This window comes from Collinsella sp. CLA-JM-H32B (assembly GCF_040098065.1).
Classification (GTDB): Bacteria; Actinomycetota; Coriobacteriia; order Coriobacteriales; family Coriobacteriaceae; genus Collinsella.
Map to the genome: position 1 here is coordinate 1 of NZ_JBBNNA010000018.1, position 46,911 is coordinate 46,911.

Sequence of the window (46,911 nt, forward strand, 5' to 3'; positions counted from 1 at the left end):
ACCTGGAACATGGGAGACGGCGGTCGACGAAACTGGAGAGGAGGTATTACGAGCTCCTGTGCGAATTGAAGGGAGCGCTCCCGCAAACTGCCTATTGACAACTTATAGGAGCGTCGGTTTTGTTTTTGCAATTTTCTGTATGGTCGGAGGTTCGCTATCCAGCCCCGTAATCCGGCATGGTTTTGTTCGTGGCGGTACAACCGCGCGTTTAAGCGCGGGGCCGGCGGGGCATTTTTGCCTCGCCGGCCCCCATTCCAGCGCTATACCAGCCCCATTCCAGAGCTATTCCGGCTTGGTTTCTACCGTGGGAGTCTTGTTCGCCGCAACTGGAGTACGAGCGGTGTCCATAGTCAGGCAGTGTTTGGGGCAGCTCTCGATGCACTCGCCGCACACCACACAGGCGTACGGGTCGATCGACCACGTCCCACCCTTGCGATCGACCGCGAGCGCGCCCGCCGGGCAGCGACGCGCGCACATGCCGCAGCAAATGCACACGTCCATGTCGTTGACGATATGCCCGCGCAAGCGCTCGGGCGCCGTAAGCTTCTCCTGCGGATAGCACACCGTGACCGGCCGCTTGACCATAGAACCCAAGGCCGTCTTGGCAAATGTCAGTAAACTCATGCCGCGCCTACCTTTCCGTGCAGCTAATGCAGGGGTCGATGGTCAGGATAATCATGGGCACGTTGGCAAGGAGCACGCCCTGCAGCGCATGCGTCAGACCTGCCAGGTTCTGCGACGTCGGCGTGCGCACGCGAAAACGGTCCAGGCTCTTGGTGCCGTTGCCGCGCACATAGTAATACGCCTCGCCGCGCGGCTGCTCAATCACAACCTCGCCACGCGCGCCGTCGGCCGGCGTGAGCTTGGTGCGCCCACCGATGCCGTCGTGCGGAATCTTGCCCACAAGCTCCTTGATGATGTCCATGGCCTGCGTGACCTCGGCACAACGCACCTGGCAGCGGGCATAGCAGTCGCCGTCGGTCGCCACGATAGGCTCAAACGCGGCCAAGTCCGCATAGGCGCCGTCGCCGAACATGCGCACGTCGTAATCCACGCCCGAAGCGCGCCCGAATGGGCCGACCATCGAAAGCTCCAGCGCGTCCTTCTTGCTGATCACGCCCACGCCATGCAGGCGCTCGCCGCAGCTATTGTCGTCCAAAAACGTATGCACCAGGGCCTCGTAGTCGGGACGCATGGCGTCGAGCGTCTGGACAATACCCACCAGCTCGGAGTCCTCGATGTCATGCTTAAGGCCGCCGATCTCGTTAATCGAAAGAATCACGCGCCCGCCGCACGTGCTCTCGAAGATCTTAAGAATCTGTTCGCGCAGCGTCCACGACCGATAGAACAGCGCCTCAAAGCCAAAGGCATCCGCGAGCAGGCCCAGCCACAGCAGATGCGAGTGGATGCGCGAAAGCTCGTGCAAAATGGTGCGGATATACTGCACGCGACCGGGCACCTCGATGCCGAGCATGCGTTCGCAGGCGCTAGCATAGCCGCAGCTGTGGCCCACGGCGCAGATGCCGCAGATGCGCTCGGCGATGTAGCCAAACTGATGCATATCGCGCTTTTCGGTGAGTTTCTCGAGCCCGCGGTGCACAAAGCCGATCTGCGGAATTGCCTCGATGACGCGGTCGTCCTCGATAACTAGGTCCAGATGAAGCGGCTCGGGCAGCACCGGGTGCTGCGGGCCAAACGGAATAACGGAGCGATGTGCCATGGACCTTACGCCTCCTTTTTCTGCTTGTCGCGGGCGGCCTTGGCGGCAAGCGCCGCGCGGACCTTGGCTGCTTTCTCGGGATCCATGGCGGCGAGCTTTGCCTCCATCTCGGCAGCCTTGAGCGCGGCCTTCGCAGCGGCATCGTCATGCTGAGCATCGGAGCCGGCAGCCGCAGCGGGCTGGGCGACGGCAGCGCCCGCAGCATCGCCGACACCCGCAGCGCCCTCCCCCGCAGCGGCCGTGGCAGCGGCGGCCTTCTCGGCCGCAGCCTTGCGCGCCTTAGCCTCGGCAGCGGCACGGACCTTCATGGCCTTCTCGCGCGCGGCCCTCACCTCGGGCGTGATCACACTCATGGGCTCGGCAGTCGAGACCTGGTAGAAAAAGCCCTTAAAGTCAATCTGCATGTCAGTGATGGCAAGACCAAACAGGTCATGCGCCTCGTTCTCAAACGGGAACACCGCCGGATAGTACGAGCTGATGGACGGAATCTCCTGGTACCGGTCGATACCCTCGACCACCAGGTTCTCGATCGCATAGTTGCCGTCCTGCGCGATATGCTCCCGAGCAGCGCGGACGTTGATGAACGTATAGACCAGGCGATACGAGCCGTCGTCCACACAGCGCTCGGCGTGCATTTGCACAAAGCGCGCGCCGACGCCCTTGAGCGCCTGGACATGCGACAGAAGCTCGTCGATCCCGACGGTGGTATAGATTGCCTTTTGCATTACTCGGCCTCCTTTGCAGCGGCTGGCGCACCGTCAGCCGTACCTGCGTCGACACCGGCCCCGGCCCCCGCAGCCACAAACCCATCCTCGCCCAGCTCAACGCCACCGTCCCAGGTTGCGGCACCGCCCACGGTGAGCGGGTCGCCGCCGGCGCGCATCACGGCCTCCTTCTGGTCCAGGATGCCGCACGCCTCCACGATGGCATCGATCACCGCCTCGGGACGAATGGCGCACCCGGGCGCGTACACGTCCACGGGAATCGCGCGGTCCACGCCGCCGATCACGTTATAGGCATCGCGGAACACGCCGCCCGAACACGCGCAGATACCGCAGGCCACCACGCACTTGGGCTCGAGCATCTGGTTGTAGATCTGGCGCACGACGGGCAGGTTCTGGGCATTGACCGAACCCGTCACCAAAAAGATATCCGCATGCTTGGGGTTGCCGGTGTTGACTACGCCAAACCGCTCCGCATCGAACAGCGGCGTGAGCGAGGCCAGCACCTCGATATCGCATCCGTTGCAGCTCGAGCCGTCGTAATGAATAACCCACGGCGAGCGCGACATTTTATGATCCATAAACGCCGCCTCCTAAATAAACACGTCGACGAGGATGGGCATAAGGTTGAGCAGGCCAAACACCAGCGCCACGCCCCAGCCGAGCTTAAAGCAGCTGCGCCAGGTGCTGCGTGCGAAGGTGTTGTCGATCAGCACCTCGACAAAATACGTCGCGGCCATCACGACCAGGGCGACCACCCAGCTCACCGGGTTGTCCCAAACAAAGAACATGCCCACCCACATCAAAAACAGCACGGTCTCGCACCAGTGCATAAGGGTCATCTTGGCCAGCGTGCCGCCGCTCATCTCGGTGGCGACGCCCTGGACGATCTCCTGATGCGCGTGATGCGAGTACGAAAGGTCAAACGGCGACTTGCGCAACTTGATGGTAAGCACCGCGAGCAGCGCGAGGAAAATGGGCGCGCTGTACACGATGATGGGGGCCGACTGCCCCGTCACGGCGATGGAATCAAAGCTATCGGTGGCAAGGTACAGGCCCACGCTCATCAGCAAAACGGCAGGCTCGTAGCTCATAACCTGCAGCAGCTCGCGGTCGGCGCCGACCTGGGCAAACGGGCTTTGCGTCGAGGCGGACGCCAGCACCACAAAGATCGCGGCGAGCGTCACCATAAAGGCGCACAGCAGCGTGTTGGAACCCGACACAAAGATGCCGCCGCCCACGACGGTAAAGATGAGCGCGCACGCCATGTAGGTATCGTCCATGGTGTTTACGCTGGCAGGGGCCTTGCGCAGCAGCTTGGCAACGTCGTAGAAGGGCTGCAGCAAGCGCGGGCCCACGCGGCCCTGCATACGGGCGGACAGTTTGCGGTCAATGCCGTCGATCAGGCCACCAACCAAAGGCGCCAGCAAGGCAAACGCCACGGTGCCAATAAAGATGCCCACGACGCCCGAGCCTTCGAAATACTTGCCGCGCAGCACCGAGGGCGCGCTCATGGCAAGCCGCTCGGGCCCAATCCACGCGCAACACAGCAGCGCAAACAAGATAATGCTATAGCACACGACGCTACCCACGGGGCTAATACGCTTCTCGCCAAGGGCGTCCTCCGAGTACCAATTGCGCTTTTCGGCCTTCACCTCGCGACCCATCGAGCCGCGGAAATGGCGGTAATTGTCGGTTCCCACGCCCGAAAGGTACACGTTGACGTGCGGTTTGTTGCTCACGCGGAACGACGTCAGCAGCACCACGGCGATAAACGCCACGATAACCACCATCAGATACATGGCGTCCTTGCCGATAACGTACGGCACGCGGCCAAACACCATGGCCAAGTAAGGCGACACCAGACCGCTCGAGATAACCGGGAATGCCACGCAGCACAGAATCAGCAGTGCGGCGATGGTGTTGAGGGCCATCCATTCGGTCTTGTGGACATTGACCTCAACGTTTTGAGCCGTGGGGTCGACGCCCGAAAGCTTGGCAAGCCACTTACCCCAGAAGAAGAACGTCGCGGCCGAGCCAAAGGCCAGCACCATGATCATGAGCACGTTGCCGGTCTGGGCAAACGCCACCAGGGCGCCCCACTTGGACACGAGCATGCCAAACGGCGCCACAAACATGCCCATGATGCCCAGCATCATCAGGCGCGTCAGGTGCGGCATGCGGCTGAACATACCGTCCATGTCCTCGATATTGCGGCTGCCGATATGATGCTCGGCCGTGCCCACGCACAGGAACAGCAGCGACTTGGCCACCGTGTGGAACAGGATCAGGAAGATGGCCGCCCATACGGCCTCGGGCGCGCCGACGCCCAGGCAGGCACTGATGAGGCCCAGGTTGGAGATGGTGGAGTACGCGAGCACACGTTTGGCGTTGCTCTGCGAGATGGCCATGAGGGCAGCGAGCAAAAACGTGATGGCACCCACACTTGTGACCATAAAGCCCGTCACGGGATAGATGGCATAGAGCGGGCTCAGCTTGACCATCAGGAACACGCCGGCCTTGACCATGGTTGACGAGTGCAGCAGGGCGCTCGTGGGCGTGGGGGCAACCATGGCACCCAACAGCCAAGTGTGGAACGGCATCTGTGCGGCCTTGGTGAGTGCGGCGAGCGACAACAGGATGACCGGCATCACCAGCAGCGCGGATTGCGCGGTTCCGGCGCCGGAAAGATCGATCATGCCCGAGATGGTCAGCGGCATGCCGTTAACGTGCAGGTACATGAGTCCGGCCAAAAACGCGATGCCGCCCAGCATGTTGAGGATAATCTGGGTGAAGGCGTTCTTGATGGCCTCGGGCGTGCGCGTGTAGCCAATCATGAGGAACGAGCACACGGTGGTGATTTCCCAGCCGCAGAACAGCCACTCAAGGTTGTCGCTCGTCACGATGACGAACATGGCCGAGAGGAACAGGAACATGAGCGCCAGGAACTGCGGGCGACGGTCGGGCGCGGTCTGCCCGTGCAGCGCGGCCTCGTGCTCGTCATGGGCCTGGAAGTCCTTCATGTAGCCCAGGGCATACACGCAGATGAGGCTGCCGACGATGCCGACGGCAAGCACCATGATCACGCTCATGTAGTCCAGGTAGAGCGGCGTCGCCGTGACGGCTTCGGCCGCGGGCAGCGTCATGGCTGCAAAGGCAAGCGAGCCCACCAGCTGGACTATGCCGAGCACCGTGGTAAGTGCGTTCCTATATTTGTACGCGTTGTACAGGATGACGGCGCACAGGATGACATCGATGGCGGAGCTGATGATCGAGAGCACATGCGAGGCGCCGGGGGCAACCTCAAAGCTCTGCGGACCCGTGCCAAAAAACATGACGGCGACTACAACTGTCACCGCCATAATAATGCCGGAACCTATGAGCCCCACCGCATCGCGGGCGCGGTCACCGCGAGCGAGCAGCATGCCCAGCGCCGGTACCAGCGGAAACAGGGTAAGGAAATACAGTAGCGTCATACCATCACTCCCCCATGCAAAAACGCTGCAATTGTTTAACGTTATAGCTCAATTGAGGAGCAACGGCGGCAGGTTTTCGGTCAACTGGGGAGTTTTAGGCGTACGGGGCAAGGGCGTGTCCGCTTTGGAGCAGAGAGGCGACGCTCCCCCTATTGCAGCGATGGGCGCGCGGGCACTGCACGCGGTTTATTGGCCACTTTGAAGGATGTCCCGATAGGCACGCGGCGATCCGAAAAGTCGGCACGGCAAGAAAAATGCGCCCCCGTGGGCGCACCATCCCGTTCGCTATTCCGCCTTTTTAACGCGCGGCTTGCGACCCCGCGGCTTATCGACCAGCGCCGCCTCGCCGCCGTCGCGGTACAGGCGGCACCAAGCCTTGACCGAAGACTCGCTAGGAATCTTGTACTTGATCATGGCCTCGCGAACCGTCAGGCCGTTTTCCAGGCGATCCTTTACCACGGCGAGCTTGACGTCGTACGAATACGTGCGGTGATGCGAGCCCGCGTTAAGCACTGCGTCGGCACCGCCCACGGCGTATGCGCGAGCCCACTGACGAGCCGTGGCCTGGGGAATGCTGAGCTCCGCGGCGAGGGCACGATGACCGACCCCCTCTTGGAGGACCTCGACGGCACGCTGCCTAACCTCGGGCGCATGCGTGCGAGTCCTTGTTGCTTCTGACATACCTGCCACTTCTTAGCCCTAAACGTTTACCTGTTTTCTTACGTGCATGTTAGATAGTAGCATTTTGCTGTTTGCTCAAAGCAGTTAATTAAAATAGACGCGGCATTATCTGGGCATTTGACACCTATTTACGGCGTTTCTTTATCGATTATTTACGCTGGTAGCTAGCTCGCAGCTAATCGTCATTCGTTTGCCAACAAAATTGGCATCTCTTTATGTCCTTTGGTCTAGAGGGAATAGTTATTAAACCCTCCCCCAATAATTTTGAGCGGCCTGCAAGGTAGTAGATGTCCTCACTCCTCATGATTACCGCGCATTGCCATCCATCAGAGCAAAACAAAAAGGCGGGGCCTGCTGCGCTTGCAGACCCCGCCCCGGTTGACACCCGATGGGACGCAGCCGGGCGAGGCGGATCCGTGCTACCGCCCCGCCCCGCCGCGATGTTCAACTACAGCTCGTTGGCCGCGTGATACGCCGTGCGAATGGCGCTCGCAATGTCGGCAGTGCGCTCGCCCGAGCAGTCGCCCACGCAGGTCACGGGCACCGTCACGCCGTCCAGGTCAAACGCGTTGGCCTTGGAGCCCACGGCCATCACCACGTAATCGCAGGCGATCTTCACCGGCTCCTCGGCGCCGTCCTCGGTGGTGCGAATGGCCTCCACGCCCTCGTCGGTAATGGCGGTCAGGCGGGTCTTCACGTGCTGCTCCACGTTGTGCTCTGCAAAGTCGCTCATAATCAGCGGCAGAATGGTCTCGGACTCGCCCGCGGCAATCTTGTCGAGCATCTCCACGATCGCCACCTCGCAGCCGTGCTGCAGCAGGTACTCGGCAGTCTCGGTGCCCACCAGGCCGCCGCCAATGACAGCGACGCGGCCCGTAAGCTCCGCCTTGCCGGCCAGCACGTCCCAGCTCGAGACGACCTTCTCCGAGTCGGCACCCGGAACGGGGATAACCACGTCGTGCGCGCCCACGGCCACAATCGCGGCGTCGGCGGCGTTGAGGTCCTCAGTAGTAGCGGCATGGTTGAGCTCAACCTTCACGCCCAGGCCGGGCAGAATCTTCTCGTAATACTCGACCGAGCGCATGATCTCGTCCTTGCGCGGAGGCGCGGCCGCCAGCACAATCTGGCCGCCCAGATGATCGCTCGCCTCGTAGACGGTCACATCGTAGCCGCGCTTGGCCGCCACGCGTGCGGCCTCCAGGCCGGCAATACCGCCGCCCACCACGGCGATCTTCTTGTCGCCCTCGCCCGGCTTGATGGCGACGGTCGCCTCGTCGCCGTTCTCGGCGTTGAGCACGCACGAGATGTACTTGCGGTTTTGAATCGCATCGACGCAGCCCTTGTTGCAGTTGAGGCACTCGCGGATGGGCTCACCCGTGGCAGCCTTCAGCGCAATGTCGGGGTCGCACATGAGCGAGCGGCCATAGGCGATGATGTCGGCCGCGCCGTCTTCCAGAATCTTCTCGCCGGCCTCGACCGAGATGACACGGCCCACGGTTGCCACCGGCACGGAGACCAGGGCCTTGACGCGCTCGGCCACGGGCAGCGTCCAGTTGTAGGGCATGGCGCCCATGGGCGGAATGGTGTCGCCCATGTTGCCGGTGTGGTTGGCCTGTGCAACCTGGATCATGTCGATGCCCGCGCCCTCGAGCAGCTTGGCGAACTCGCAGGCCTCGTCAGGCTGCAGGCCGCCCTTGCCGCGCGGCGTGCCGTCGGGGTTCTCCATGATCACGGGGAGCTTGTACTCCACCATCAGCTGCGGCGCGGCTTCCTTAATGGCAGCGACGACCTCGAGCGCGTAGCGAACGCGGTTCTCGAACGAGCCACCGTACTCGTCGGTGCGCTGGTTGAGGATGGCCGAGCACAGCGAACCCACCAGGCGATCGCCGTGGACCTCGATGGCGTCGATGCCGGCCTGCTGCGCACGGGCGGCCGAGGCAGCGATGGCTTCCTTGATCTGTGTGAGCTGTTCTACGCTTGCCTCGTTCACAAAGTGCTGCATGTCGTGGTGCAGCTTGGCGTAGGCCTGATTGCGGATCTCGTTGGACTCGGCCATCTTGGCGGCAAAGGTCTCCTCGTCGCCGGCGGCCTTGGCCTCCTGCGCGGCCTTGGCAGCGGCCATGGATCCCATGACCATGCGGCCGACACCGGGCACGTCATACTCGGGGTGGAACAGCTGCAGCGCGACCTTGGCGCTGTGCTTGTGGACGGCGTCGGCCAGTGCCTTAAACGTAGGGATCTGGGCGTCGGTTGCCAGCTTGGGCGTGGGGCTCGCGGTCATGACGGGAGCGACGTCGCCGATGACGATGTAGCTCACGCCGCCACGGGCCAAGCGCTCGTAAAAAGCCAGGCTGCGCTCGCCAATGGAGCCGTCGCGCTCCTCGTAGCCGGTGGTCAGCGGCGGGAACATAATGCGGTTTTTGAGCTCAAGGGGGCCAACCGTAATGGGCTGGAGCAGCTTAGATGCAGGTGCGGTCATGGATATTCCTCTCTTGTAGGCGCGACGGCGATGATGCCGCGTAGTTGTCTAGAGGATATGGCATGGGGGTACGACAGCACAACGAAAATCGGCGAATATCAGGTGGCGGCAGGTGGATGGGACGGGGCGGCCCGTCGGTTTGTCTCAATCTGTAACAACCACTCGGCAAAACCGGGTCTTGCTGTTACAAATCAAGATATTCCTCTCAACCCATCCTCAACAATCTAGATCTGTAACATCTAGACCTACTTTTGACCCCAACCTGTTACAGATCGAGACAAACCAAACCCGCCTGCTAGAAAATCTCAATCTATAACAACAACTCGGCAAAATCCGTTCCTCGTGTTACAGATTTAGACAAACACGACCCAACCCACCGGTATATCTCGATCTGTAACACCTAGCCGCCCAAATCGGGTCTAGATGTTACAGATCGAGATTTTGTTTGAGAGGCCGAGAATTGGACCGAAAACACGGTCCCGAAATAACAAAAAAGCTCGCCGGCTAGGCCGACGAGCTGCAAGTTCTTGGTCGCGGGGGCAGGATTTGAACCTACGACCTCCGGGTTATGAGCCCGGCGAGCTACCAGACTGCTCCACCCCGCAATGTCTGGGCGCCTCATGTGCGCAAGAAAGAATATTACGTGGGAGTTCGGTAAACGGCAAGGAAAATCTCGTAGAGCATAATTCCTTCATATTTAAACCCCTCAGTCCATATCACTGTAACCGAATCGCAGCCGAGCGCCGCCGGCGGCGCGTATACAATGGTGCGCGTCCTTTTACGCCGACACCTGGAGTAGACATGCTGCTCGCTATCGATATGGGAAACACGCAGACGGCCATGGGCCTGTTTGACGGAGACGAGCTGGTGCAGTCGTGGCGTATGCCCACCGACCGCTCCTATACCGCCGACGAGATCCACGTGCGCCTGATGGGCTTCTTTAAGATGTACGACCTCTCGCTCGGCGCGGTCGACGCGATCGCCTTTGCCGGCGTGGTGCCACAGCTCTCGCGCGAGTGGCACGCCGTGGCCAACCGCATCGCGGCAGACGCCATCGTCATTGGGCCGCAGACGGCGGCCGTAACCAAGCTGCGGGCGGCGCGCCCCCAGGCCGTTGGTGCCGACCGCATCGCCAACGCCGTTGCGGCCGAAACTTTCTACGGCGCCCCGGCGATCGTGGTGGACTTTGGCACCGCGACCAATATCGACGTCATCGATGAGGACGGCTATTACATTGGCGGAGCGATCGCGCCGGGCATCCGCATCTCCATGGACGCGCTTGCCGCCCGTGCCGCCAAGCTCGCCAGCGTTCCGCTCGAGGCGCCCGAGCACGCCATCGGCCGCGATACCGAGGAGTGCATCAAGGTGGGCGCCGTGATGGGCGCCGCCGCCATGACCGAGGGCTTGGTCACGCGCATGAAGCGCGAGCTGGGCCGCGAGGACGCCACTGTTATCGCCACGGGCGGTCTCGCCGGCATCGTCGCCGATTCGACCGATGCCTTCGACGTGGTCGACGGTCAGCTCACCATTAAGGGCATCTGCGAAATCTACCGCCGCATGCAGGAGCAGGGGTAGGACAGGGGCCTAAGTCGAGCACGAGCACGAGCGGCGGACTAGGCAACACATCGGCCCTATTCCTCAAAAACGAAAATTATTCAGTTTTGAGGAATAGAGTCGCGATGCCGCCCCGCAGCCGCGCAAAGACCCTCCCCGGCACAGGCCGAGGAGGGTCTTATTGTCATCGTTGTCTTTGAGCGCTGGCGCCCCGCGTTACAGCCCGCGAATCCGTACGGCCTCGGGCGGAAACTCCTGCTCGCCAGCGTCGGTCTTGATAGTCGCGCGGCCCCAGATGTCCAGGCCCGCGAACACGCCCACCGCGAGCGGCAGGCCGTTGGACGACACCGCCGCAACCTGGCGTCCCAGCAGCGGCACCATGTCGAAGTACTCGCCCAGCACGGGAGCCAGCGGCCCGGCAGCACCCTGTGGCGTGTTAGCGGCAACCGCCCAGGCGTCAACGCGAGCGAGCACCGCCGCGGCCAATGCCTCGACCAGCGCTTCGTCAGCCACATCCACGCCGAGCTCGCCTAGCGCCGCACGCTCAACATCCACCGTCACCGCGGCAAACATGCCTGCAGCACCAGCGCCACCGTTGACGGCAACGCGCGCAAACGGGGTCTCAAACGTGGGCGCGCCGCACACAATATCGCTCGGCCACTGAATGCCCACCTTGCCGGCAAGGTCCAGCCCCGGTGCCGCAGCCGTTCCCACGAGCGCGTCCATCATGCCCATCGCGGCCACAAACGGCAGGCCGTGGAAGGCATGCATATTCACATCCGGACGCACGACCAGCGAAAACGTCAGCGATGCATCGCCCACGCTCCAGGCGCACCAACCCGCGGACTTGCCCTCGCGACCCGCATCGCGCGCGGCGTCGAGCTCAGTGCCAGCGGTTACAGCGTTCATCTCAATCATCTACATACGCCCCAATTCGCCCACGATATGGCCCACGCGATCCTCGGGTTCCTTGACCTCGACGCCGTTGTAGCGGAAGAACCGCGCCGGGTCGTGCATCAGGTCCTCGAGCGGCACCAGCACAAAATCGCGCTCGCCAATGAGCGGATGCGGCAGGCGCAGCTTCTTGCCGCCGTGGGTCTCGCCATCCATCCACAGCAGGTCCAGGTCGATGGTGCGCGGGCCGTTGACCTTGGCCTTCTTGGAGCGGTCGCGCCCCAGCTCGGCCTCGATCTTCATAAGCTCGTCGAGCAGCACCAGCGGCGCCAGCTCGGTCTTAATCTCGATGACGGCATTGGCAAAGGCGTCCTGGCGCGTCTCGTAGGCCGGTTCGCTCTCGTAGATGCGTGAGCAGTTGGACACGCAGGTGAGCGGGATTTCGGCGATCATGTCGCGTGCGGCGCGGATGTTGTCGCAACGATGCCCCAGGTTGGAGCCCACGGCCACAAACGCGCGACGCGGCTGCGGCTTAGCAACAGCCCAGTAACCGTTCAGGAACTGCGCAAAGCCCGCGACGTCGTGCACGCGCACAATGTTGGCACCGGCCTGGATAGCGCCCAGGCACACGCCGAACGTGGCGGCATCGCGCTCGGCGGCCTCGGTCACGCCCGAGACAGCGCCCACAAAGCGCTTGCGCGACACGGCGCACATGAGCGGATAGCCCAGCGACGCCATCTTGGCGGTCTCGCGCTGGATGACGATATCCTCGTTGGCCGTCTTGCCAAAGCCCGGGCCCGGATCGATGCAGATGCGGTCGCGCGACACGCCGGCGTGGATGAGTGCGCGGGCCTGATCGGACAGAAAGCCCATGACGCGGCGCATGATGGGCGCCGAATCAGGCAGGGTAAAGCGGCGAAGCTGCGAGGTGGGAACATAAGCCTCCTCGCGGCGGGCGCTGCGGCGCATCATGGCGGCCAGGTGATCGCTGGGCTCCGGCGAGGACTCAGGGTTCGCGGCGGCCTCGGCGACAGGGGCGGCCTCTTCGGCAGCCGGTGCCTCCTGCTTCTGCTCGTCCGTAGGCTCGGACGCGGGCTCCGGATCGCCAAACGGCAGCGAGGGCTGCACCACGCCACCCGGCAGCTTGGCCTCCGTCTTGGGCTCGCCCAGCAACTTGCCGCGGCGACGGCGGGCAGGCTTCTCCGCCTCGCGCGCGGCCTCAGCAGCTGCCTCGCGCGCCTTCTCGGCAACAAACGCCGCGGCAGAGGTATCGAGCTGCACCGTCGCGTGCGTACGGGCGGGAGCGGCGACCTCACCGGCGTGCATCACGATAACGCCGCAGGTACTCGTCTTAACAAATTCGACCATCTTGGGGTCGGTGAATCCCGTCACGTCGTTGACGATCGAGGCGCCGCAGCGCACGGCCGCCTTGGCAACCGCCACGTGGCGCGTGTCAATCGAGACGATGGCGCCCTCTTTGGCCAGCGCGCGTACCACGGGCAGCACGCGGCGAGCCTCCTCGTCGGGGTTGACCGGGGTAAAACCAGGGCGCGTGGACTCGCCGCCCACGTCGATGATGTCGGCGCCGGCGTCGAGCATCGCCAGGCCGTACTCGATGGCGGCATCCGGGTCGAAGTGCTCCCCGCCGTCGCTAAACGAATCGGGCGTCACGTTGAGGACGCCCATGATGCGCGGACGGTCAAAGCTGAGCTCGTACTTTCCGCACCGCCATGTCTTGCTATCGTTCGCCATGAACATCCTCCTCAAATGCCCGCGCCGCCGCGCTCGGGCGCAGGCGGCGGGGTCGCTTTGCAATCAGTCTTTCTATTGTATCCGCGCACACGGGCTAGAACGCAAACGCGGCCGCGATGTCGCAAGAAATCAGCAGGTCGGCATTTGCATCCTGATCGGTGGGAGCAAGATTGCAAATGGCCAGCGTATCGCCGGTAAAGTAACGCGTAAGGCCTGCCGCCGGATACACCACGAGCGAGGTCCCGCCCACAATGAGGGCATCGGCCGCAGCGATGGCGGCAACGGCGCCGGTCAGCACATGCTCATCGAGCGGCTCCTCATAGAGCACCACATCGGGCTTGATGCGCCCACCGCACGCAGGACACACGGGTACGCCCGCGGCGTCCTCGTGCTCGCGCGAGCAAATCCACTCGGCGCTATAGACCGCGCCGCACGACTGGCAAATGTTGCGATGGACCGATCCGTGTAGCTCGAACACGCGCTGCGAGCCAGCCATCTGATGCAGACCGTCGATATTTTGCGTCACCACGGCATTTAGCTTACCGGCGTGCTCCAGCTCGGCCAGCTTGGTGTGGCAGCGGTTGGGCTTGGCGCCAAGCGCAATCATCTTGGTGCGGTAGAAGTCGAAGAACTCGGCCGGATGTGCCTCATAAAAGCCATGCGAGAGCATAGTCTCGGGCGGGTAGGTAAACTGCTGGTGATACAGGCCGTCCACGCTGCGGAAATCGGGGATGCCGCTCGCCGTGGAAACACCGGCGCCGCCAAAGAACACCACACGCTTGTGGGTACCGAACAGCTCCGCCAGTGCGGCGGAGGCCTGCTTGGGGTCCGATATTGCCTGCGTCATATGAGTCCTCCGTCCTTGTTGGTCGGGCAGCATCGGGCGACATCCCGGTATGCGGCCTTTGAGTCGGCACGCGCGGAGCCCACCACCGCCCCTGTTGCGCTAATCTTAAGCCTGCCAACCCCGTCGAAAGGACACCATGCCTCAGACTTACACTTTCGCCTCGTGGAACGTCAACGGCCTGCGCGCCGTGCTCAAAAAGGACCCGAGCTTTATCCAGATCGCGCAGGAACTCAATGTCGATGTCCTGGCGCTGCAGGAGACCAAGCTGCAAGAGGGCCAGGTCGATATCGACCTGCCCGGTTATCACCAAACCTGGAGCTACGCCGAGCGTAAAGGTTATTCGGGTACTGCGGTCTTTAGCCGCCAGGAACCGCTGCGCACGCTGCACGCCGATGCGCTGCTACCCTACGCTAGCGAGGGCGAAGCGACCGAGCTCGTCGCCCAGGCCGCAACCGAGGGCCGCGTCTGCGCGCTCGAGTTCGACAAGTTTTGGTTTGTGGATGTTTACACGCCTAACGCCCAAAATGAGCTCGCACGCATCGATGTACGCATGGCCTGGGACGATGCCTATCGTGGCTTTTTGGCGGGACTCGAGCGCGAGACCGGCAAGCCCGTGGTGACCTGCGGCGACTTTAACGTGGCGCACGAAGAGATCGACCTTAAGAACCCCAAGTCCAACCGCGGTAACGCAGGCTTTTCGGACGAGGAGCGCGGTAAGTTTACCGAGCTGCTCGACGCCGGTTTTACCGATACCTGGCGCGCGGCAAACCCCGACGTCGAGGGCGTCTACAGCTGGTGGAGCTATCGCTTTAATGCCCGCAAGAACAACGCCGGCTGGCGCATCGACTACTTCCTGGTGAGCGACGCAATCGCCGGCAACGTGCGCGACGCCGGCATCCGCGACGACATCTTTGGCAGCGACCACTGCCCCGTCACCCTCACCCTAGAGCTCTAGCCCCAACTAATCCCCTGGGGACGGAGGAAAAGGGATCATTTTTCACCTCGCGAGGGCATCCACGCGGCCCGCTTGCCACGAAACTGGGCCATCTACTACGTTTAAGCCACTACCCTCAACCACAGCGAACAACGCAAAAAGAAAACCGCAGGTAGAAAGCCTGCGGTTTTTCATAAAACGCGGTTGTGTTTGGGGGTGTCGGGCCAAACGTAGTAGATAGGCCGATTCCGTGGCGGGCGGGTTCAGCTGATTCCCCGGGGATGTCTGGAGACGGAAGAAAACGGATCAATTTGGCTCTTGAGGGCCACGATGCCCGTCATATCAGCCGGCCATTCCAAAACTATGCCGGTTTACGGGGCTGAATCGCAAACCCCCAACCATACGCAATTCCGAAATAATAAAACCGCAGGTAAACGGCTTGCTCTATTTCAAAAATAGCCGGTATGGTCTGCCTGTGCCAATCTGGCCCCGTAAACCGGCATAGTTTTGAAATGGCACTTCGGCAGTATTGATTCCCGCCCCGGTGCAACCGCCACTACAGCCCGTACTTCACGACGACGCGGTTGATGCGGCGACACCAGGGCTTGTACAGAGCGGCCAAAAACACGCAGGTCGCGAGGCTATGCATGATGTCGAACGGCACCGCCGTAGCAAGACGCGCTGCGGCGCCTGCCCAGGTGAGCGGCTGCACAAAACCGATGATGTCATACGCGTTGATCACGACGCCATACAGCAGGCCCGACGCAAAGCCATACGCCAACAGCGCCGGCAATCGCACGGTTCCATCGGCACGGTCAAACGCGCCCGCATGCGCCAGTGCGCCACCGATATAGCCCACCAGACCCCAGGCATACATCTGCCACGGCGTCCACATGCCCTGTCCAAAAAAGAAATTACTGGTCAGCGCTGCCAACGCGCCGACCATGAAGCCGTTGCGTCGGCCCAACGTCGCCCCCGCGATAATAGCGATGGCGCTCACGGGTTTAAAGTCGGGAATGGGGCCGAACAAGATGCGGCCCGCCGCGGCCAACGCCGCCAGAACCAGCGTTGGCACAATCTGGCGCAAGCCCGGGCGCGACGCCTCGTAGCCCGCAAAAAACAGTGCAAGCACGAGCGCCACCACGACAAGCATGGCAAGCGCCGCCTGCTCAATGCCCGCCAGCAACGCCGCAGTCATCACTGCCGGCACCGCCAAGAGCAGCGGAATCTCCATTTTTGTGAGTAGGCGCGAGGCGCGATGATCCGTCATCCCATCACACCCTGTAGAACACGTTGTCGGCAAAGAAATCTGCCGGAGGCTCCATGCAGGCGATCTCGCCGTCGAACATCATGGCGACGTCGTCGGACACCTGCTCGGCAAAGTCCAAGTCGTGCGTGGCCATGATGACGGTACCGCCGGCCTGCGCATGCTCGCGCAGAGCTCGGGCGATAATGCAGCGACTTGCCAGATCAAGGCCCTTGGTGGGCTCATCAAGCAGCATCAGCTCCGGACCGATCAACAGTAGCTTTGCCAACGCAAGCAGCTGGCGCTGACCGCCCGAAAGATCGTACGGGTGACGCGCCTCCAAGCCGTCCAGTCCCAGTTGCGCCGCACGCTCCCGCGCCAAGTTCTCGTCGTATCCGCAGGTCGAAGCCCATTCCATCAGTTCGTCGCGCACCGTCTCGGCAACCAGCAGAGCCCTGGGGTTCTGCGGCAGCAGCGCCGCCGAAGCCGCCCCACGCACCATGCGGCCACGCTGCAGCTTAGCCGTCTTGGCCAGCACCGAGAGCATCGTCGACTTGCCGCAACCATTTCCGCCCACGACCGCATGCACCGCGCCGGCTGAAAACGTCACATCGAGCCCGCGCAGCACCCAACCGCCCGCGCGATCGTAGCGAAACCAGCCTTCCGACAGGGTGGTAGCCGACCCACCGTGCATTTTTTGGAGTATTCTGCTTCCATCCGTGCGCGGGAAGGCTTCCGAGCCGTTCTCGAGCGATGTTTGCGCCACAAATTTGGACGATTTGTCCAATTCCGAACTTTTTTTCGCGCTCGATACGTCCCCGGGCGGCTCCAGAGAGCCCAAATTGTCCTCACGCCTGCTGAATACTCCGTTTTTTGCACATCGGATGGCACCCCACCCCAACATGTCATCGGAAAACAGCGATTCTCGGCGTCCCAAAGAAGACATATCCGCCACCTCGCGCACGCGACCGCCCTCAATCCGGTACGTACACGTCGCATACTCGAGCATCGGCCGCGGCTGATGCGTCGCCACAACAACCGTGCAGCCCAGCTCGCGATTCACACGAAACAGCGCGTGCAGGAAATTCTTCTCCGCAACCGGATCAAGCTGAGACGTGGGCTCGTCGAGCAGCAGCACGCGCGGGCGCAACGCCAGAACGGCCGCCAACGACAGCAACTGTTTGCGACCACCCGAAAGCGTGTCAGTATCGCGGTGAAGCCAATCTTCCAGCCCAAAGAAATAGCTGGTCTCAGCTACGCGACGGCGCATCTCATCACGTGCTAGCCCCAAGTTTTCCAGGCCAAACGCCATCTCGTGCCACACGGTTTCGCACACGATCTGGTTCTCGGGATCCTGGAACACATAGCCCACGCGCTCCGCCGATGCCCGCACATCCATGTCGGCGACGGGCTCGCCCAGCACGCGCAGCTCGCCGGAGCGCGTACCCGCCGGCGCGATCTCGGGCTTGAGCAGCGACAGCAGCGTCGACTTGCCCGAACCGGTACCGCCAACAAGCAGTGCAAACGCACCTTGGGAAACACGCCAATCAAGCCCCTCGAGCACCGGTGCCTCGGCCCCGGGATAGGCAAAACTAAGGCCTCGCACCTCAATCGCCGGCGCGGCCGAGCCATATGCCACACCCGCCGCCGAGCTCCTATCCAACCGAGCCATCAGCCAAACCTCTTCTCATCAATCGCGTGCGACGCGCAAGGCAGCATCATCCAGGCAGCGTACACGACATAGCCCAGCCACGGCGCCGGCACCGATAGTTGCGGGTAAAACGAATACTGCATCGTCGCAGTCCACGCCACTGCCGTCGTGGCCATGCCAAACAGCGCAAGTCCAACCAGCGCGGCAACATCGCCGCGCCCCAGCCGATACCGCGCATACGTCGTTCGACGCGTCGCGGCGCCCCACCCACGGGAGCGCATGGCGTCCGCGCGCTCCAGCGAATCTTCCATGCCCCAGCCCATCAACACGCTCGACGCCCGCAGGCGCGATCGCACGGGATCGGTGGGCACGCGGCCCGGCACATCAATCGCATCCTGCACCGCCAGCACCGTACGACCGCGGCGTAAAAACTGCGGGATAAGCCTCATGCACATCGAGATCATGAGCGCAATCACCGGTGCGGCATTGCCCAGCAGCGCGAGCACCTTGTCGTATTCGAGCATCGACGCCGCGGCCTCAAACCACAGCACGCTCGCCACAAACAGCCCGCCCATGCACAGGCCGTATACCATGCTTTCCAGATACACCGCGCGCATGCCAATACGGAACAGCTCCGTCGAGCCCGAGGCGCTAAACAGCGGATTGACCAGCGCGATAATCAAAATCACCGGCAGCTGCCAGCGGAGTGCGCCCAGCGTGCGGGCAGCCCCGCGCGTCGCAAATCCATACGCCAGCCCGCCCGCAAGTGACAGCGCAATCAGCACCGGCTGCATCGAGAACATGGTGAGCCCCAGCGTCAGCACCATGTAGAGGGCCGGCACAGCCGGATGCGACATCGAGAATGCCGCGACGGGCTCGCCGCCAAACTCCTCTTGTATGTTGTCCACGGGCACCCCCGTCCCCTCGCTCAAACGACAGCTCCGCAGCACCGCCAACGCCGCACGCAAGCAGCGCAAACGCCACGCCGGCGGCACCGACATCGGCCGCCATGAGCCAATCGCTACGCGCTCAACATATGCCTGCGGTATCATATTGCGCCGTGTATCGTTTCCAAACACACGTCTCTATAACGTAACAGGAGATCACATGGACGCAACCGCAATTATCCTCGCTGCCGGCGAGGGCACCCGCATGAAGTCGAACCACTGTAAGGTTTCGCACAAGATCCTGGGCAAGCCCATGGTCCAGTGGATCGTCGACGCCACCATCAAGGCCGGCTGCAGCCGCGTCGTGGTCGTCATCGGCAGCCACGCCGACGAGATGCGCGCCCTGATCGACGGCGCCTACGCCAACAGCGCCACCAAAGTCGAGTGCGTTGAGCAGACCGAGCGCCTGGGCACCGGTCACGCCGTGAAGGTCGCGCTCGAGGCCTGCGGCATCACGCAAGGCCCCGTCGTCGTGCTCAACGGCGACCTGCCGCTCATCACCGCCGACACCGTCGCCAAGTTCGCGCAGACCGTCGCCACCGGCGAGCTCGCCTGCACCGTCATGACCATGACCCCGCCCGACCCCTTCGGCTACGGCCGCATCAAGCTGGATGCCGACGGCCAGATCGAACGCATCATCGAGCAGAAGGACTGCACACCCGAGCAGGCCGCCACGCTGCTCGAGTGCAACGCCGGCTGCTACGCCTTCGACGGCGCGCAGCTCGCCGCGCACATTGACGAGATCGGCAACGACAACGCGCAGTCCGAGTACTATCTGCCCGACATGCTCGAGATCCTCAAGGGCCACGGCCAGGCAGTCTCCATCTTCCACTGCGATGACTACCGCGACGGCCTGGGCGTCAACAGCCGCATCCAGCTCGCGCAGCTCACCGCCATCGCGCGCGACCGCATCAACGAGCACTGGATGGCCGAGGGCGTTACCTTCATCGACCCCACGCAGGCCTGGATCGGCCCCGACGCCACCATCGGCCGCGACACCGTCGTGTGGCCGCAGACGCACCTGATCGGCCACGTCACCGTGGGCGAGGAGTGCCAGCTCGGCCCCAACAGCCGTCTCACCGACACCACCGTCGGCAGCGGCTGCATCATCGATGAGACCATCGCCATCGAGGCCGTCATCGAGAACGGCGTCGACTGCGGCCCGCGCGCCTACCTGCGCCCGGGCACCCACATGCTCGACGGATCCAAGGCCGGAACGCACGTGGAGATCAAGAAGTCCACGATCGGCGAGGGCTCCAAGGTGCCGCACCTGTCCTACATCGGCGACACCACCATGGGCTCCGGCGTCAACGTGGGCGCGGGCTCCATCACCTGCAACTACGACGGCGTGCACAAGCACAAGACCGTCATCGGCAAGGACGCCTTCATCGGTTCCGACACCATGATGGTCGCGCCTGCCCAGATCGGCGACGGCGCGCTCGTGGCCGCCGGCTCCGTCATCACCGAGCCGGTCCCGGCCGACGCACTTGGCCTGGGTCGTGCCCGCCAGGTAAACATTGAGGGCTGGGCCGCCGATTACCGCCGCCGTCTGCACGAGGACGACGAGGTATAACGTTTTACCAAGCATCTAAGGAGCTGTTCCCATGGGGGCGGCTCCTTTTTCTATCGTGACCTGCGCAACCGGATGAGTGGTCGGTTCGTGTCCGTTGACGGTAAAGACGTTATCAAGACCCGATTAACCCCGTCGCGCGGTTACAATGCAACAAGGCATCTATATGGCATTCGATATAAAGGAGAAGGGTAATGCCGATTAATGATCCCGAGAAGTCGGAGAATATGCGCAAGTCCATCCGCGTGTATTCCGGTTCCTCCAACCGTCCCCTCGCTCAGAAGATCGCTGAGTACCTTGGGGTCGAGCTTTCGGGCCTTACGCTAAAGCAGTTCGCCAATGGTGAGATTTACGCCCGCTACGACGAGACCGTCCGCGGCGCCGACGTCTTCCTGATTCAGTCCGTGGCCGGCGGCAACGTCAACGACATGCTCATGGAGCTGCTCATCGCCACCGACGCTGCCAAGCGCGCATCCGCCCGCTCCATCACCGCCGTCATCACCCACTACGGCTATGCCCGCCAGGACCGCAAGGCCGGCCCGCGCGAGCCCATCACCGCCCGCCTCGTCGCCAACCTGCTCGAGCGCGCTGGCGTCAACCGCATCATCACCCTCGACCTGCACCAGGGCCAGATTCAGGGCTTCTTCGATATCCCGGTTAACCACCTGTCCGCGCTGCCGCTGTTTGGCCAGTACTATAACGACATGCACTTCGACACCGACAACCTGGTTGTCGTCTCCCCCGATGTGGGCCGCGCCAAGGCCGCCAAGAAGCTGTCCGACATGCTCGGCTGCGACCTGGCCATCGCCCACAAGGGCCGTCCGCGCCACAACGCCGCCGAGGTCATGGGCATCATCGGTGACATCAAGGGCAAGACCTGCATCATCAACGACGACATGATCGACACCGCTGGCACCCTGTGCGCCAACGTCAAGGAGCTCAAGGCTATGGGCGCTGGCGACATCTACGTCTGCGCCACCCACGGCATCTTCTCCGGTCCGGCCATCGAGCGTCTGAACGACGCCCCGATCGTCGAGTGCCTCGTCACCGACGCCATTCCCGTCGAGGTCGGCGGCAAAATCAAGACCATCTCGGTCGCCGAGGAGTTCGCTCAGGCCATCTCCGCCGTTTACCACGAGGAGCCCGTCTCCACGCTCGTCGGCGGCGACTTCGCGCTGTAATCCAGCGTGCATCTCATCATCTTTGGTGTTTTTAAAGGGTCGGAAGCTCGCTTCCGACCCTTTTTCTACCCCTCGACAACCTTCCCTGGACAATTAGTTCAGATACGTATTTTTTTAAAGCTCCAAAGGCCGTTCTGAGCCTTCTGAGCTCCCCGGCGAACGCCATACTGCCCAAAGCTCATCGCTTTCGAGTACGACCGCCGCATATTTACCCTCAAATCGCCCTCGAAAGCCCTTAGAAACGCCTCGAACGCCCGCCGTCTTATACGTATCTGAACTAACTGTCCAGTAGCTATCGTCAACCTTCGCGGCAGAGCTCAATTTCCTGCAATCCCCTCAACCGATTCCACCGATTTCATAACACCCAGCCGTTCATGGCGCGCAGCGCCCCGCTGAGCGAAAAGAACGGTATGGCGGTCGCATTCTGCCGCCAACTTAGTACGTTATAGCTATGACGACCGTGATTTCACATCTCTCCGCCCTCCGCGCAATTCGTCGCGCACGACGGGCGTACTCTGCCCTACCCTGGGACTCCGTTGATAGCGAACAGCAAGCACAGGCCTTGGCTGGCTGCATTCCCAACAATGACGCGATAGACTTTGGCGCACTTTCGATACTCGACGCCTGGAATGAAGATGATTCCGAACTGCTCGATCTTCTCGTTTCAAACGAAGACAACAGGCGCCCCGACAAGCGACTTCTTCAGCATATTCTCTCCACTCCTCTTCCTGAAGGTGCAATTATGCACGTCGAGGCCGACATCTACGCAACGTCTCCTGCCATGACAGCCATGCTTTGTTCCAAAAATGAATCAGTCGCCAAAACCTTGATGCTCCTTATGGAGCTGCTCGGAACCTACTCCCTTCCTCCCGGGGCAACATACCCCATTGCCTATGACGACATCTGGCCCAAGGGCGATGACTACGAAGCGATGGACGACCTCGATTGCCGGGGCGACCAGTCGGCGACCGAACAGCAGAACGAAACCCGCTACGAACAGGCACACTACAAATGCGAGCCCGCCACGACCATCGAAGATCTCGAGACTGTTGCACAGCTTGCCAAAAGCAGCTCATACACCTCGTTTCGCACGGCAGTCAAGCTCGCCCGACCCGGATCTGCATCCCCAGCCGAATCCCTAATGTTTGCCGTTCTCGGAGCGCCCATGCGCTTTGGCGGATTCGGATGTTGCAGCCTGCCCATGGGAGGCCTGCTACTCAACTATCGAATCGACTTCGACACTCTTGCGGTCAACATGTCCTCCGGCATCCCTTACGCCATCTGCGACCTATATTGCCCGGCCGCCGGAGTCGACAACGAATACAACGGAATTGGGCATGAGCTTCAAAACGCTCGCATCCACGATGGCAATCGAAATAATGGCCTCAAGGCAATGGGCATCCACGTCCTGGTTATCAATCGCGACCAAATGAAAGACCTTGTTGCACTCGAAGCCTTCGCCCAAACGATGCATCGACTCGCGGGAGTCCGATTCCGATACCGTATCAAGGGCTATCGCAAGCGTCAGGCCGCTTGGCTCAACGCCCTGCGGGCCGGAATCGGCCTTGCGCCGGTCTAAACGGCGAATCACCCGTGCACCGTCGAGCAGGGCTGGACAGTTAGTTCAAATACGTATAAATGGACACATTGAATTAGGCTGTTTTGCAGTTATCTCTATACCATTCGCCCGATTTGAAGGCAGGGTAGACTTCAAAACAGCGTCATATGGACTAACTAAAGCTCCAAAACAACGTATCGGCATTGAATTGAGCACTTCGAGTCCTCAGAACTTATACGTATCTGAACTAACTGTCCACCTCGATTTCGACGGCCGTCCAAACGCCCTCAAATAACCTCAATTGCCCTCCATTTGACAGCGGCAACAGGGTCGCTCACCATAGCAGGCGACAAATCAACGAAAGGATGAACATGGCAGCTGCACAGCCGCTTAAGATTCGCATGGTTGCCGGACTTGGCAACCCTGGCGATGAGTATGCCGAGACCCGCCACAACGCTGGCTTCAAAGCGATCGACGAGTTGGCCCGTCAGGCCGGCGTCACGTACTGGAAAAACCAGGCCGGCGCCGAGGTCGCGCTCATCAACATCAACGATCCCGAGGAAGAGGGCGGTAAGCGCCAGATTGTACTGGTCAAGCCGCAGTCGTATATGAATACCTCGGGTGGCCCCATCTCCAAGCTCTGCCGCGAGTACAAGATCAAGGCCGAGGAGCTGCTCGTAATCCACGACGAGCTCGACATTCCCGCCGGCGACGTACGTGTTAAGGTGGGCGGTGGCCACGCCGGTCACAACGGCCTGCGCTCCATCATCGACAAGATGGGCAGCCGCGACTTCAGCCGCATCCGCACCGGCATCGGCAACCCTCCCGGCAAGATGGCCGTCGCCGACTACGTGCTTAAGCAGCTGCGCGCCCGCGAGGCCGAGGATTTCCAGGACACCTGCGCCCGCGCCGCAGATGCCGCCGGTCTGGCAATCGTGCACGGCGTGATCTATGCCCGCGACCACGTCAACGGCGCCGCCTCCGCCAACGGCAAGCACTAAAACCTATCATTTAGGGATAGGTTTATTTTGGCAGGTTTTAACTGCGGAAACGCCGCAGCGGCCGCATCGCAATAAACCGCGCACCGCCATACACACATAGCACCCCAAAGGGGGCCGACCTCATTGCAACCCGAGGCTGGCCCCTTTGCCGTTTTACCCGATAAAACCTGCCAAAATAAACCTCTCCCCCTTTGGTAGGCCAAAGTGGATAAACCCTGCTCCCAACCGCCGAAGACACACGTAAGTGACATGTCCATGAGGGTATAATTTGCACCGTATGTCTGCACAACGCCTGTGCACGTACGGTTTTATTCGGGCTACCGTCCATTTCCGTGGAGGCACGGTTCGGCGGCCCTAACAAGAGAGGGGTTCTATGTATAAGATCCTGGAGAAGACGCAGTTCTCGGAGAAGGTGTTCAAGTTCCGCATCGAGGCGCCCGCAATCGCCAAGCATGCGCACGCTGGACAGTTCCTCATGGTCCGCGCCAACGAGACGGGCGAACGCGTCCCGTTTACCCTGGCCGGCTGGAACGGTGACGAGGGCTGGGTCGAGTTCATCTTCATGGTGATCGGCAAGACCACCGAGATGCTTTCCACCTACGAGGCCGGCGAGTCGCTGCGCGACGTCGTGGGCCCGCTGGGCGTTCCCACCGAGATGGCCGAGGGCCCCTGCGCCGTCATTGGCGGCGGCGTCGGCCTGGCAATTGCCTTCCCGGTCGCCAAGCACCTGGTCGAGACCGGTCACGAAGTTCACGCCATCATGGGCGCCCGCACCAAGGACCTCCTGCTCATGGAGGACCAGTTCCGCGAGCTCCTCGACGAGGACCACATCCACATCACCACTGACGACGGCTCCTACGGCGAGCAGGGCGTTGTCACCGCTCCGTTGGAGCGCCTGCTGCAGGACAAGGCCGTGAGCCAGGTCTTCTGCGTCGGCCCCGTTCCGATGATGAAGTTCTCGACCCTCACCGCCCAGAAATACGACACCCCCATCACCGCGTCCCTCAACCCCATCATGGTTGACGGCACCGGTATGTGCGGCTGCTGCCGCGTCGAGGTGGGCGGCGTGACCAAGTTCGCTTGCGTCGACGGCCCCGACTTCGATGCCACCCTGGTCGACTGGGATGACCTTCGTGCCCGCCAGGCCGCTTACCGTTCCGAAGAGGGCGAGTCCCTCAAGGCCTATGAGGAAAAGAGCTGCGCATGCCACTAGTTAACGGTCGTTTCGTTGCCGATATGAAGTCGCCCCGCACCCCCGATAACGAGGAGCCGGCTGCCGAGCGCGCCTGCGACTTCCGCCCCGTCGACAAGGGCTTCACCGAGGAGATGGCGCTGGCCGAGGCCGAGCGCTGCCTCAACTGCAAGAAGCCGTTCTGTGTTGAGGGCTGCCCCGTCAACATCAACATCCCCCGCTTTATCGAGCAAATCCGCGCGAAGGACTTCGGCGGCGCTCTCGATACCATCCGCGAGGACTCCATGCTTCCCGCCATCTGCGGCCGTGTCTGCCCGCAGGAGAACCAGTGCGAGGGCAAGTGCATCCGTGGTAAAAAGTCCGAGCCCGTGGCCATCGGCCAGCTCGAGCGCTTCCTGGGTGATCGCCCCGAGCTCGCCTCCACGCCCAAGATGGCCCCCAAGAACGGCAAGAAGGTCGCCGTCGTCGGCTCCGGCCCGTCCGGCATCACCTGCGCCGGCGAGCTCGCCCGTAACGGCTTTGACGTTACCGTCTTCGAGGCCTTCTTCACCGGCGGCGGCGTGCTGGTCTACGGCATCCCCGAGTTCCGTCTGCCCAAGGCGGTCGTCAAGCGCGAGATTGACGGCCTGGAGGACATGGGCGTCAAGTTTGAGTACAACTCCGTCGTGGGCAACATGGCCACGGCCGAGGAGCTGTTCGAGCAGGGCTTCGACGCCATCTACGTGGCGACCGGCGCTGGCCTGCCCAAGTTCCTCAACGTCCCCGGCGAGAACCTGCCCAACGTCTTCTTCGCAAACGAGTACCTCACCCGCGTGAACCTGATGAAGGCCAACAAGTTCCCCGAGTACGACACCCCCACCAAGCACGGCAAGAACGTCGTCGTCTTTGGTGGCGGCAACGTGGCTATGGACGCCGTCCGTACCGCCAAGCGCCTGGGCGCCGAGCACGCCATCATCGCCTATCGTCGTACCGAGGACGAGATGCCCTGCCGTCGCGCCGAGCTGCACCATGCCAAGGCCGAGGGCATCGAGGTTCTGCCGCTCGTTTCCCCGCTCGAGTTTGTCGCTGGCGAGGACGGCTCCGTGTGCGCCGTCAAGGTCCAGAAGATGGAGCTCGGCGAGCCCGACGAGTCCGGCCGTCGTCGCCCGGTGCCCATCGAGGGCGCCATCGAGGAGATTCCCTGCGACGTCGCAATCTCGGCTATCGGCACCAACGCCAACCCCTTCGCAAAGAAGATCGGCGGCAAGATGGAGCTCAACAAGTGGGGCTACATCGTCGCCGACGAGGAGACCGGCCAGACCACCGATCCCCGCATCTGGGCTGGCGGCGACATCGTCACCGGTGCCGCTACGGTCATTCTGGCGATGGGCGCCGGCAAGAAGGCCGCCGCTTCCATCACCAAGAGCCTGTTGGGCGAGTAATCACCTACAGCACTAGCCACCAAACGGCAAAGTCCCCGTCGAGCACACGCCCGGCGGGGACTTTTTCTATACCGGCCACTCGACCACCACAAAGGTGCCTGTCCCCTTTGTGGTGGCTTTGGTCGGTTAGCCTTCGAGCTGCGCTGCCTTGTAGCGGTACGCCGCGGCGATGACGTCTTTGCAGCCTTCGCGGCCCAGCTTGGCGCGGTTGACGACGATGTCTTTACCGCTCGTCATCTTCCACTTTCCGGCACTGTAGCGCTTATAGAACGCCTCGCGCGCCTTCTGCTGCTGCTTGACCAGCTTGGCGCCCTTCTTTTTATTAAGGCCACGCTTCTTGCGCACAATCTCGACGCGATCCTCAAAGGGAGCGGTCACCAGCACGGCAATGTGGTTGGGGTTGTTGCGCAGCAGATAATCGGACAGACGGCCTTCGATAATGCAGCTCTCGGTCTCGCCCAGATCCAAAATCACCTGGCTCATCTTTTGGAATAACTTGTCCGAGTACGAACGTGCGTCGTAACGGTCGGGCAGAAACGCCATGTTCTCCACGGCCAGACGCTCGTCATAGGCGGCCATCTTATCGAGCGACTCGCCCGCGCGCAGCGACGCGCGCACCAGCAGCTCGTTATCGTACAGCGGAATCCCCAACTCGTCGGCAAGCATGCGACCAATCTCGTGGCCCTCGGCGCCAAAGTCGCGCGCGATGGTAATGACCACAGGATTCTTCTTATTCTCCAGATCGCTCATCGCGATTCCTTTCTCTATGTGACAAAGGGGCTGTCCCTTTGCCACATTCTACGCTGCCACCATTCGCCTCTGATATGCGCGAACCAGCAACGAGATGCCAAAGTTGAGCACAAAGTACATCGCAAACACCAGGCCGTAGAGCATAAGAACCTGCGACAGGTCAATCGCGTGGGCCATCACGACATTTGCCGTGTACATGAGCTCGGCCACGTTAATGCCCGAAAGATACGAGCTGTCCTTAATGACGGTCGTGCACTGGCTAAACAGCGCCGGAATGATCGTCTTAAACGTCTGCGGCAGAATGATGTAGCACATGGTGGCAAAGAAGCCAAAGCCCTGGCTCTGCGCTGCCTCAAACTGGCCGCGCGGAATCGAGTTGAGACCGCCGCGCACAATCTCGGCCATAACGGCGCTGGTAAACAGCGTAAAGGCGATGGTCGAAATCACAATGTCCAAACCCTGCACCGTAAAGTAGATAAAAAGGATCCACAGCAGGTTCGGCGTGCAACGGAACAGCTCGATATAGGCACTCACCAAAATACGGAACGGGCGGGGCGCATAGCTTTTAACAAGCGCCAGCACCGTGCCAAAGATGAGCGAGAAAAAGATCGACAGCGCCGAGATCTCGATCGTCTTAACAAAGCCGCCCCAAATGTAGAGCAGGTTGGACGCGTTGAAGATTTCCATGCGCTAGGCCTCCTCTACGTTGTCGAGCCCCAGCTCGGCCAGGCTCACGCCGCGCGGACGCTCCTTGGAGCGGCGCTCGAGCCACTGCACCAGCATGGCGAGCGGAAAGCAGATGATGAAGTACATAAGGCAGCAGACGATGTATCCCTGCAGGTAACCGTACAGACTCACAAAGTTGTCGGAACGGTACATAAGGTCGCCGCCGGCCACAAGTGCCAGCACCGACGTGTTCTTGACCAGGTTGAGCGCCTGGTTACACAGCGGCGGCAGAATGATCTTGAACGTCTGGGGCAGCACGATGTACCAGTATGCCTGCGCACGGGTGAAGCCCTGGCTCTGGGCCGCCTCCATCTGACCGCGCGGAACCGCCTCGATACCAGTGCGGATGACCTCCGAGATGTAGGCCGCGTGATACAGACCCACACCCAAGAAGCCCAGCACGAACGGCGCGATGCGCACCGGCTGGTCGGCACCGGTTATGGCCTGCAAAAACTGCGGACCGGCCATGTACATAAAGAGCACCTGCACGGGCAACGGGGTGTTCTGGTAAAACTCCACGTACACGCGGCTTATGGCGCGCAGCACGCGCGAGCGAGTGGTAGAGAACACGCCCAGCAGCGTGCCCAGCACCAGCGACAACAGCAGGCCGGCAACGACCACCTGCAGTGTCACGCCAAAGCCCTCCCAGAAGGGCCCCATGTTTTGAAATGTCGTCGACCAACGGTCGGCGTCAAATAATCCTTCGAGCATTTGATTCCTTCCTTGGACGATGCGCCTATACAAGACCCCAGGTCTTGACCTCTTGGTCGAGCCAGCCGTCGGCTAGGCGGTTGCAAATCACCCGATCGACCACGGCCGAAAGGTCGCAGCCCTTCTTGGTCGCCACGCCGTAGCCCTGCTCGCCAAACTTGACCTCGGGCTGCAGCAGCTCAACGGTCTCGTTCATATAGCCGGCCAGCGTGGAGCGGTCCATGGCAAAGACGTCGATATTGCCGGCGTCGAGCGAACTCTTGATGATGGGGTAGCCGCTAAAGGCCCTAAACTCGGGCTTGCAGCTAAAGCCGTTGTCCTTGATCATCTGCTCGATCAGGCCCTGCGTGGTGGCACCCTGGCTTACGCCAATGACCTTGCCGTCCAGGTCCTCAATCGAGGTAAAGCCCGAACGCTTCTTGACCATGAGTCCCACGTAGTCGGTGCGGTACGGCGTCGAGAAATCCCAGCTCTTCTTGCGCTCGTCGGTGATGGTGTAGGTCGCCGCGACCACGTCAAGTTGGCCGTTATCGATCAGCGGGCCGCGCGTCTTGGGCGTTACGTCAGTAAACTCGACAAGCTCCTGGGCGCGGGCCTCCTTGTAGCTCACGCCAAAGACGGCAGCAGCGATCTGGTAGCACAAATCGACTTCCATGCCCTCAAAGCGGCCCTTGGCGGTGTCGTAATAGCCGTAGCCGGGAACGTCCTTCTTAACGCCGGCATTCAGATGGCCACGCGATTTGATGGCCGCAAGCTTGGACCCCTTGTCGGAGCCCTCGCCGCTGGTGGAGTTGCCGCAACCGGTAAGCGCGGTCGCCGTCAGCGCAAGCATGCTGGCGCCAGCCAGCTGCAAAAAGTGACGGCGCGACACGGCCTCCCTCGTCATATCCGTCATGTCCATCACCGCGCCTAGTGCAGAATCTTGGACAGGAACTCGCGACAGCGCGGGTTCTCGGGGTTATCGAAGAAGTGCTCGGGCGTGCCCTCCTCCAGAATGCGGCCGTCCTCCATAAAGATGACGCGGTCGGCCACCTGGCGCGCAAAGCCCATCTCATGCGTCACGCAGATCATGGTGATGTCCTCCTGCGCGAGCTCGATCATGACGTCCAGAACTTCCTGGACCATCTCGGGGTCGAGTGCCGAGGTCGGCTCGTCAAACAGGATGATGGGCTGCTTGGTGCACAGGGCACGGGCGATGGCGATGCGCTGCTGCTGACCGCCCGAGAGATTCTGCGGATACTCGCCGGCCTTATGCGCCATGCCGACACGCTTGAGCGCGGCGATAGCGATCTCGGTCGCCTCCTCCTTGCTCTTCTTTTGTAGCTTGATGGGCGCGAGCGTCAGGTTGCCCAGCACCGTCATGTTGGGATACAGGTTGAACTGCTGAAACACCATGGAGCTATACTTGCGAGCCATCTCCAGGTGGTTCTTTTTGGTGAGCGGCGTACCGTCGATGACGACCTCGCCCGACGTGGGCTCCTCCAGATAATCGACGCAACGGATGAGCGTCGACTTACCCGAACCGGAAGGCCCGATCATTACGAGCTTCTCGCCGCGCTTGACGGTGAGGTTGATATCTTTGAGCACATGCAGGTCGCCAAAGTACTTGTTGAGATGCTTGATCTCGATCATGTCTGCCATGAATGTCCCTTCCCTGCGTTTACACGAGTTGAACTATTGTACGGAAAGAACCACGTTTTCGCAGCCCACACTACATTCCCGTAAAGAACCCGCAACCTTCCACCTGCTCGTCGGCACCTAGTCATTGGGGACAGACTTAAATGAGTACCTGCTCATTGGGCACTCATTTAAGCCCGTCCCCAATGAGCGCCCGCGGGGGACGCCCTTCCTCCAACCGCCCTTGTTGAGCATAAGTCAGCGAAAACCGTACACGCGAGCAAGGTGACGTGAAATGAAAGGGCGCAGACCTTATGGTCGCGCCCTTGAAATTGAACGTCAGATTGCCGCGTGTGCGGGTTTGCAGCGTCGAGCCGTTACGCGGTTTGGTAAAACCGCGTAACAAATTACGCCAATTTTGCTCCGACGATCTTTGCCGCGGCCGGCTTGTCGAAGTTGCCGCCGGTGGCCTTGCCGAGTGCACCCATAACCTGGCCCATCTGCTTCTTGGACGTGGCACCCAGCTCGGCGATAACCTGCTCGATCAGGGCCTCGAGCTCCTCACCCGAAACCTGCGCGGGCAGCAGGCTCTCCAGAATCTTGACCTGCTCGGTCAGGTTGTCGGTACGCTCTTGGTCGGTACCGGCCTTGATGGACATCTCCAACGTCTCGCTCGTCTGCTTAATCAAACGCTTGATCATGCTGTTGACGTCTTCCTCGGTCACATCGCGGCGCTCGTTGACCTCGATATTCTTCACCTCGGCCTTGACCTGGCGAATGATGGACAGGCGAACCTTGTCCTTGGCCTTCATGGCCGCAATCATTTCCTTCTGCAGCTCTTCGTTGGTCATCTGCAAATCCTCCTCAATAGTGCGGACGGCACTCACACGAGCGCCGCCCCATGATTACTCAGTCGTCGACGAATCGTCGGTCGAACTCTTGGTGACGCCCTTCAGGCTGACGTTGTACGGCACGTCCTTGGGCATGGGGTTAACGGTGATGTCGGCATCCTTCTTGTACTGCTCCAGCCACTCGCTGTACGCGGTGCTGGCCGCTTGCGTCTTCACCACATTGGAAACGTACTTCTTGATGGCCTTGGGCACCTGGTTGATGTCATCGACCTGATTATCGACATGGAAGTAGTCGGTGCACTTGATGATGTGGTAACCATAGGTCGACTCGACGACGTCGCTCACGTCGCCCTTGTTGAGCCCCTCGAGCGCCGTCTGGTAGCTGTCGACGAAAGTGGTGAGCTTATCCCAGCCCACATCGCCCTTCTTCTCCTTGGAACCGGTGTCCTCGGAGTACTGCTCAACGGCGTCCTCAAAGCTCAGCTCACCGGAGTTGATCTTGTCCAGGCACTCCTGTGCCTTGGCCTTGGCGGCAGCCTTGTCCTCGTCGGAAGCGTCGGAATCAACCTTGATCAGGATGTTCGACGAGCGGCGAGCATCGTTGTAGTTAGACAGGTTCTCGTTGATGTAATCGACGATCTCGCTGTCCTTGGGCTTGCTGGTGGGCGCCACGGCATCCTTGAGTTTCTGCTGCGCCAGGCTCTCCTTGAGCGAATCCTTGTAGGTGTCCTCGGTATAGCCGTAGGTCTTGAGGGTCTTCTTAAAGGCCTTGGCACCGCCCGCGCTCTTGCACGCGTCCTTCCAAGCCTTCTCGACCTCCTCGTCCGACACCGTCACGCCGTTCTCCTTCTGTGCCTGCTGAAGCAGAATCTGCTGCGTGTAGGAGTCGATGAGCTGCTTGCGGTACTTCTTGGGCGTGAGGTCGTTGTCAACCAGATACTGCGCCCAATCCTCATCCTTGGTGTAGCCGTAGGACGTGCGCATGCTCATGATCTGCTTGGTCACGGTGTCCTCGGTAAGGTTGGTGCCGTTGATAGTGGCAGCAACACCGCCGGTCAGCTTGTAGCCCGAGGTGTCCTCAGCCTGCGACATAAGGCCGGAGCACGCCATCGCCGAGACAGAAAGCAGCATCGCCAGCACGCCGATGACCACCAGAACGATCTTGACGGTCTTAGACACGTACGTCTTGCGCTGCTTCTTGCGAGAGCTGGAGGCAGCGCGGGCCTGCTGCTCGGGCGTCGGCGCGGCCTCGGAGTTCTTTTTCTTATTTGCCATAGTTGGCCTTTCGCATAACGAATCGAACAAACGCCATTGTGTCACAACGCGGCCCCCGCGACACGCTTGGTGCATTGGGGACAGGTTAATCTGCACCATTTTGGTGCAAAGGGGACAGCTCTGGCACTTGGCACTTGGGGACGTTCTTTATATGCCGGCACTTCGGGACTGTCCCTTACTGCCGGCAGAAAAGGAACGTCCCCAAGTGCCGACTCAGCCCCACCTTAGAAGTGGCGGCGGATGGCGTCGACCATGCCCTGGGGCGTGGTCTGGCCGAGCACGTCGGCTGCGGCATCGGCGTCCATAAAGATGTTCATGAGCGCCTGCAGGGCCTCGACCTGGCCGCCCGGCTCGGCAATACCCAGATTGATGACGATCTGCACCGGCACCGGAGCGCCCATGCCAGCCATAGCGTTAAATGTCACGGACGCGGCGGGCTTCACCACCGCGATATAGGGCTTGGCCACAAACCCCGGATCGGTATGCGGAATGGCAATGTTTGCCGCCGGCATGGCAAGACCCGTGGGATAGGCATCCTCGCGCGTGCGAACGGCGCCGAGCCAACCGGACGCAATGTAGCCACGTGGTGCAAGCTCGCCCTCGAGCCGCGCAAACACCTCATCCGGCGTCGCACACTCCCAATCAAAAAACACCAACTCAGGCGTAAACAGCGCTTCGTTATCCGCCATGCGCTCACCTCTCTCACCTAGTCACCTGCGACGTTCTTGAATGACCAGTCGTTAAAGACCGTTCCCGATGACTACCCAAAACAAAAGGTGGCCACGCGCGCCTTGGCGCCAATGACCACCCTGACTACTCGGCTAAATTGTACTGTGCGCCGCTAGCCGCGAGGCGCGTCAATTGCAACCTTGCCGCTCTCCAGCACGTGGACGCGGCCGTCGGCGAGCATCTGCACGACCTCGGGATACAGCACGTGCTCAATCGCGTGGATGTGCTCCTCGAGCGTGTCGACGTCCCAGCCCTCCTCAACAGCCAGCGCGCGCTGGGCGATGATGGGGCCGTTGTCGTAGATCTCGTTGGCAAAGTGCACGGTCACACCGGTTACCTTGACGCCGCGCGCAAAGGCATCGTCGATCGCATGCGCGCCGGTAAAGCTCGGCAGCAGTGCCGGATGCAAGTTGACCACGCGGTTGGGAAACGCCGCCAGCAGCGGCGTGTGCACCATGCGCATGTAACCGGCCATGACCACATATTCGCAGCCGCGCTCGAGCAGCTCGTGCGCGATGATCTCGTCGGCGGCGATGGGGTCGGCATAGACATCCTTGGACAGCGTGAGCGTCTGGATGCCCGCGCGCTCAGCGCGCTGCAAACCCTTAGCCGAAGGACGGCTCGACACCACAAGCTCAATCGAAGCGTTGAGCTTGCCGGCGGCGATCAGATCGATCAGCGCCTGCAGGTTGGTACCCGAACCGCTGATGAGCACACCGATCTTGAGCGGCTCGGCCGTATCGGTGCCGGTCGGACGGGTGTAGGGCACAAAGCCCAGGCTCGCGGCAGCAGCCATCTGCTCGTTAGCGCTCATCGGAGTACACGACCTTACCGGAGCCCTCGACGCACTCGCCCACGCGGAACGGCTTCTCGCCCAGCGCGACCAGGGCCTCGGTCACGGCAGCCTCGTCCTCGGGGGCGACGATCAGGCACAGGCCAACGCCCATGTTGAAGGTCTTGCATGCCTCGTTGGGCGCGAGCTCGGCCTGGCGCGACACGTAGGTGATGACGGGCGGAACGTCCCAACCCATCTCGGCGCCGTTGCGGGTGACCACGGCGTCGACGTCGTCGGCGAGCACGCGGTTGAGGTTCTCGGTAATACCGCCGCCAGTGATATGGGCGATGGCGTGCACCGGAGCGCCACCGCGCAGCAGCTCCAGAATCGGCTTGACATAGATGCGCGTGGGGGCCAACAGGGCGTCTGCCAGCGATGCGCCGCCGAGTTCCTCGAGCGGACGGCTCAGCTCCTCGGCCTTAGCGGCGGCCTCGGGCGTGCCCGGCTTAATACCGTCGACGCCAATGACCTTACGCACGAGCGAGTAGCCGTTGGAGTGCACGCCGGTGGAAGGCAGGCCCAGGATCACGTCGCCGGGACGGACATTCGCGGGGTCGAGCATCTTGGGACGGTCGACGACGCCCACGGTAAATCCGGCAAGGTCGTAGTCGGCAGGAGCCATGACGCCGGGGTGCTCGGCCATCTCGCCGCCCACGAGCGCGCAGCCCGCGAGCTTGCAGCCGTCGGCCACACCCTTGATGATCTTTGCCATGTGCTCGGCCTCGATGTGGCCGATGGCAACGTAGTCCAGGAAGAACAGCGGCTCGGCACCCGAAGCCAGAATGTCGTTGACGCACATAGCAACCAGGTCCTGGCCCACCGTCTCGTGACGGTCCATGATCTGGGCGAGCACGAGCTTGGTGCCCACGCCGTCGGTACCGCTAATCAGAATCGGGTCTTCCATATCCTTAAGCGCGGCAGCCGAGAACAGGCCACCAAAGCCACCGATGCCGCCGATGACCTCGGGACGGTTGGTGTCCTTAACCATCTGCTTAATAGCGTCAACGGCGCGGCCGCCCTCGGCGGTATCGACGCCGGCATCCTCATACGTCACATGCTTGCTGTCGCTCATCTGAGCCTTCCTCTCCCACTACCGTGGCGCCGCCCGGGCGCCAAACGGTGCTCATAGTTGCGTTCATTTCGGCGCGCGCCATAACAACGCGCGCCGTCATATCAACAAAACAGCAGGTAAAACCTACCAAAATAAACCTGTCCCTTTTTGGCAGGTTTTAGGCCTCGCCGTGTTCCTCTTCCCAGCTGCGATCGTCGTATTTCTCGACCACGGCGTCGTCATCAAAGTGCAGCGGCTTGTCCAGGTTGCGGGGCTTAAAGCCCTCCATGAACTTGTCGCGGCCAAAGCTCTCGGGAATCGCCACGGGGTAGCGGCCGGTAAAGCACGCATCGCAGTAACCGCCCTTGGGCATGACCTTAAGCAGGCCCTCGACCGAAAGGAAGGCCAGCGAATCGGCGCCGATATACTCGCAAATCTCGTCGACCGTCTTGTTGGCGCTGATAAGCTGCGACTGCACGTCGGTATCGATACCGTAGAAGCACGGCCAGATGACCTCGGGCGAGTTGATGCGGATATGAATCTCCTTGGCGCCGGCGTTGCGCAGCATCTTGACGAGCTGCACCATGGTGGTGCCGCGCACGATGGAGTCGTCGATGACGACCAGGCGCTTGCCCTCGATGTTGTCACGCAGCGGGTTGAGCTTCATACGCACGCCCATGGCACGCAGCTCCTGCGTAGGCTCGATAAACGTACGGCCCACATAGCGGTTCTTGATGAGGCCCTCGCCAAAGGGAATGCCACTCTCGTGCGAATAGCCCTCCGCGGGCGGCAGGCCGGAGTCGGGCACGCCGATGACCAGGTCGGCCTCGACGGGCTCCTCATGTGCCAGCTGACGACCCATGTCATAACGGCAGGCGTAGACGCTCTTGCCGTTCATGATGGAATCGGGGCGAGCAAAGTAGACCTGCTCAAAAATGCAGTTAGCAGGCTCTTCGGCGGCAGGCACGCCCTGCTCGGACACAAGGCCCTCGGCGCTGATGCGCAAAATCTCACCGGGACGGACGTCGCGGACGTACTCGGCGCCCACGATATCGAGCGCGCAGGTCTCGGAGGCAACGACCCAGCCGCCGGCGCGCGTGACATGGGTGGTGGCGTCGACCGTCGCGGCGCCGTCCTGCGACGGCAGCTGCGAAACGGATGCGGCATCGGCCTGGTCCAGGCCCTCATCCACCAGCTTGCCCAGCACGAGCGGGCGAATGCCGTGCGGATCGCGGAATGCGTAGAGCGCCTGCTCGTTGATGAGCGTCATGGCGTAGCCGCCGCGCACGAGCTCCATGGTCTTGCGAATGCCCTCGCGCAGATGGCCAGTACGCTGAGTAAAGTAGCCGATGAGTTTGGTCGCGACCTCGGAATCCGAGTTGGAGAGGAACGGTACGCCCAGCTCGATCAGCTGGCGACGCAGCTCGTCGGTGTTGACGAGGGTGCCGTTGTGCGCGAGCGCGATAATGACGCTATTGATGGTAGAGAGGTGCGGCTGAGAGGCTTCCCAGCTCTTGGCGCCGGCGGTGCCGTAGCGCACATGACCCACGGCCAGCTGACCGGAGAGCGTCGACAAGTCGGCATTGGAGAACACGCGGTCGAGCAGGCCCAGATCCTTGCGGACCATAACCGTACCGCCGTCACCAACGGCGATTCCCGCCGATTCTTGGCCGCGATGCTGCAGTGCACGCAGGCCAAAGTACGTCAGTCGAGCCACGTCGCGATCGGGCGCCCAGACACCAAAAACGCCGCATTCCTCATGCAGCTGGTCAGAGTCCGGATCATACGTCGACATGGTCGTCACCTGTCCCGCGGCACGCTCGGCCGCGCGGATGGTTTCTTGAGACATGGCATCCCCTCAGAGCCTCGTATTTTGGCGTTACCCGCCTTATTATACGCACGGCGCGACGCGCTCCCCCGCGCATGAGCAGCGCTTTTTAAAAGCCCACCGAGCTTATTATCCGTTTTGCGACCAAACATTTTATTGGGTAGTCCACTCTCAGGGGCAACGGCCTCGAAGACTTCCCGTGCGCCGTGTCTCGCCCGCGCTAGGGGCTACATTGTTGCAATTGGGACGTTCGTCCTGTCTTTTAGCTGGTCGTCGGCGTATCCTTGTAGGCTACTACAAGACGAGAAAGGTAGCGTATGGATCGAAATCAACTCGACCCCAGTGTCCCCAGCACCACGGAGGCCAAGAAGATCCCCCTTATCATCAAGGTCTACGCAGTCCTGTGCACCCTATCTGGCGTGGGCACGCTCCCGTCAGTCGCCGTCTTTATGTGGCAGGTCATCACCGCACTCATTAACGGCAACGTCGCCGCTAAGCTCGGTGATAACACCCTAGTCGCGGTTGGCCTTATCGTCGCCGGCATTATGCTCTCGGCGGCAAGCGCGATCATCTTGATCGTCTTTGGCCTGGACCTCATCAAGGACCAGCGGCGCAATGCCGCCCGCCTGTCTTACGTCCTCATCGCATTTACCGTCGTGGAGCTTTTAGTTGACGTGATGCTCCAGGGCATCGGACCCTTCCTGCTGCGCCCCGCCGTCCAGCTTGTCATCCTCATTGCGCTGTCGGCCACCGTCGACCCCACGCTACGCCAGGAGCGCGAACTGCAGCGCCGTCTGCAAGAGATGCTCGACCGCGATGCCGCCGCCGAGGGGATGCTCGGCCGCGACGAAACCGGCGAGGGCTACATCAAGCTCAACTACTTCAACCTGTTCTGGGTATTCTTCGTCTGCAGCGTGTTAGGTCTCATTCTCGAGGAAGTCTGGCATATGGTCGTCGTCGATCCCGGCGTCTATCAGGACCGTGCCGGTATGCTATTTGGCCCCTTTAGCCCCATCTACGGATTTGGCGCGGTGCTCATGACCATGGCGCTCAACCGCTTCTATAAAAAGAATCCTCTGATCATTTTCCTGGTAAGTGCCCTGATCGGCGGCGCTTTCGAGGTGTTTGTAGGCTGGTTTATGCAGACCTCATTTGGCGTGGTGTCGTGGAGCTATTCACACATTAGGCTATTCGGCATGCCCGATCCCATCGCGGTATTGACCGGGGGACGCACATGCACGCCGTTTGCCTGCATGTGGGGCCTGGGTGGCCTCATCTGGATCAAGGTCTTGCTGCCGCGCCTGCTTAAGCTCATCAATATGATTCCATGGAAACGCCGCTACTCTGCTACCGTCATCCTGACCGCCGTCATGTTGATCGACGGCGTCATGACGTTGCAATCGCTCGACTATTGGTATCAGCGCGTCAACGGAACCGTTCGAAATATTCCCGTCGCACAGTTCTATGACAAGCATTTCGATAACGAATATATGGAGAACCGTTTTCAGAGTATGACCATGAGCCCCAAGGACGCCACACGCGTGTAGCGCCACGCAATGCCGAGATTTTTCAACGCACAGAAAAGCCCACTGGCAGACTGATTGAACTGCCAGCGGGCTTTTTGTTGGCGAGTGCTGCTGCCGGCCTTACGCCTCGCGCTCGACCTCGCTCACACACTCATTTTTGATGGTACCGACGAGCGCCTGCAGCGCATCGACGACATGCGGGCGAATGTCTCCGCCAATGAGTACGAGCATGATGTCGTCGCCCACGGTAAGCTCGCCACTCGCCAGCCACACGCGCACATAGCCGATACCCGGCATCGCGCGCGTTGCCTCGATAGCGGCCTGCACCTTTTCGGCATCGAAGCCAAACACCATGCCGCCCACCTTATGCCCAGGCGCCACACCATCTGTCTCGACCCCACGCACCTCGGCCTTGGGCGTCGCACGCACCACGCCGTTGTGTGTCAGGTACATCCCACAATCAGCCGCCGAAGCATCGGCCTTGGCTTCGCGCAGCCAAGCATCAACCGAAGGCATCGATTTGCCGCTTTCAAGCATCATTTCTCCTTTTGATTTCCAGGGTAGTCTTTTTGGGACGGGGCTCTTTTAGCTACTCTCGAACCACTTATTCCTCGACCGGCGTGAGTACCATGACTGCGCGCGTATTGCTAAATGACAGCGAACGGCAAGTCACAAGCGTTACGATCTTGGTTGCCGAAGCGGCACGATCGGTGGCATCGCTCGCCACGGCCGAGGCGCCGTCGAGCATCTCGGACAGGTAATTCTTCAGTCCGTCATCGCCCTCAAAGTTGGGCGTGCGCGCCTTGGCATACGTGTCCTCGACCACCTTGGTCGCCAGCGGGCGCAACTTATACGTCGCATCACGCGTGATGTAGTACACGTATTCCATGCTGTCGAACGTCGCCTGATCGGTCGTATCCGAAATCACGTTGAACATCGAACCGTCGTTCATATGATGACCGTAAATCGTGGTCTGCTGATCCACCATGCCCGGCGCGGTGTCGTCGCTATCCAGGAAGATGGCTCCCGAGGCATTGGCCGTACCGTCGAACAGCGTGTTGAGGTACTTGGAGTTGTTGTTGGTCTGCACCACGGGGTAGTTGATGTTGGTGCCGGGCGCGTAAATCCAACCCACAACCTCGGGATTTGTCTGGGCCAGCGCATTGAAGTCGACAATTGGCACGCCACTGGCGTCCTTGTCGCTCACATATTGCTTTTCGATTTTTTGATACGACTCGCTCGCCTGCTTGTAGCCAATCTGCGCGTTGATAAAGATGGCGGCCGCAGCAACGATCAGGCCAATGCCGATGATGATGAGCAGAATGGGAATGACGGAGCGGCGCTTTTTGCGCGGCGGCTCGGTATAGCTCGATGGCGCGGCATGCGCCGAAGAGCGAGGTGACTTCTTGGCCGTACTGTATGACGAAGGGCGATATGCAGCAGGCGTATCCTGACGGCGATGCTTCGCCGGCGTCACGGGGCGCGGCGCGCGCGGCTGTTGAGGAGAGGATGTCCGACCCTGCTGCGGCGCGCGGGCTGCTCCCGACTTGGCTGGATCGGAAATCCGAGAAGCCGAAAAACGCTTTCCCTGATAGTCGGACATGGCTCTCCTTATGCTGCAAATGGACTGGCAGAGCGCTTAGGCGTCAGCCATCTCCTGCTTCATCTTCTCGATAACCTTGCGGTACTCGGGGTCGCAGGCGCCCAGGATCTGCGTGGCGTAAATGGCAGCGTTCTTGGCACCGTTGATGGCCACACAGGCAACGGGCACGCCCGAAGGCATCTGCACCATCGACAGCAGCGAGTCCATACCACCCAGATCGCTCGTCTTCATAGGCACGCCGATGACCGGCAGCGGCGTAAACGCAGCCACGACGCCGCCCAGGTGAGCAGCCTTGCCGGCAGCAGCGATAATCACCTTGATGCCGCGGTCGGCAGCAGTCGAGGCCCACTCATGGACCTTCGCCGGCGTGCGGTGCGCGCTCGCAATCACGAGCTCATAGGGCACGCCCAGTGCCTCGAGCTCGGCGGTGCAACCTTCCATAACGCCCAGATCGGACTTGGAGCCCATGATGATCCCGACAACCGGCTTCTGATCTGCCATAAACAAAGACCTCCTGTTGAGAGCGGTGACGCGGCGAATCCGCGACCCTTAACTACTGAGAGTAGTATAGCTGCTCCCGTCCCTGCGGTCTTTGTGGTGGCGGCTGAGCCTTTCCCTCGGGAATTGGGCTTCGCGAAGTTTCCCGAGGGAAAGGCTCAGCCGCCACCCTGCGACCTACCGGATATTGCTATGACGTACGTTGGCTGAAATAAATGAGCTCCGGTTGCTACGCAAAGTCGTTCAGATGAAAACACCGGGCCGCCGCAGAGCACCTTCGACCTACCGGGGATTGCTATGACGTACGTTGGCTGAAATATTAACGTGGGCTCTGTCGTTCATTCGAACGACAGAGCCCACACTCATTTTCTATTCAGCCCTAGTCATCGCGCAAAGTCCCTTCGGCAGCACACGGTGCACCCGAGTCACCATAGGCCGAGGCGGGAGGGGCCGTGTTTCCTCCTGAGCGACTCTGCTTGCAGCCGGAGCGAAAGGGGGAAATCTCGGCCCCTCCCGCCCCGGCCGGACAGCTCGACCTACACCGTGTACTGCGGCAGGTCCTGCAGGGCGATGACGTCCATGCCCATGTCGTTGGCGCTGCCGTGACCCTGCTGGTCCTCGCGCACCGCCTCGATGGCGCTCACGTAGGTGTTGGCGGCAGACATCGCCGTCACGCAGGTCACGCCGCGACGCACGGCCTCGGTACGTAGCAGGTAGCCATCGCCACGCGAGCCCGGACCGTACGGCGTGTTGATGATTACCGCAATCTTGCCATCGGCGATGAGGTCGCCGATGTTGGGACGCTCGCCGTCGTGCGGGCCGCTGATCTTCTCCACGACTTCGCACGTCACGTTGCCGCCGCGCAGCACGCGCGCCGTACCCTCGGTGGAGCAGATGTCAAAGCCCAGGTAGCGCAGGATACGCGCGACCGAAAGGATATGACGCTTGTCGCGGTCGCATACGCTGATGAACACCTTGCCGCAGCTCGGATCGGGCAGCTTGTAGTCGATCGCCAGCTGCGTCTTGGCGTATGCCTCGGGATAGCTCTTGGCGATACCCATGACCTCGCCCGTCGACTTCATCTCGGGCCCCAGGATAACGTCGGCACCGGGGAAACGACCCCAGGGCATAACGGCTTCCTTCATGCAGAACCAATCGAGCTGACGCTCGTCGCTCGGCAGGCCCAGGCTCGCGATGGAATCGCCTGCCATGATACGCGCCGCGCACTTGGCCAGCGGCACGCCGGTGGCCTTGGAGATAAACGGCACGGTGCGGCTCGCGCGCGGGTTGGCCTCGATCACGTAGACGGTCTCGCCCTTGATGGCGTACTGCACGTTGACCAGGCCGCGGACTCCCAGCGCCATCGCGATGCGGCGCGTGGTCTCGCGAAGCTTCGCCTGCAGGCTCTCGCTAAAGCTGAACGGCGGGATGCAGGTCGCAGAGTCGCCGGAGTGAATACCGGCCTCCTCGATATGCTCCAGAATGCCGCCGATGTAGACCTCTTCGCCATCGCACAGGGCGTCGACGTCGGACTCGATCGCACCCTCCAAGAAGCGGTCCAGGTACACCGGGTAGTCGGGGCTAATGCGCGCAGCCTCGGCCATGTAATCGCGCAGATGCTCGGCATCATAGGCGATCATCATGCCGCGGCCGCCCAGCACGTAGCTCGGACGCACCAGCAACGGGTAGCCGATGTGCGCGGCCACGGCCTCGGCCTCCTCAAACGAGGTGGCCTGGCCCGCCGGCGGGTACATAATGCCCAGCTTGTCGAGCAGGACGGCAAAGCGCTCGCGGTCCTCGGCAAAGTCGATGGCATCGGGCTTGGTGCCCATGATGTTGACGCCACTCTCCTCGAGCATGCGCGCCAGCTTAAGCGGAGTCTGGCCGCCGAGCGTCACCACGACGCCGTCGGGACGCTCAACATCGATGACATCCATGACGTCCTCGTAGGTGAGCGGCTCAAAGTACAAGCGGTCCGAGGTGTCGTAGTCAGTCGAGACGGTCTCGGGGTTGCAGTTGACCATGATGGTCTCAAAGCCGCGGGCCGCCAGCGCGTAGCTCGCGTGCACGCAGCAGTAATCGAACTCGATACCCTGGCCAATGCGGTTGGGGCCGGCGCCCAGAATCATCGCCTTGGGCTTGTCCGCCGGCGTGGTCTCGTCGGGAGCCACGCACTTCTTGGCATCCGGGCTCGTGCGGTAGATGTTCTCGTACGTCTTGTAGTGGTACTCCGTGGCGCTCGAGAACTCCGCAGCGCAGGTATCGACCGTCTTCATGCTGGGAACCACGCCCAGACCCTTGCGATAGGCGCGCACAAAGCGCTCGTCCGAGCCGGTCAGCGCGGCGATCTCGGCGTCGCTCGTGCCGTACTGCTTGAGCAAGCGCATCGCGTCGGCGTCGATATCCTCCACACGCAGGCCGCGGATGCTCTCCTGAACCTGCACCATGTCGTTGATACGGTTGAGGTACCACGGATCGATACCGCAAATAGCGTGGATACGCGCGATGTCCCAGCCGCGGCGCAGGGCTTCGACCATAAAGAAAATGCGGTGCTCGGTCGGGGTGGCCACAGCCTGGGCGAGCTCGTCGTCGCTCAGCTTGTCGGCACCCTCCTTGCCACCGGCGCAAATGCCCTGATGGCCGTCCTCCAGCGAGCGCATGGCCTTGCCGAAGGCCTCCTCAAAGGTGCGGCCGATCGCCATGATCTCGCCTACGGCCTTCATGCGCGTGGTGAGCGTGGGGTCGGTACCCTTGAACTTCTCGAAGGCAAAGCGCGGCACCTTAACGACGCAGTAGTCGATCGTGGGCTCAAAGCAGGCGGGCGTGGCCTTGGTGATGTCGTTGACGATCTCGTCGAGCGTATAGCCCACAGCCAGGCGCGCGGCGGCCTTAGCGATGGGAAAACCCGTGGCCTTGGAGGCCAGCGCGGACGAACGGCTCACGCGCGGGTTCATCTCGATGACGATCAAGCGACCGGTGTTGGGGTTCACGGCAAACTGCACGTTGGAGCCACCGGTCTCGACGCCGATCTTCTCCAGAATGGCGAGCGAGGCTACGCGCATGCGCTGATACTCAAGGTCGGAGAGCGTCTGCGCCGGCGCCACGGTGATGGAGTCACCGGTGTGTACGCCCATGGGGTCGAGATTCTCGATGGAGCATACGATGATGCCGTTGCCGGCGTGGTCGCGCATGACCTCCATCTCATACTCTTTCCAGCCCTCGATGGACTCCTCGACCAGCACCTCGTGGGCGGGCGAGAGCTCCAGGCCCTGGCTCACGATGGAGACGAGCTCCTCGTGGGTGTGAGCGATGCCGCCGCCGGCGCCGCCGAGGGTAAAGCTCGGGCGCAGTACGCAGGGATAGCCCACGCGCTCGGCGATAGCCTCGGCGTCGGCCACGCTGTAGGCATAGCCCGAGCGCGCGACCTCCAGGCCAATCTCGGCCATGGCCTCGTTAAAGAGCTTGCGGTCCTCGCCGCGCTCGATAGCGGCCAGGTCGCAGCCAATCATCTCGACGCCATACTTGTCGAGCGTGCCGTCTTTCGCCAGCTCGACGGCGGCGTTCAGACCGGTCTGGCCGCCCAGCGTGGGCAGCAGCGCGTCCGGGCGCTCTTTCTTGATTACGCGCTCGATAAACTCAGCGGTGATGGGCTCGACATAGGTTCGGTCGGCAAGACCCGGGTCGGTCATGATGGTCGCCGGGTTGGAGTTGACCAGGATGACCTCAAAGCCATCCTCCTTGAGCACCTTGCAGGCCTGGGCGCCGGAGTAGTCGAACTCACAGGCCTGGCCAATAACGATGGGGCCCGAACCAATGACGAGGATGCGCTTGATGTCAGTACGTTTCGGCATGTTTAAAACCTCCTAGAGAGGCTGACTCAATGTTTTGGAAAAGTCAGCGAGGGTGCAACTGGTGCATCAGGTTGCCGTGATGCGAGGGCGCGCTGGGCTTATGCCCGCGCGTCCGAAGCAGAACGGCAAGATGATGTGCCAGATGCAGCCGCAGCGTCGACCGGTCCGCCGTTCGGTAGAACGGCGGAACCATCGTCAGCAAAATTCCAGCCGGCAAGGCGGTCCTTCGCGGTGTCGATGTCCAGGTAGTTCTCCTCGCCGTCCATGAGTCGCGTAAAGGCGGTAAAGAGATAGTGGGCATCGGTGGGGCCGGGCGAGGCCTCGGGGTGGTACTGGACCGAGAAGCACGGGGCATCGAGCAGCTGGATGCCCTCGGCGGTGCCGTCGTTGAGGTTCACGTGCGTCAGGCGAATGCGGCCGAAGCGCTCGTTCATCACGACCGGCGCGATGCCGCGACGCACCCAGGCGCGCAGGTCGCCGTCGGCCTCATGCTCGGTCTCGCCGCCGGAAAGCTCCGGGATCAGTTTGCCCAGACTTGGGAACAGCAGGCCAAAGCCGTGGTTTTGCGCGGTGATCTCCACGCGACGGCTCACCAGGTTCATAACCGGCTGGTTACCGCCACGGTGACCGAATTTAAGCTTTTCCATTTGGGCGCCACACGCCAAGCTGATCATCTGGTGACCGAGGCAAATGCCAAAGACCGGCACCTTGCCGATCAGCTGCTGCACCTGCTCGTAGGTCTCCACCACGGCATCGGGGTCGCCGGGGCCGTTGGATAAAAAGACGCCGTCGGGATTCATGTCGAGCACCTCACTCGCGGGCGTATCCCACGGCACGACAGTAAGGCCGCAGCCGGCACGGACCAGACCCTCCAGGATGCCGCGTTTGACGCCACAATCGTAGGCGACCACTTTGTGGCGGGAAGGAGCGGCAGGGGCAAGCGCAAAGTCATGCGTAGCGGGCAGGTCGGCAGCTGCAAACTCGTGGGGCTCAGGGCAGCTCACGGTCTTGACCAGGTTCTCGCCCACCAGCGTCGGCGCTGCGGCCAGACGCTCGGCAAGCTCGGCGACGTCAAAGATTTCCGTCGAGATAATGCCCATCTTGGAGCCGTTGTCGCGCAGGTGGCGCACAAGAGCGCGGGTGTCGACGCCCTCGATAGCGACGATGCCGTGGGCACGCAGGTACTCCGGCACGCTGACGGCCGAGCGCCAGTTGGAAGGCGTGGCGCACATGTCGCGGACGATCATGCCACGCATGGCGGGAGCGCTCGCGGGGCGGGCGGTATCACCGGGGAAGGCCGACTGGACGTCGGTCTCGTCGATACCGTAGTTGCCGATCTGCGGATAGGTCATGGTTACGATTTGGCCGGCATAGCTCGGGTCGGTCATGACCTCAAAGTAGCCCTCAAGCGAGGTGTTGAAGCAGACCTCGCCGGTCGCAGTACCCTCGGCACCGCATGCACGGCCATAAAAAATGGTCCCATCCTCAAGGTACAGGATGCAGGGACCGCAGGTGCCCTTGCTGGTTTTGGCCAGCATGCGCTGGCAAAGCTCGCTGGGCGCGAAGGTGCGGACAGTAGTGCCCGCAGTATGGTTGTTCGCCATAATTCTCCTTCCCGGTCTCTCCGGACCGGCTTAAAGGTTGGTAGTTAGGCCTTGCGGTATTTTAACCGCAAGTATGCGCCATGGCGTTAATTTCATCGAAATGTTTACGAAATGATAATTATGACTTTCTATGCATATTGATTTTTCTGGGACGGGGATTAAAAAATCATTCTGAGCGCGGGGCTTTGTCGCCAACTGCATACACAACAGAATGATTATTTAAGGCTCTGTTAGACCAGGATTGACATACATGTGTCCCCACGGTGCCATATCGTTAGCCCTGTAGACCGCGATGATGGGGGCAGCATGAACGCCGAAGACCTGGTCCTCAACTTCAAGAAGGACATGGCGAACCTCAGCAAGACCGAGCGCCGCCGCGCGATCGAATCCGTCAGGGACGTGATCCGCGCGGCGGCGTTCGACGACGCGGCCGGCTCCGCCTACGAAGCCGAACGCTGCCCGCGCTGCGGGTCCGCCGCGGTCGTGAAGAAGGGGAAGGCCGGGAACGGCGAGCAGCGCTACCTCTGCCGGGGCTGCGGCAGGACCTTCGGCATGGGCAGCGAGCGCATCCTGGGGACGAGCAGGCTCCCGAAGGAGACCTGGATGGCCTACGCCGAGTGCTTCGTGCTC

Annotated in this window: 39 protein-coding genes and 1 tRNA gene; 10 read left to right on the top strand and 30 right to left on the bottom strand. The window is 61.6% G+C overall.

Annotated elements, in window-relative coordinates; genetic code table 11:
- Positions 1-282: 282 nt before the first annotated feature.
- The 8 genes from AAA138_RS08790 to AAA138_RS08825 form a co-directional block, all read right to left on the bottom strand.
- A complete protein-coding gene (locus AAA138_RS08790; RefSeq protein WP_349090497.1) occupies positions 283-624 on the bottom strand; it encodes a 4Fe-4S dicluster domain-containing protein in 342 nt (113 codons plus the stop codon).
- Between the two features lie 7 nt (positions 625-631).
- On the bottom strand, positions 632-1,720 hold the full coding sequence (locus tag AAA138_RS08795) for a nickel-dependent hydrogenase large subunit (protein WP_349090499.1): 1,089 nt from the start codon (positions 1,718-1,720) through the stop codon (positions 632-634).
- Positions 1,721-1,725: 5 nt separating this feature from the next.
- Entirely contained in the window at positions 1,726-2,445 is a 720-nt protein-coding gene (locus AAA138_RS08800) for an NADH-quinone oxidoreductase subunit C (protein ID WP_349090500.1), read from the bottom strand.
- Positions 2,445-3,023 (bottom strand): NADH-quinone oxidoreductase subunit NuoB, encoded by a 579-nt coding sequence (nuoB, locus tag AAA138_RS08805; RefSeq protein ID WP_349090502.1) that lies wholly within the window; start codon positions 3,021-3,023, stop codon positions 2,445-2,447. The genes AAA138_RS08800 and nuoB overlap by 1 nt, the downstream gene beginning before the upstream one ends.
- Before the next feature lie 12 nt (positions 3,024-3,035).
- Positions 3,036-5,918 carry a proton-conducting transporter membrane subunit gene (locus AAA138_RS08810; protein ID WP_349090503.1) on the bottom strand — a complete coding sequence of 961 codons (2,883 nt, stop codon included), beginning with the start codon at positions 5,916-5,918 and terminating at the stop codon, positions 3,036-3,038.
- 285 nt (positions 5,919-6,203) lie between these two features.
- Positions 6,204-6,599 (bottom strand): transposase, encoded by a 396-nt coding sequence (locus AAA138_RS08815; protein WP_349090504.1) that lies wholly within the window; start codon positions 6,597-6,599, stop codon positions 6,204-6,206.
- Positions 6,600-7,047: 448 nt separating this feature from the next.
- Complete coding sequence (gene bilR, locus AAA138_RS08820) at positions 7,048-9,078, bottom strand: bilirubin reductase, long form (RefSeq protein ID WP_349090505.1); 2,031 nt, start codon at positions 9,076-9,078, stop codon at positions 7,048-7,050.
- A 528-nt stretch (positions 9,079-9,606) separates the two neighbouring features.
- A tRNA-Met gene (locus AAA138_RS08825) sits at positions 9,607-9,683 on the bottom strand.
- Positions 9,684-9,879: 196 nt separating this feature from the next.
- Here AAA138_RS08825 and AAA138_RS08830 point away from each other — a divergent pair.
- On the top strand, positions 9,880-10,653 hold the full coding sequence (locus tag AAA138_RS08830) for a type III pantothenate kinase (RefSeq protein WP_349090506.1): 774 nt from the start codon (positions 9,880-9,882) through the stop codon (positions 10,651-10,653).
- Between the two features lie 195 nt (positions 10,654-10,848).
- Here the strand turns inward: AAA138_RS08830 and AAA138_RS08835 are convergent, their stop codons facing one another.
- The 3 genes from AAA138_RS08835 to AAA138_RS08845 all read right to left on the bottom strand — a co-directional run bounded on the left by AAA138_RS08835 (position 10,849) and on the right by AAA138_RS08845 (position 14,125).
- Positions 10,849-11,550, bottom strand: coding sequence for a hypothetical protein (locus tag AAA138_RS08835; protein WP_349090508.1), 702 nt, complete (start codon positions 11,548-11,550; stop codon positions 10,849-10,851).
- Positions 11,551-13,278 carry a dihydropteroate synthase gene (gene folP / locus AAA138_RS08840; RefSeq protein WP_349090510.1) on the bottom strand — a complete coding sequence of 576 codons (1,728 nt, stop codon included), beginning with the start codon at positions 13,276-13,278 and terminating at the stop codon, positions 11,551-11,553. It abuts the gene before it with no gap.
- 94 nt (positions 13,279-13,372) lie between these two features.
- Positions 13,373-14,125 carry an NAD-dependent protein deacylase gene (locus AAA138_RS08845; RefSeq protein ID WP_349090511.1) on the bottom strand — a complete coding sequence of 251 codons (753 nt, stop codon included), beginning with the start codon at positions 14,123-14,125 and terminating at the stop codon, positions 13,373-13,375.
- Between the two features lie 136 nt (positions 14,126-14,261).
- Between AAA138_RS08845 and AAA138_RS08850 the strand changes: the two genes are divergently transcribed.
- Positions 14,262-15,080: an exodeoxyribonuclease III gene (locus tag AAA138_RS08850; RefSeq protein WP_349090513.1), complete on the top strand. Its 819-nt coding sequence runs from the start codon at positions 14,262-14,264 to the stop codon at positions 15,078-15,080.
- A gap of 535 nt (positions 15,081-15,615) precedes the next feature.
- Here the strand turns inward: AAA138_RS08850 and AAA138_RS08855 are convergent.
- Genes AAA138_RS08855 through AAA138_RS08865 form a run of 3 tightly spaced genes read right to left on the bottom strand, consistent with a single transcriptional unit; the run spans position 15,616 to position 18,864 of the window.
- On the bottom strand, positions 15,616-16,329 hold the full coding sequence (locus tag AAA138_RS08855) for a DUF6580 family putative transport protein (RefSeq protein ID WP_349090515.1): 714 nt from the start codon (positions 16,327-16,329) through the stop codon (positions 15,616-15,618).
- A 4-nt stretch (positions 16,330-16,333) separates the two neighbouring features.
- A complete protein-coding gene (locus AAA138_RS08860; protein WP_349090517.1) occupies positions 16,334-17,977 on the bottom strand; it encodes an ATP-binding cassette domain-containing protein in 1,644 nt (547 codons plus the stop codon).
- Complete coding sequence (locus AAA138_RS08865) at positions 17,977-18,864, bottom strand: energy-coupling factor transporter transmembrane component T (RefSeq protein ID WP_233504788.1); 888 nt, start codon at positions 18,862-18,864, stop codon at positions 17,977-17,979. Before AAA138_RS08865 ends, AAA138_RS08860 begins: the two co-directional genes overlap by 1 nt.
- A gap of 199 nt (positions 18,865-19,063) precedes the next feature.
- On the opposite strand from AAA138_RS08865, the gene glmU reads away from it, so the two are divergent.
- The 6 genes from glmU to gltA all read left to right on the top strand — a co-directional run bounded on the left by glmU (position 19,064) and on the right by gltA (position 26,826).
- A complete protein-coding gene (glmU, locus tag AAA138_RS08870) occupies positions 19,064-20,476 on the top strand; it encodes a bifunctional UDP-N-acetylglucosamine diphosphorylase/glucosamine-1-phosphate N-acetyltransferase GlmU (RefSeq protein WP_349090519.1) in 1,413 nt (470 codons plus the stop codon).
- Positions 20,477-20,667: 191 nt separating this feature from the next.
- Entirely contained in the window at positions 20,668-21,654 is a 987-nt protein-coding gene (locus AAA138_RS08875) for a ribose-phosphate pyrophosphokinase (protein ID WP_022094252.1), read from the top strand.
- Between the two features lie 451 nt (positions 21,655-22,105).
- A complete protein-coding gene (locus tag AAA138_RS08880; RefSeq protein ID WP_250787340.1) occupies positions 22,106-23,233 on the top strand; it encodes an endonuclease domain-containing protein in 1,128 nt (375 codons plus the stop codon).
- Positions 23,234-23,583: 350 nt separating this feature from the next.
- Entirely contained in the window at positions 23,584-24,213 is a 630-nt protein-coding gene (pth, locus tag AAA138_RS08885) for an aminoacyl-tRNA hydrolase (protein ID WP_171025267.1), read from the top strand.
- Positions 24,214-24,586: 373 nt separating this feature from the next.
- On the top strand, positions 24,587-25,426 hold the full coding sequence (locus tag AAA138_RS08890; protein WP_006235793.1) for a sulfide/dihydroorotate dehydrogenase-like FAD/NAD-binding protein: 840 nt from the start codon (positions 24,587-24,589) through the stop codon (positions 25,424-25,426).
- Positions 25,417-26,826: an NADPH-dependent glutamate synthase gene (gltA, locus tag AAA138_RS08895; RefSeq protein ID WP_349090520.1), complete on the top strand. Its 1,410-nt coding sequence runs from the start codon at positions 25,417-25,419 to the stop codon at positions 26,824-26,826. The genes AAA138_RS08890 and gltA overlap by 10 nt, the downstream gene beginning before the upstream one ends.
- 126 nt (positions 26,827-26,952) lie before the next feature.
- Here gltA and AAA138_RS08900 read toward each other — a convergent pair whose 3' ends face one another.
- The 11 genes from AAA138_RS08900 to AAA138_RS08950 all read right to left on the bottom strand — a co-directional run bounded on the left by AAA138_RS08900 (position 26,953) and on the right by AAA138_RS08950 (position 37,220).
- Positions 26,953-27,576, bottom strand: a complete 624-nt coding sequence (locus tag AAA138_RS08900; protein ID WP_195239942.1) for a cytidylate kinase-like family protein — start codon at positions 27,574-27,576, stop codon at positions 26,953-26,955.
- 48 nt (positions 27,577-27,624) lie between these two features.
- A complete protein-coding gene (locus AAA138_RS08905; RefSeq protein ID WP_349090522.1) occupies positions 27,625-28,263 on the bottom strand; it encodes an amino acid ABC transporter permease in 639 nt (212 codons plus the stop codon).
- Positions 28,264-28,266: 3 nt separating this feature from the next.
- Positions 28,267-29,013 carry an amino acid ABC transporter permease gene (locus AAA138_RS08910; RefSeq protein WP_035136546.1) on the bottom strand — a complete coding sequence of 249 codons (747 nt, stop codon included), beginning with the start codon at positions 29,011-29,013 and terminating at the stop codon, positions 28,267-28,269.
- A 25-nt stretch (positions 29,014-29,038) separates the two neighbouring features.
- A complete protein-coding gene (locus AAA138_RS08915) occupies positions 29,039-29,914 on the bottom strand; it encodes a transporter substrate-binding domain-containing protein (RefSeq protein WP_271746727.1) in 876 nt (291 codons plus the stop codon).
- An 8-nt stretch (positions 29,915-29,922) separates the two neighbouring features.
- Positions 29,923-30,654 (bottom strand): amino acid ABC transporter ATP-binding protein, encoded by a 732-nt coding sequence (locus tag AAA138_RS08920; RefSeq protein WP_022094215.1) that lies wholly within the window; start codon positions 30,652-30,654, stop codon positions 29,923-29,925.
- A 383-nt stretch (positions 30,655-31,037) separates the two neighbouring features.
- Positions 31,038-31,481: a GatB/YqeY domain-containing protein gene (locus AAA138_RS08925; RefSeq protein ID WP_006235801.1), complete on the bottom strand. Its 444-nt coding sequence runs from the start codon at positions 31,479-31,481 to the stop codon at positions 31,038-31,040.
- A 54-nt stretch (positions 31,482-31,535) separates the two neighbouring features.
- Positions 31,536-32,756 carry a peptidylprolyl isomerase gene (locus AAA138_RS08930; protein WP_148331749.1) on the bottom strand — a complete coding sequence of 407 codons (1,221 nt, stop codon included), beginning with the start codon at positions 32,754-32,756 and terminating at the stop codon, positions 31,536-31,538.
- A gap of 224 nt (positions 32,757-32,980) precedes the next feature.
- On the bottom strand, positions 32,981-33,445 hold the full coding sequence (locus AAA138_RS08935; RefSeq protein ID WP_148331750.1) for a PTS sugar transporter subunit IIA: 465 nt from the start codon (positions 33,443-33,445) through the stop codon (positions 32,981-32,983).
- A 152-nt stretch (positions 33,446-33,597) separates the two neighbouring features.
- Complete coding sequence (gene purN, locus AAA138_RS08940; protein WP_006235804.1) at positions 33,598-34,299, bottom strand: phosphoribosylglycinamide formyltransferase; 702 nt, start codon at positions 34,297-34,299, stop codon at positions 33,598-33,600.
- The gene (purM, locus tag AAA138_RS08945; RefSeq protein ID WP_349090525.1) at positions 34,289-35,392 is read right to left on the bottom strand and encodes a phosphoribosylformylglycinamidine cyclo-ligase; all 1,104 of its coding nucleotides are present in this window, start codon (positions 35,390-35,392) and stop codon (positions 34,289-34,291) included. Before purM ends, purN begins: the two co-directional genes overlap by 11 nt.
- A 157-nt stretch (positions 35,393-35,549) precedes the next feature.
- Positions 35,550-37,220: an amidophosphoribosyltransferase gene (locus tag AAA138_RS08950; RefSeq protein ID WP_349090527.1), complete on the bottom strand. Its 1,671-nt coding sequence runs from the start codon at positions 37,218-37,220 to the stop codon at positions 35,550-35,552.
- 296 nt (positions 37,221-37,516) lie between these two features.
- On the opposite strand from AAA138_RS08950, the gene AAA138_RS08955 reads away from it, so the two are divergent.
- Complete coding sequence (locus AAA138_RS08955) at positions 37,517-38,746, top strand: putative ABC transporter permease (protein ID WP_148331752.1); 1,230 nt, start codon at positions 37,517-37,519, stop codon at positions 38,744-38,746.
- Positions 38,747-38,845: 99 nt separating this feature from the next.
- Here the strand turns inward: AAA138_RS08955 and AAA138_RS08960 are convergent, their stop codons facing one another.
- From AAA138_RS08960 to carA, 5 genes are all read right to left on the bottom strand, one after another.
- The gene (locus AAA138_RS08960) at positions 38,846-39,262 is read right to left on the bottom strand and encodes a molybdenum cofactor biosynthesis protein MoaE (protein ID WP_349090529.1); all 417 of its coding nucleotides are present in this window, start codon (positions 39,260-39,262) and stop codon (positions 38,846-38,848) included.
- Between the two features lie 67 nt (positions 39,263-39,329).
- Positions 39,330-40,328, bottom strand: a complete 999-nt coding sequence (locus AAA138_RS08965; protein WP_349090531.1) for a class B sortase — start codon at positions 40,326-40,328, stop codon at positions 39,330-39,332.
- 36 nt (positions 40,329-40,364) lie between these two features.
- A complete protein-coding gene (gene purE, locus AAA138_RS08970; RefSeq protein ID WP_006235810.1) occupies positions 40,365-40,829 on the bottom strand; it encodes a 5-(carboxyamino)imidazole ribonucleotide mutase in 465 nt (154 codons plus the stop codon).
- Between the two features lie 533 nt (positions 40,830-41,362).
- Positions 41,363-44,677 (bottom strand): carbamoyl-phosphate synthase large subunit, encoded by a 3,315-nt coding sequence (gene carB / locus AAA138_RS08975; RefSeq protein ID WP_349090533.1) that lies wholly within the window; start codon positions 44,675-44,677, stop codon positions 41,363-41,365.
- A 98-nt stretch (positions 44,678-44,775) separates the two neighbouring features.
- On the bottom strand, positions 44,776-46,281 hold the full coding sequence (gene carA, locus AAA138_RS08980; protein WP_349090535.1) for a glutamine-hydrolyzing carbamoyl-phosphate synthase small subunit: 1,506 nt from the start codon (positions 46,279-46,281) through the stop codon (positions 44,776-44,778).
- Between the two features lie 306 nt (positions 46,282-46,587).
- Between carA and AAA138_RS08985 the strand changes: the two genes are divergently transcribed.
- A partial coding sequence (locus tag AAA138_RS08985) for an IS1 family transposase (RefSeq protein WP_349090537.1) occupies positions 46,588-46,911 on the top strand: 324 nt, incomplete at its 3' end.

What these genes read in the sequence shown, in the direction of transcription:
- AAA138_RS08915 (WP_271746727.1), bottom strand. Translation starts at nt 29,914, where the DNA reads ATGGACATGACGGATATGACGAGGGAGGCCGTGTCGCGCCGTCACTTT.
- AAA138_RS08860 (WP_349090517.1), bottom strand. Translation starts at nt 17,977, where the DNA reads ATGGCTCGGTTGGATAGGAGCTCGGCGGCGGGTGTGGCATATGGCTCG.
- AAA138_RS08815 (WP_349090504.1), bottom strand. Translation starts at nt 6,599, where the DNA reads ATGTCAGAAGCAACAAGGACTCGCACGCATGCGCCCGAGGTTAGGCAG.
- nuoB (WP_349090502.1), bottom strand. Translation starts at nt 3,023, where the DNA reads ATGGATCATAAAATGTCGCGCTCGCCGTGGGTTATTCATTACGACGGC.
- AAA138_RS08905 (WP_349090522.1), bottom strand. Translation starts at nt 28,263, where the DNA reads ATGGAAATCTTCAACGCGTCCAACCTGCTCTACATTTGGGGCGGCTTT.
- AAA138_RS08855 (WP_349090515.1), bottom strand. Translation starts at nt 16,329, where the DNA reads ATGACGGATCATCGCGCCTCGCGCCTACTCACAAAAATGGAGATTCCG.
- AAA138_RS08890 (WP_006235793.1), top strand. Translation starts at nt 24,587, where the DNA reads ATGTATAAGATCCTGGAGAAGACGCAGTTCTCGGAGAAGGTGTTCAAG.
- carA (WP_349090535.1), bottom strand. Translation starts at nt 46,281, where the DNA reads ATGGCGAACAACCATACTGCGGGCACTACTGTCCGCACCTTCGCGCCC.
- AAA138_RS08920 (WP_022094215.1), bottom strand. Translation starts at nt 30,654, where the DNA reads ATGGCAGACATGATCGAGATCAAGCATCTCAACAAGTACTTTGGCGAC.
- AAA138_RS08795 (WP_349090499.1), bottom strand. Translation starts at nt 1,720, where the DNA reads ATGGCACATCGCTCCGTTATTCCGTTTGGCCCGCAGCACCCGGTGCTG.
- AAA138_RS08910 (WP_035136546.1), bottom strand. Translation starts at nt 29,013, where the DNA reads ATGCTCGAAGGATTATTTGACGCCGACCGTTGGTCGACGACATTTCAA.
- purE (WP_006235810.1), bottom strand. Translation starts at nt 40,829, where the DNA reads ATGGCAGATCAGAAGCCGGTTGTCGGGATCATCATGGGCTCCAAGTCC.
- AAA138_RS08850 (WP_349090513.1), top strand. Translation starts at nt 14,262, where the DNA reads ATGCCTCAGACTTACACTTTCGCCTCGTGGAACGTCAACGGCCTGCGC.
- AAA138_RS08955 (WP_148331752.1), top strand. Translation starts at nt 37,517, where the DNA reads ATGGATCGAAATCAACTCGACCCCAGTGTCCCCAGCACCACGGAGGCC.
- AAA138_RS08960 (WP_349090529.1), bottom strand. Translation starts at nt 39,262, where the DNA reads ATGCTTGAAAGCGGCAAATCGATGCCTTCGGTTGATGCTTGGCTGCGC.
- AAA138_RS08925 (WP_006235801.1), bottom strand. Translation starts at nt 31,481, where the DNA reads ATGACCAACGAAGAGCTGCAGAAGGAAATGATTGCGGCCATGAAGGCC.
- AAA138_RS08880 (WP_250787340.1), top strand. Translation starts at nt 22,106, where the DNA reads ATGACGACCGTGATTTCACATCTCTCCGCCCTCCGCGCAATTCGTCGC.
- folP (WP_349090510.1), bottom strand. Translation starts at nt 13,278, where the DNA reads ATGGCGAACGATAGCAAGACATGGCGGTGCGGAAAGTACGAGCTCAGC.
- AAA138_RS08950 (WP_349090527.1), bottom strand. Translation starts at nt 37,220, where the DNA reads ATGTCTCAAGAAACCATCCGCGCGGCCGAGCGTGCCGCGGGACAGGTG.
- pth (WP_171025267.1), top strand. Translation starts at nt 23,584, where the DNA reads ATGGCAGCTGCACAGCCGCTTAAGATTCGCATGGTTGCCGGACTTGGC.
- carB (WP_349090533.1), bottom strand. Translation starts at nt 44,677, where the DNA reads ATGCCGAAACGTACTGACATCAAGCGCATCCTCGTCATTGGTTCGGGC.
- AAA138_RS08810 (WP_349090503.1), bottom strand. Translation starts at nt 5,918, where the DNA reads ATGACGCTACTGTATTTCCTTACCCTGTTTCCGCTGGTACCGGCGCTG.
- AAA138_RS08800 (WP_349090500.1), bottom strand. Translation starts at nt 2,445, where the DNA reads ATGCAAAAGGCAATCTATACCACCGTCGGGATCGACGAGCTTCTGTCG.
- AAA138_RS08790 (WP_349090497.1), bottom strand. Translation starts at nt 624, where the DNA reads ATGAGTTTACTGACATTTGCCAAGACGGCCTTGGGTTCTATGGTCAAG.
- bilR (WP_349090505.1), bottom strand. Translation starts at nt 9,078, where the DNA reads ATGACCGCACCTGCATCTAAGCTGCTCCAGCCCATTACGGTTGGCCCC.
- AAA138_RS08935 (WP_148331750.1), bottom strand. Translation starts at nt 33,445, where the DNA reads ATGGCGGATAACGAAGCGCTGTTTACGCCTGAGTTGGTGTTTTTTGAT.
- AAA138_RS08965 (WP_349090531.1), bottom strand. Translation starts at nt 40,328, where the DNA reads ATGTCCGACTATCAGGGAAAGCGTTTTTCGGCTTCTCGGATTTCCGAT.
- AAA138_RS08845 (WP_349090511.1), bottom strand. Translation starts at nt 14,125, where the DNA reads ATGACGCAGGCAATATCGGACCCCAAGCAGGCCTCCGCCGCACTGGCG.
- AAA138_RS08830 (WP_349090506.1), top strand. Translation starts at nt 9,880, where the DNA reads ATGCTGCTCGCTATCGATATGGGAAACACGCAGACGGCCATGGGCCTG.
- glmU (WP_349090519.1), top strand. Translation starts at nt 19,064, where the DNA reads ATGGACGCAACCGCAATTATCCTCGCTGCCGGCGAGGGCACCCGCATG.
- AAA138_RS08900 (WP_195239942.1), bottom strand. Translation starts at nt 27,576, where the DNA reads ATGAGCGATCTGGAGAATAAGAAGAATCCTGTGGTCATTACCATCGCG.
- AAA138_RS08835 (WP_349090508.1), bottom strand. Translation starts at nt 11,550, where the DNA reads ATGATTGAGATGAACGCTGTAACCGCTGGCACTGAGCTCGACGCCGCG.
- AAA138_RS08875 (WP_022094252.1), top strand. Translation starts at nt 20,668, where the DNA reads ATGCCGATTAATGATCCCGAGAAGTCGGAGAATATGCGCAAGTCCATC.
- purM (WP_349090525.1), bottom strand. Translation starts at nt 35,392, where the DNA reads ATGAGCGACAGCAAGCATGTGACGTATGAGGATGCCGGCGTCGATACC.
- AAA138_RS08930 (WP_148331749.1), bottom strand. Translation starts at nt 32,756, where the DNA reads ATGGCAAATAAGAAAAAGAACTCCGAGGCCGCGCCGACGCCCGAGCAG.
- purN (WP_006235804.1), bottom strand. Translation starts at nt 34,299, where the DNA reads ATGAGCGCTAACGAGCAGATGGCTGCTGCCGCGAGCCTGGGCTTTGTG.
- gltA (WP_349090520.1), top strand. Translation starts at nt 25,417, where the DNA reads ATGCCACTAGTTAACGGTCGTTTCGTTGCCGATATGAAGTCGCCCCGC.